Origin of the sequence: Streptomyces botrytidirepellens (assembly GCF_003721215.1) — a bacterium.
GTDB classification, from domain to species: Bacteria; Actinomycetota; Actinomycetes; order Streptomycetales; family Streptomycetaceae; genus Streptomyces; species Streptomyces himastatinicus.
Map to the genome: position 1 here is coordinate 1 of NZ_RIBZ01000012.1, position 41,563 is coordinate 41,563.

Here is a 41,563-nt window from a genome sequence, read left to right on the forward strand (position 1 = left end):
CGCCCGGGATCCACCGGGCGGGGCGCCGCCGCTCCTCGCGGTCCAGCCGGTGCGCGGTCTAGCCGGTGCACTCCATCGACGCCGGGTCCTCCGCCGCGCGGATCAGGGACCGGTGCGCCTGGCGCAGCCGCTCCACATCGGGCTTGACCTCTCGGCGGTCATAGGTGATGAGCCCGTTCAGCTCGCCCTCCACATCCGTGATCTGGGTGTAGACCGCGCCGCTGTTCCCATGGCAGGCGACCTGCTGCCGCACCTTGTCCAGCAGCTTCAGGTACTCGGCCGTGTACTGCTCCTGGTCCACGCCCACATAGGTGTGCTGCACCGGCCAGGCGTGCCCCGGGACGGCGAGACCCAGACCGCCGTACTCCCCGATGACGCCCGCCCGCTCGGCGTCGGGGCGCGGTTCGCCGGGGCCCGGATAGGCGTGGATGTCGGCGAGGTCGCCGTTGCCGGTGTCGTTCCAGCCGCTGGCGCCGTCGATGAGCCGTGACGGGTCCCAGCCCTTGGCGAGCGCGGGCACCTTCGGTCCGCCGTACTGGCCCCACCCCTCGTTGAAGGTGACCCAGATGCCGATCGCCGGGCTGCTGACGTGCTGGTCGACCATGGCCTTCATCTCGCGCTCGTACTGGGCCTGCGCCTGCGCCGAGGGCGCGATGGTGTTCATGGCGGGCATGTCCTGCCACACCATCAGCCCGAGCCGGTCGGCCCAGTAGTACCAGCGGTCGGGTTCGACCTTGATGTGCTTGCGCACGGAGTTGAACCCCATCCGCTTGTGCATCTTCAGGTCGTACGCCAGGGCCTGGTCCGTCGGCGCGGTGTGCAGACCGTCCGGCCAGAAGCCCTGGTCGAGGGTGGCCATCGAAAAGAAGGGCTTCCCGTTGAGCACCATGCGCTTCTTGCCGTCGACCTCATCGACCGCGATGCTGCGCATGCCGAAGTAGCTTGTCACCCGGTCGGCCTTCGCGCCCCGCCCGACCGTCACCTTCAGCCGGTACAGATACGGATCGTCCGGCGACCACAGCCGGGCCGAGGGCACCGGCACGGTCAGCGCCGAGCCGGTGCGCCCGGTCGCCGTGCCGACCGCGCGCTTCCCTTCGTACGCGGTCGCGGTGACCGGCACGCCGTCCCGTACGCCGCGGACCTCCGCGGTGAGCGCCTTGCCCGGCACGTCCGGGGTCAGCTTGAGGCTGTCGGCGTGGTCGGCCGCCACCGGCTCCATCCACACGGTCTGCCAGATGCCGGAGGAGGGGGTGTAGAAGATGCCGCTGGGGTCCAGCCGCTGCTTGCCCATCGGCGGGTTCTCGCCGTCCTTGGCGTCCGTCGGGTCGTACACGCCGACCAGCAGCTCCTGGGTGCGGCCGGGGTGCAGGGCGTCGGTGACGTCGGCGCTGAAGCGGTCGTAACCGCCGCGGTGTTCGGCGACCCGGGTGCCGTTGACGTAGACCTGGGCCTGCCAGTCCACGGCGTCGAAGTTCAGCTTCAGCCGCTGGCCGTCGCCGACCTTCCAGCTCGCGGGGATGGTGAAGGTCCGCCGGTACCACATGCGGTCCTCGTGGCGCTCCAGCCCGGACAGCTTGGACTCCACCGGATACGGCACCAGGACGTCTTCCCGCAGCCGCTGCCCGAACGGGGGCGCCTGGCCCTTCTCGGCGGCGGCGAACTGCCAGGTGCCGTTGAGGTTCTTCCACCGCTCGCGGGTCAGCTGCGGGCGCGGGTATTCGGGGTGGGCGTTGTCCGGGCCGACCTCCTCGGCCCAGGGGGTGCTGAGCTGATATGTCGACGTGTTGCCGCCGAAGGCGAGGAACTGCCCGACGGCGCCCTGGTCGTTCGTGAGGCCGCCCTCGCCGTCGTAGCGCACGATCGCCTCGCCGCCGCGGCCCACCACCGGCTCCTTCAGCGTGAGCAGCAGCCGCGAGCGGTCGGCCGGGTCCAGCCGGGCCGGGCCCAGCGGCCAGGCCGCGCCGCCGATGACGGCGGTGAGGTGCCCGGTCAGCCCGGCCGGGGGAGCGGCGAGGGGGCGGGCGAAGTCCATCAGCAGCGTCCGGCCGTCCGGCTGGACGGCGCTGCTCACCGGGCCCTCGTAGCCGAAGTCCGGGGGCAGCCGGAACGCCGACGCCGGAACCGGCTCCTTGGCCTTGCCGGGCGGGGTCCAGGCGAGGTGGACGTTGGAGCCGCCGTAGTGCTCGAAGTACTCGACCTTGATGTCGTACGCGCGGCCCGCGGTCAGCTCGACCGGGCCGGAGACCTGTTCCTTGTCCCAGTCGTCGACCCAGTGGTCGATGACGGGCCGGCCGTCGATCCACAGCCGGAAGCCGTTGTCACCGGTGATCGAGAAGGTGTGCGTCCCGGAGCGCTCGGGGACGAGCCGGCCGGTCCACCGGACGCTGACGTCGTCGGACCGCCCGGTGGCGGTCTGGAGCCGCGGCTCCAGGTTGTCGAAGTCGAGGGACGGATCGAGGGTGGTCGCCTTGAGCTCGTGGAAGTCGAAGGCGCCCGGGGCGGACTGGAGGTAGTAGTCGCCGCGCAGGCCGTTGACGACGGGGTCGGGATCGCGGTCGTCGGACGCGGCGGCCGCGGCGGGGCCGGGACCGGTCAGCAGACCGAGTACGCCGAGCGCCAGGACGAGCGCGGCGATGACGGGTCTGACGGGTCTGGTGAGAGCCGAACGTAAACGCACAGGTCCTCCTTGCCGGAACAGCTGTTGGAACAAGCTGGGGCGCCGATCATTCGGCCATTGGCGACAGAACCTGTCAATACTGAACGCAAGCCAACACCCTTGACGAGAAAGCCCTTTCTGCTTAGCGTGCGGTTCACACATATGATCGAGATTCAACAATTTGCACGATGGAGGCCGTAATGGGGCGACGGATCGTGGTGTCGGGCGGCGGTACGGGCATCGGGCTGGCGACCGCGGAGTCCTTCGCCGCGGACGGCGACCGCGTCGTTATCGTGGGACGCCGCACCGAGGTGCTGCGTGCGGCGGCCGACAAACTGAACGCCGCCCATGGCGACGGCCTGGTCACCTGGACCGCCGCCGACCTGAGCGACGCCGGGCAGACCCGCCGCGCCGCCGACGAAATCGCCGCCGACGGCCCCGTCGACGTGATCGTCACCAACGCGGGCGGCAATGTCGCGCCCGGCAACGACGGCACCCTGGAAGGCATCGCCGACCAGTACCAGCGCAACTTCGCGGCCAATGTGCTCACCGCCGTCCTGCTGACCGAAGCCCTCATTCCGCATATCACCCGCCCCGGTGGCCGGATCGTGCACCTTTCCTCGGTGGCGGCGCTGCGCGGCCCCGGTTCGTACGGCGGCACCAAGGCCGCCCTGCACACCTACACCTTCGAACTGGCCAAGCGGCTGGGCGCGGAAGGCGTCACTGCCAACGCCGTGGCGCCCGGCTATGTCGAGGACACCGAGTTCTTCGGCGAGCGCGGCACTCCCGAGTTCATCGCGCAGCAGATCGGGCAGACGCTCACCGGGCAGCCGGGCGTGCCCGCCGAGATAGCCGCCGCCATCCGCTATCTGGCCTCCCCGGAGGCCGCGTATGTCACCGGGCAGGTCCTGCACATCAACGGCGGGGCGCAGTACGGCCGCTGACGCGCCCCCGCACCAACCCCGGCGTGTCGCAAGGGCCGGACGGCCCCGGATCAGGGGCCGCGCAGCCCTGCCGCCACGGAGCCCCACGGTCCACTCTGGTTGTCCACACAGGTGGGGGAAAGACGGACGGACGGCCGCACCGAGGGAGTCACCTCGTGACTCCCAAACCATCTCGGGCGCGGCCGTCCGTCCGTCTGTGTGCGCACCACCGCGACACGACGCAAGGGGAGAGACGTCATGTTCCGAACGACCGCCAGGGCCGCCGCCGCGATGGCCGCGGGCTGTGCCATCGCGCTGCTGTATCCCGCGGCGCCCGCCGGGGCCGCGGGCTCCGTGCATCTGCACAAGATCTACTACGACTCTCCCGGTTCGGACACCCGGAGCAACACCAGCCTCAACGCCGAGTATGTGCAGATCAAGAACTCCACCTCGCGCGGGGTGAGCCTCAAGGGGTGGGTGGTGGTCGACGCCAGCCGCCACGCGTACACCTTCCCGTCGTACACCCTCGGCGCGGGCAGGACCGTGACGGTGCGGACCGGCATCGGCTCGGACACCTCCGCCACCAAGTACCAGGACCGCCGCGCCTACGTCTGGAACAACACCAGCGACAAGGCCACGCTCCGCAAGAGCGGCAGCACCACGGTCGACACCTGCTCGTACAACAGCAGCCGGGCCGACTACAAGATGTGCTGAACCCCGGGGGTCCCGGGCCGGGGGCTCAGCCCAGGCCCGGGACCACCATCGTGAGCCACACGGCGGCGGGGACGACGACCACCATGATGCCGCCGTAGATCATCAGCTGGCGGAAGAACCGGTCCCGGTCGACATCGGGCGCGGCTGCCAGCACCAGCGCGCCGTTGGTCGAGAAGGGGCTGATGTCCACGACCGTCGCCGAGACCGTGAGCGCGGCGATCATGCCCACCGCGCCGATGTGCCCCTGGGAGAGAAAGGGGACGGCGAGCGGGATGAGCGCGCCCATGATGCCCACGGACGAGGCGAAGGCGGAGATGATCGCGCCGATGTAGCACAGCAGCAGCGCCGCGAGCAGCGGCACGCCGATGTCGGTGACGGCGTTGCCCGCGTAGGTGATCGTGCCCATCTCGTCCAGCACCCCGACATAGGTGAGGACACCGCAGATCAGCAGCACGGTGGGCCAGGTGACCTCGTTGACGGCCCGCTTGCCGTGGTCCGGCCAGACGACGCTGAGCGCGACCGCGAGGGTGATCGCGGTGAGCCCGGCGTCCTGGTCGAAGGCGAGGACCGCGACCACCAGGGCCACCAGGGCGACCAGGGTCGCGATCCGGGCCGGGGTGAGCCGGGTGTCCGCGTCCGAGGCCTCCGCCGCCGCCTCCTCCGGCGCAGCCGCGGCCGCGGTGTCGGTACGGGGCAGCTTCAGCCCGCCGCAGACGACGAACACGACGGCCGCGATGAGCAGGTTGACGACGAGGCTGGCCAGGAACAGGGTGACCTCGTTGCCCGGCAGCTTCTCCCGCTCCACGATGCCGTTGACGATCGAGCCGTAGATGCTGATGGGGGAGAAGCCGCCGCCCTGGGCGCCGTGCACCACCATGGCCCCCATCAGCAGCGGGCTGATCCGGTAGCGCGCCGCGAAGCTCAGCGCGAGGGGCGCCACGATCGCGACCGCCGCCGGGCTCACCGCACCGATCGCGGTCAGCACGCCGCTGATCGCGAACATCACCCAGGGGATCAGCGCGACCCGCCCACCCACCAGCCGGATCGCGGCGTGCACCAGCCAGTCGGTGGTCCCGTTGGCCCGCGCGAGCGCGAACAGATACGTCACGCCCACCAGCACCACGAACAGATCGCCCGGGAAGCCGGCGAAGATCTGCTCCGCGTCGAAACCGGCGACCAGCTCCCCCACCGCGAAGGCGGCGGCGAAGGAGAGCGCGCCCATGTTGATCGATCTGGTGGTGGCGATCACGAAGACCACCACCAGCACGAGTATCGAGATCAGTTCGTCGGACATCGAGCGCGCTCCCGTCGCAAGTGGCCCAGCCGCGACTCACGTTGCGGGCGCGATGGTTCAACAGTCAATACATAGGTGGCACATTGGCTGAGCCAATCGACCGCCAGGTGCTACGCTGCGGATCGGGCCGGTCACCAACCGCAGCAGCCAGCCGCAGCAGGGGGGAGCCCGCATGGCCGACGACGCACTGCGCCCGATGACCCGTCAGCGCCTGTACGAGCAGGTGCTGGAGCGGCTGCGCGCCTACGTCGAGGAGGGCGGGCTGCGCGCGGGCGACCGGCTGCCCACCGAGCGGGAACTCGCCGAGCGGCTCGGCATCAGCCGCGCCTCCGTCAAGCAGGCCATCGTCGTCCTGGAGGTGCAGGGCCTGGTCGAGGTGCGCCAGGGCGGCGGCATGCGGCTGCTCCGCGACAGCCTCGACACCGAGCCCGTGGAGCGCCTGGTGGAGCGGCGGCGCCGACTGCCCGATGTGCTGGACGCCCGGGAGGCGCTGGAGACCAAGCTCGCCGAACTCGCCGCCGAGCGCCGCACCGACGACGACCTCGCCGCCCTGGAGCAGGCGCTCCACTGGATGGAGGACGAGATCGCGACGGGCCGCCACGGCATCGAGGGCGACCGCCGCTTCCACGCCGCGGTCACCGCGGCCGCCCACAGCCCGCTGCTGGCCGAGTTCATGCGCTCCATCTCCGAGCAGATCGCGGAGAGCCGTGCGGAGTCGCTGCGTCAGCCGGGCCGCCCCAAGCGGTCGTTCGCCCAGCACCGGAAGATCCTGGACGCAATCGCCGAGGGCCGCTCCAAGGCCGCGGCCGCGGCCATGCGCCGCCATGTCCGCACCGTCGCCCAGGTGCGCCTGCTGAACTGGGACCCGGACGGATCCTCCTGAGCGCGGGCCGTCTTCACACGGCGTCCGCGGCGCCTCCCCGACCGGAATCGGTCGCTCAGCCGTGTTTTCCGGCCTATGGCGCACCACGCGACGCGCACGGCACAACACCCGCCCATAGCATCAACGCGGCTCTCGGGAGCCCCCGAGGGCATGAGGCAGGGAGACGTTTCTATGCGCGTCAAGAGAGCCATTGGTGTCGTCGCCCCCGCACTACTGGGCATGATCCTCGCCTTCCCCGGAAGCGCGTCCGCCGCCGACTCGGGCGAGCGCGCCAACCCGTTCAGCGGGTTCGTCCTCCACACCGGCACGCCCCTCCACGAGACCGACGACACGTTCGCGAGCCTGACCGCCGACTGGGACCGCGACGGCCGTCCGGACCTCATCGAGGTCAAGAAGAGCAACACGGGTACGAACTCGACCGAGGTGCACATTCTCTCGGGTGCGAGTAATTTCCAGCGGTTCATTGTGCAGACGGGTACGGCGCTGCATGAGACCGATGGGTCGTTCGATTTCGCCGTGACGGACTGGGACCGCGATGGCCGCCCGGACCTGGTCGCGATCAAGAAGAGCAACACGGGTACGAACTCGACCGAGGTGCACATCCTTTCGGGTGCGAGCAATTTCCAGCGGTTCATTGTGCAGACGGGTACGGCGCTGCATGAGACCGATGGGTCGTTCGACTTCGCCGTGACGGACTGGGACCGCGACGGCCGCCCGGACCTGGTCGCGATCAAGAAGAGCGCCACCGGTACGAACTCGACCGAGGTGCACATCCTCTCGGGTGCGAGCAATTTCCAGCGGTTCATTGTGCAGACGGGTACGGCGCTGCATGAGACCGATGGGTCGTTCGACTTCGCCGTGACGGACTGGGACCGGGACGGCCGCCCGGACCTGGTCGCGATCAAGAAGAGCGCCACCGGTACGAACTCGACCGAGGTGCACATCCTCTCGGGCGCCGGCACCTTCCAGCGGTTCGTGCTCCAGACCGGTACGGCGCTGCACGAGACCGATGCCACCTTCGACTTCGGCGTGGCGGACTGGGACAAGGACGGCCGTCAGGACCTCGTGGCCATCAAGAAGAGCAACACGGGGACGAACTCCACCGAGGTCCACGTGCTGTCGGCCGCGAGCACCTTCCAGCGGTTCGTGCTCCAGACCGGCACCGCGCTGCACGAGACCGACGCCACCTTCGACTTCGGCCTGGAGGACTGGAACCGCGACGGCACCTCCGACCTGGTCGCGGTGAAGAAGAGCAACACCGGCACCAACTCCACCGAAGTGCACGTCCTCGGCGGCTGACGCACCGGCGCGCGAGCTGTGACCCGCGGCTATGACCCGCGCCCCGCGGTCAGATGGTGCGGGTCGTAGCCCGGGATCGTGCCGTCGGGCTTGGCGACCAGGAAGAGTCCCGCCATCCCCATGTCGGAGTGGCTCTGGACGTGGCAGTGGTACATCCACGCGCCCGCCCCGGTGTTCTCCCCGGCGATCACCTGGAAGCCGAACGAGTCGGCCGGTCCGGTGATCTTGTTGTCGATGACCCGGCTCGGGTCGTCCGGCCCCTCCAGGATGCCCGTGCGGTTGTCCGCCCAGCGATGACCGTGCATGTGGAAGGTGTGGTAGTACTCGCCGTGCGTGATCATGATGATCTCGACGCGTTCGCCCACCGTCGCCCTGAACTCGGGCGCGTCATGGCCTGACTTGTTGTTGATCGTCATGTCGTTGAAGACGATGGTGAACTGCTTCTGCGGCAGGACGTCCCCCGCACGGCGCACCACCACCGGCCCGTACAGCCCCTTGCGGAGGCCACCGGTGCCGTGCGGGGTGCCGACCGCGTGGTCGTGGTAGTGCCAGTAGCCCGCGCTGCCCGGCCGCCAGGTGCCGTCCGCGCGGGTGCCCGGGGCGTGGGTGCGCCAGGTGTACGTACGCGTCCCGCCCGGTTCCACGGCGCTCCGGTTGAGCTGGGTGCCGTCGCTGGCGGTGTCGTAGTCCAGGCCGTGCACATGGAGGCTGGCGGTGACGTCCATGGTGTTCTCGAACTCGATGTGCAGGGTGTCGCCCTCGGTCAGCTCGATCAGCGGACCGGGGATGGACGCCTTGCCCTTCTCCAGGCCGTAGCCCATCTGCCCGTCCGGCAGCTTCTCCGCGTACATCGTGATGCGACGGACCGCGCCACCGGCCGCCGCCGTGGCCACCCGGCGCTTCGCGCCCTCGGCAGGCGCGGCAGACGTGGCGGAGGCGGCGGGGGAGGCGAGGGGCAGCGGGCCGCCGATCGCGGCGGCGGCCGCGCCACCGGCGAGAAGCCGGCGGCTGAAGCCGCGTCTGGGCATGGTGCCGGGTGCGTCGCTCATCGCTCTCCCAACTCGGTGCGGCTGTCTCGATGTTGCCGATGCGCACGTGCCCCGGGGATGGCATCACGGTAGCCGGAGGACGCCCGTTCATCCACACTCAGGACAAAGTTCGTCGAGTTGCGGTCATAGCTATTGGCGGAGTGCGAAAAGGCGTCTAGCTTCCTTCAGCGGTGTATCCGGTACCGGAGAGGGATGGGTTACTCATGCGGGATGAACCGTACCAAAAGCCCTCGGAAAGGCATCGGCTGACGAAGCGTCGGCCACGGAGGAGACGCGCGGCGTTGGCGGCACTGCTGTTCGGGGCCGTCACCGCGACCATGCTCGGCGGCACCCCTGCCGCCGCCCGCCCCGAGGAGCGCCCCCGGCCGGCACTGCCGTCCCCGCCGGGCGGTGACGACGTCAAGGTGCTGGTCTTCCACGGCTCGGCCGGGGACGAGGCGCCGACCGTTGATGCCGGTATCGAGGCCATCGAACGCATCGGCAACCAGGGCCCGGCGGCGACCCGCTTCACGGTCGACGCCACCGCCGACGCCTCCGTGTTCACGACGCCGAAGCTCGGCACGTACAACGCGGTCGTCTTCCTGACCGGCGCGGGCGATGTGCTCGACCCGGAGCAGGAAGCCGGGCTCGAAACGTACATGGAGGCGGGCGGCGGCTTCCTCGGCATCCATGGCGCGGCCCGCAACGAGCCGTACTCGGATTGGTTCACCGGTCTGATCGGCGCCCGCCCCACCACCGGCCCCGCCACCGTGCAGCGGGCCGTCGTCGAGGTCGGCGACCGCGGCCATCCGGCCACCAAGGACCTGCCGCTGGAGTGGAAGCGCCCCGACACCTGGCTCAACTGGAAGACCAACCCCTCCGGCCAGGTGCACACCGTCGCCCGGGTCCGGGAGAGCAGCTACCAGCCCGGTACGGGTGCCAACGGCTGGGACCACCCCATCTCCTGGTGCCGTGACTACGACGGCGGCCGGTCCTTCTACACCGGCATGGGCGGCACGGCGGCCGGTTTCCGGGAGACGGACTTCCGCACCCATCTGCGCGGCGCGCTGTTATGGACCACCCGGCTCGCCCGCGCCGACTGCCAGGCCACCATCACCGCCAACTACAAGGCCGAGCGGGTCACCAAGCCCAATCAGCCCGGCCAGGCGGACCAGATCGGTGAGCCGCACGGCCTGGTCACCGCCCCGGACGGCCGGGTGCTGTACATCGGCCGCGGCGGCAGCGACAACAGCGCGCCCGTCGTCACCGACTGGAACGACCCCGACATCGGCAAGGGCCTGGGCCAGATCCACGTCTACGACCCCAAGACCGGCAAGGTGACGCTCGCCGGTGCGCTCACCGTGTTCGGCAACAAGGGGGGCGGCGATGAGCTGATCAAGAACGAGGAGGGGCTGCTCGGCATCGAGCTGGACCCGGACTTCCTCACCAACGGCTGGGTGTATCTGCACTACACCCCGCACTCCAAGATCAACCGCGACACCCGCATGGCCGAGCGCCGGGTCTCCCGCTTCACCCTGAACCTCAAGACCGACAAGCTCGACCTCGGTTCGGAGAAGGTGCTGCTGTCCTGGCCGGTGCAGATCCACAGCTGCTGCCACGCGGGCGGCGGCATGGCCTGGGACTCCGAGCGCAATCTCTACATCGCCACCGGCGACAACAACTCCTCCCAGTTCAGCGACGGTTACTCGGGCAACAACCCGCAGCCGAACTACAAGGGCGTGTCCTTCGCCGACGCCCGCCGCACCGCCGGGAACACCAACAACCTCAACGGCAAGATCCTTCGGATCCACCCCGAGGCCGACGGCACGTACACCCTCCCCGAGGGCAATCTGTTCACCGGCAAGGAGCCCGACGAGGGCGGCGGCAAGACCCGCGGCGAGATCTATGTGATGGGCGTGCGCAACCCGGCCCGGATCTTCGTCGACAAGAAGACCGACATCCTCTACGCGGGCTGGGTCGGCCCCGACGCGGGCGAGCCCAGCACCACCTGGGGCCCCGCCAAGTACGACACGTTCGCCGCCATCACCAAGGCGGGCAACCACGGCTGGCCGTTCTGCATGGGCAACAAGCAGCCGTACCGCGACCGCAACCTGCCGGACCCGAGCAAGCCGCTGGGCTGGTACGACTGCGACGCCCCCAAGAACGAGTCGCCCAACAACAACGGCCTGGTGAACCTGCCGCCGGTCACCGGGAACACCATCTGGTACTCGCCCCAGGGCGGCGCCCCCGACTATCCGCGCAACGCCGACGGTATCCCCAGCTACAAGGCGTCGGAGGCGAAGTTCCTGCTGCCGTGGCTCAAGGGGGGCGGCCAGGCCACCATGAACGGCCCGGTGTACCGGTACGACGACACCAGCAACAGCGCCACCAAGTGGCCCGCGTACTGGGACGGCAAGTGGTTCGTCGGCGACTTCTACGACGCCGACCAGCCGCGCCACGCCGTGGTGACCGACCCCAGGACCGTCGGCAAGGGCGGACTGCCCGTGCACGCCGAATCCCTCAAGAAGATCATCCCGGTGGGCGCCGACGGCATCCGCAACCTCATGGACTGGAAGTTCGCCCCGGACGGCTCGCTCTACGTCCTCGACTACGGGCGCGGCTTCTTCACGTCCGACGCCAAGTCGGCGCTGTGGCACATCACCTACAAGGGCGGCGAGCCCACCCCGCTCGCCAAGGACGTGGCCAGGAAGGCGGAGCAGCGGTGAGACGAAGGCGGCTGAAAGCCCCCAGGACTCCGAGATCCATGACGGCGCTGCTCGCCGCGCTGCTCATGGTGCTCGGGCTGACCTCGGGACTGTCCACGGCCACGGCCGCGTACGGAAAGGACACCGGCAAGCGGGCCGCACAGCAGACCCTGACCTGGACCGCGGGCGACGACATCACCAAGTACGTCTCGGCTCCCACCACGGCGGTCGCCGGGAAGACCACCATCGTCTTCGAGAACAGCACCGCCACCGGCAACACCATGGGCATGCCGCACACCCTCACGTTCGACGTGTCGGATCCCGAGTACAACAACGACGTCCCGCTGAACATCCTCGCCAACCCCGCGGACGACAGCGGAGGCAAGCACTCCGTCGAGGTCACCCTCACCCCGGGCCGCTACCGCTACTACTGCACCATCCCCGGCCACGGCCAGATGCAGGGCATCCTCGTGGTCACCGAGGACGGCGGGGGCGAGGACACCACCGCGCCCGAGACCTCGGCGAAGGTCGGGGGCGAGCAGGACGCGGACGGCGCGTACATCGGCATGGCCACGGTCACGGTGTCCGCCACCGACGAGGGCTCGGGCGTGGACAAGATCGAGTACGCGGTGGGCGACGGGGCGTTCCAGCCGTACACCGCCCCGGTGATGGTGCACGAGGTGGGCACGCACACCATCCGCTACCGGGCCACCGACAAGGCGGGGAACACCTCCGCGGTGAAGTCGGCGGAGTTCCGCGTCGTGCCCCCGCCGACGGACGACACCACCCCGCCCGAGACCTCCGCGACGGTGTCCGGCAAGCAGGGCCCGGGCGGTGACTACTACGACACGGCCACCGTCACCCTCACGGCCTCCGACACCGGATCCGGCGTCAACACCATCGAATACGCCCTGGACAAAGGCGACTTCACGAAGTACACCGCGCCGGTGGCGGTGACCGCGCACGGTCCCCATACGGTGCGCTACCGCGCGACCGACCGGGCCGGGAACACCTCCGAGGTGAAATCGGTGGCGTTCTCCGTGGTCGCGCCGCCGAGCACGGACACCACCCCGCCCGAAACCGCCGCGAAGGCGGAAGGCGCCAAGAACTCGGACGGCAACTACGTCGGCAGCGCCAAGGTGACCATCACCGCCACCGACGCCGATTCGGGTGTGGCGAAGACCGAGTACTCCCTCGACGGCGGCCCGTACCTCGCGTACACCACCCCCGTCGTCGTGGACCGGGTCGGCCGCCACACCGTCGCCCACCGCGCCACCGACAAGGCGGGCAACACCTCGTCGGCCAAGAAGCTCGCGTTCACCGTGGACGAGGGCGGCGGCGTGCCCGCCCCCGCGTGCCCCGAGTGGGACGAGCGGCTCACCGTGATCGTCGGTACGGTCGACACCGGCGTCCCCAACCGCATCACCCGCGGCCGCTGCACCATCAACGAGCTGATCGAGGACGAGAAGGACTGGTCCTCGCACGCCCTCTTCCTGAAGCACGTCACCTCGGTGACCGGCAAGCTGATCTCCGACGGCGTCATCGACCAGCGCGAGAACGAGGCCATCAACAAGGCCGCCGACGAGTCCGGGATCGGCAAGCCCGGCCAGAGCGAGGGATACCGCGACCTCTTCGACGGGACGAAGAAATCGTTCGACGCGTGGCAGCACGTGGGCGGTGGCGCCTTCGGGCTGAACGGCGACGGCACCATGACCAGCAGCTCCACGGTCGACGGCATGGGCATGCTGTGGTTCCCGCGGCGCACCTACGACGACTTCTCGCTGAAGCTCCAGTTCCGTGACGACGCCCCGGGGACGGGCAACGCCAACAGCGGCGTCTTCGTCCGCTTCCCCGATGTCAACGACCACCCCGAGGAGTCCCGCCCGGAGTGGGTCGCCATCAAGTACGGGCACGAGGTGCAGATCAACGACCGCCCCGACGGCGACATGTACAAGACGGGCTCGATCTACGGCTTCGACCGGGTCGGGCTGGGCGGTGCGGGGGTGACGCCCAAAGGCAGCTGGAACGACTACGAGATCCGGGTGGTCGGCCAGCACTACACGATCTACCGCAACGGTGTGCTGATCAATGAGTTCGAGAACGCCGGGGGCCAGGACTTCACCCCGCCGCGCGCGGACGACCCGGGCACCGACGGCCGCCGGTTCGCCTCCGGATACATCGGTCTCCAGACCCACAGCACCAGCGATGTGGTCTCGTACCGCAACATCCGGATCCAGGAGCTGTAGCGAGACGGGAGCCGTAGCGAGAGGCGAGTAAGTGGCCGCCGGAGTACCCCAGTCCCCGGCGGCCACCGTCACCCTTGAGGTTACCCGAGGTAATACTCAGCGGTAACCCCTCTACTCACCACATGCCAAAGCCCCGCCCCCACCAGCGGGGCGGGGCTTCGGCAGCCGCCGTCAGGACGCCAGCGTGTCCAGGATCTGCTGCCCGTACTTGACCAGCTTGTTCTCGCCGACCCCGCTCACCGCGCCCAGCTCGTCCAGCGTCGAGGGGACGACGGTCGCGATCTCGCGCAGCGTCGCGTCGTGGAAGATCACGTACGCGGGCACACCCTGCTCCTTCGCGGTCGCGGCCCGCCAGGCGCGCAGCCGCTCGAAGACCGGCACCGCCTCCTCCGGCAGATCGGCCGCGGCCTTGCGGGACTTCGACGACGACCCGGACGCGCCCGACTTCGCCGACTTCCCGGCGCGTACCTTCTCGGGCTCGCGCCGCAGCCTGACCTCGCGCTGCCGCCCCAGCACCTCGGCGCTCGCGTCGGTGAGCACCAGCGTGCCGTAGTCGCCCTCGACACCCAGCAGCCCATGCGCCAGCAACTGCCGCACGACGCCGCGCCATTCGGCCTCGCGCAGCTCGGTGCCGATGCCGAACACCGACAGCGCGTCATGGTCGAACTGGATGACCTTGGCCGTCTTCTTGCCGAGCAGGATGTCGATCACCTGTCCGGCGCCGAACTTCTGGTTCCGCTCCCGCTTGAGCCGGACCACCGTCGACAGCAGCTTCTGCGCGGGGACGGTGCCGTCCCAGGACTCCGGGGGCGTCAGGCACGTGTCGCAGTTGCCGCACGCGGTGCTCTGCTGGCCGAAGTACGCGAGCAGCTGGACCCGGCGGCATTCGACGGTCTCGCACAGGGCCAGCATCGCCTCCAGGTGCGCGCCCAGCTTGCGCCGGTGGGCGTCGTCCCCCTCGGAGGTGTCGATCATCTTCCGCTGCTGGATGACGTCCTGGAGCCCGTACGCCAGCCAGGCGGTGGACGGCAGCCCGTCCCGCCCGGCGCGGCCCGTCTCCTGGTAGTAGCCCTCGACCGACTTCGGCAGATCCAGATGGGCCACGAATCGCACGTCCGGCTTGTCGATGCCCATGCCGAACGCGATCGTCGCCACCACGACCAGCCCGTCCTCCCGCAGGAAGCGCGCCTGGTGCTCGGCGCGGACCGGGGCGTCGAGGCCGGCGTGGTACGGCACCGCGTCGATCCCGTTGCTCACCAGGAACTCGGCCGTCTTCTCGACCGAGGCGCGGGACAGGCAGTAGACGATTCCGGCGTCGCCCGGGTGCTCGGTGCGCAGCAGTTCCAGCAGCTGCTTCTTCGGCTCGTTCTTCGGGGCGATCCGGTACTGGATGTTGGGGCGGTCGAAGCTCGCCACGAAGTGGTGGGCGTCCTGGAGCTTCAGCCGGGACGCGATCTCCGCGTGGGTGGCCTCGGTGGCGGTCGCGGTCAGCGCGATCCGGGGCACGGTGGGCCAGCGCTCGTGCAGCTCGGACAGGGCCAGGTAGTCGGGCCGGAAGTCGTGCCCCCACTGGGCCACGCAGTGCGCCTCGTCGATGGCGAAGAGCGAGACCGTGCCGCGGTCCAGCAGCCGCAGCGTGGACTCCACGCGCAGCCGCTCGGGCGCGAGGTAGAGCAGGTCCAGCTCGCCCGCGAGGAACTCGGCCTCCACCATCCGCCGCTCGTCCAGATCCTGGGTGGAGTTGAGGAACCCGGCCCGCACTCCGAGGTTCCGCAGCGCGTCGACCTGGTCCTGCATCAGCGCGATCAGCGGCGAGATGACGACCCCGACGCCCTTCCGTACGAGCGCGGGGATCTGGTAGCACAGCGATTTGCCGCCGCCGGTCGGCATGAGGACCAGTGCGTCACCACCGGTTATGACATGCTCGATGATCTCCTGCTGGCCTCCCCGGAACGCGTCATAGCCGAAGACGCGGTGCAGCACGCGCAGGGCTTCGCTGCCATCGGGGCCGTTGACGACATCGGGTCCGTTTTCGGGAAGAGCCATCCGCCGATTCTAGAGGTCCCGCGAGGTGCCCTGGTCAACGACGGATGAACCGCGCGGTGACGGTCAGCGCGGCGGCGCCCGTCATCATCCCCAGCCGGTTCCAGGTCATGCCGAAGCCGGTGCGGTCGATCTCGACGTCGGCGGTGAGCGTGGCGGTGTCGGCGGTGGCCTCGGTGAGCCGCGCCGTGAAGGACAGGGGCCGGGTGCGGCCGAGGACGGTCAGCTCGCCGTCGACCGCGACGGTGGCGCCCTCGCCGGGCACCGCGCCCGAGACCGCGACCGTGATCTCGGGGTGGTGGTCCGTATCGAGGAAGTCCGCGTTGCGCAGATGGGCGTCGCGCTTGGGGTTCCGGGTGTCCAGCGAGGCGGCGTCGATGGTCAGGGAGCCCCGGGCGGAGCCGTCCGCCAGCACCTCGCCCTCCCCGTTGACGGCCGTGAAGCGGCCGCTGACGGTGGCCAGTCCCCAGAACGTCTTGTGCCGGACGCGGACCGTGGATCCGGCCGGGTCCAGGATCCAGCGGCCCGCTTCTATGGCGGACGGCGAGACGGGGGTGCGGGCGGTGTCGGCGGCGTCCGCCATGGCGATCACGTCCTCGTCGGTGTGGGACACGTTCCCCGGCAGCTTAGGGAGACCCGGTGTGATGTGGCGAGAGGGGAGCGGGTTGGATGGGGGCGGACGTGGGCACAGTGGCCGTTGAAACATGACGGTTCGTCATGTGCACGTCCAGATGGATCCTTTCCCCACGAGGAGGCCGATGTGACATCCAGCAGACTCGTCCGCGCTCTACCGGTCGCGATCGCGGCGGTGCTCGCCCTGGCGGGTGGTCAGGCGGTGGCGGCACCGGCACCCGATGCCGCCGCGCGCGTGGTCACGTATGACGCCAGCGGGGCCGCCGAGTTCAAGGACGCGGTGACCAAGGGCGCGGCGGTCTGGAACCAGAGCGTGAAGAACGTACAGCTCAAGCCGGTCACCTCCGGTCAGCGGGCCAACCTCCGCGTCGTCGCGGACAACGGCTGGCCCCGTGCCCAGGTCACCGCGCTCGGCAGCGGCACGATCTACTTCGGACGGCAGGCCGTGGACGAGGGCCACAACACCGTACGGATCGCTTCGCACGAGATGGGCCACATCCTGGGCCTGCCCGATGTGAAGCCGGGGCCCTGCTCCAGCCTGATGTCCGGGGCCAGCGCCGGTACGTCCTGCACCAACGCCAACCCCAACGCCGCGGAGAAGGCCGAGGTCGAGGACGCCTTCGCGCTGCTCGAGTCGTCCACCGCGACGGCGGCTACGTACAAGGACTGACCGGGGCTCACCGGAAAAGAGGCGGGCGGGCCGGGGGAGACTCCCGGCCCGCCCGCTTGCGTTCTCACACCGTGATGACCTCGGTGTCGGGGAGGGCGCGGAACGGTGCGAGCTGGTCGTCGGTGGCGCCGCTGTCGGTGACCAGCGTCCACGGCCGGTCCAGTGGGGCCCACGCGGTGAACGGGGACTCGCCGAGCTTGCTGCTGTCGGCGAGCACGAACACCTCCCGGCCGCGGTCGGCCATCATTTCCTTCAGCGAGGTCTGCTGAAGGCTGGCCTCACAGATGCCGCGCCGCGCGTCGATGCCGTCGGCGCCCAGGAAGACCTTGTCCGCGGTGAGCCGGGACAGGGTGAGTTCGGCGAGCGGGCCGACGAAGCCCTGGCTGACATGGCGCAGCGTCCCGGCGAGCGTGATCAGCTCGATGCCGTCTACCTCGGCCAGTGCGCGCAGCGCGGTCAATCCGCTGGTGATGACGGTGAGTTCGGTGCGGGCGCGCAGATGGTGGGCGAGTCGGCCGGTGGTGGTGCCCGCGTCCAGGATGACGGTGTCGCCCCGCGCGATCCGCGCGGCCGCCCACCGTCCGATGCGGTCCTTCTCGGCGACCGCGAGCCCGCTGCGCTGCCCGAGCGTCGGCTCGGGGGTGTGCCCCGCGCTCATCGCGCCGCCGTAGGTACGGGCGATGGTGCCCTGCTCGGTGAGCAGGGCGAGGTCCCGGCGGATGGTGGAGGGGGTCACCTCCAGTGAGCGCGCCAACTCCTCGACGACGACCGCGCCATCGGTCCGGATCGTGCGGGCGATCAGGTCCCGGCGGTCCACGGCGCGCAGTCGCCGCTGACCTTCCCCGTTGGATGTCATCTGCGCCTGCCATCCTCTCCGCGACTCTTCCGAGACTCTTTCGCGACTCTGCGTGACTGGGAGAGAACACTATCTTCCGTGCGCCCGCTCCGTACGCCGCCTGTCGACCCGAGGAGAGAAAGCGAGAGAAGCTGGGGAGCATGAACACTTCCCCCGCCGACTTCGCCTCCCGGCTCCGCGCCCGCCGGCGGATCCTCGGCTACTGGGTCGTCCTCGACAACCCCGTCGGCACCGAGCGGCTGGCCGGGCTGGGGTACGACTACATCTGCGTCGACGCCCAGCACGGTCTGCTCGACTACAAGGGCACCCTCGCCGCGATGACCGCCGTCGACGCCCGCGGCAGCGCCGCCGGAATGGTGCGCGTCCCCGCCAATGACGACTTCTGGATCGGCCAGGCCCTGGACGCGGGCGCCCGTGGCGTCATCGTCCCGCTGGTCAACACCGCCGAGCAGGCGGCCGCCGCGGTGAGCGCCTGCCGCTATCCCCCGCTCGGCGTCCGCAGCTACGGCCCGATGCGCTCCGGCCTGCGCGTCGGCCCCACCCCGGCCGAGGCGAACGAGCAGGTCGCCTGCATCGTGATGATCGAAACGGCGGAGGCGCTGGACAACACGGTGGAGATCTGTGCGACGGAGGGGCTGGACGGCGTCTACATCGGCCCGTCCGACCTCACGATCGCCCTCGGCGGACGGACCTCCACGGACCCGTCGGTTGCGGAGCGGTTCGACGCGGCCCTGACGAAGGTCGCGCAGGCCGCGGAGGCGGCCGGGATCGCGGCCGGGATCCACTGCCCGGACGGCGCCACGGCCGCCGAACGGCTGGCCCGGGGTTTCACGTTCGCCACGGTCAGCAGCGACCTGGTCCACCTGGAGCAGGCCGCCGCGACCCACCTCCGCGACGCCAATGGCTAGCCGGACCCGGGGCTATGCCTCCACGCGAAGGGGTGGGGTCGGCAGGCCCTGGGCCTGGGGAAGCAGCACCGTCCGCAGGGCGACGGCGGGGGAGAGCAAGCGGGACGGTGGGGCGGCCAGGTAGGTGACGTCGCGGAATGCCGCGCCCACCACCGGGTCGATCGCCGCCCGGGCCGCCAGCCGTTCGAAGTACCAGCTCCGCAGCCGCTCGGCCGCTCCCATCGGGGTGGTGTCCGGGGTCGTGGCGTACGGGCGGTCCGCGCCGACGGCGGTGAGCCAGGCGGTGTCGCTCGCCCGGGCCACGGCGTGCTGCGCGCGGGCCGTGAAACCGGGCCGCAGGGGGCCGCCGTCGGACAGGCACCGGCGGAGGGCCAGCCCGCTGAGGGCGGCGACCGACATGCCCTGCCCGTAGATCGGGTTGAACGTGCAGGCGGCGTCCGAGACCGCGAGGAACCCTTCGGGCACCCCGCCCCGGGCGTCGTAGTGGCGGCGGCGGTTGGAGGTGTCGCGGAAGCCGTACGGCGGGGACACCGGCTCACAGGTGCGCAGGTGGTCGTCCAACGTCGGTTCGCCTAAGGAGCGTACGAAGTCCGGCACCGCCGAGCCCTCCGTCGGCGGATGGTGGCCGCGGACCCCGGCGAGCGTCAGCAGCCAGTTGCCGCCCTCGACGGGCGACCAGGCCGCGCCGCGCGGGCAGTCGGGGCGCGGCTGGATGACCATGACCATGTCCCACGGCGCGGCGGGCCGGAACATCTGGGTGCAGTAGCCGATCCCCGCGTCGACGACCTCCTCGCGCGGCGCCCGGTGGCCGAGGTCGTCCAGCCACTTCGGGGCGCGTGAGCCCCGCCCCGAAGCGTCGATCACCAGGTCGGCGGGCAGCTCGCGCTCCGCGCGCTCGGCGGCGCGCGACCGCAGCCGCACACCGGTCACCCGGTCCGCCCCGCCGAGCAGCCCGGTGACCTCGGTCGCCTGGAGCACCTCCACCCGGGTCCCGGAGCGCTCGGCCCCGGCCAGCACCCGGGCTCGTACGGTGGCGTCCAGCAGGGCCCGGGTGCAGCTCAGCGTGGCGTGGCGGCCCTCGTGGAAACGGCGCTGCCAGCCGTTCGGGGCCTTGGTGATGACATCGCGCGGCGCCTCCAGACGGTGCGCGCCCGCCGCCTCCAGTTCGGCGTTGATCCCGGGGAGCAGCTTCTCCAGGGCGCGGCGGCCGCCGCTGAGGAGGACGTGCAGATGGCGGCCCTGGGGGACGCCCTTGCGGAAGACGGGCTGCTCCGGGTACCGGTCGCGCTCCACGACGGTGACCGTGTCCACGTGGCCCAGGAGCGCGGCCGCCGCCAGCGTCCCCGCGAGCCCGCCGCCCACCACTACCGCGCCGCCCATCCCGCCGCCTCCCATTCCACCGTGATCGGTACGGCCCAAGCCTGCTGCGGGGGGACCTGGGCCGTCAACCACACACGGTTACGGCTCGACCACGATCTTGCGGCCCTGGCCGGACCGGAACTGCTCCAGCGCCTCGGGGTATTCGGCGAGCGGCATCCGGTGGCTGATGAAGATCTTCGGGTCGAGGACACCGGAGGCGAAGAGCCCGGCGGCGCGCTCGTAGCTGTGCAGGACCGCCATGGAGCCGGTGATGGTGATCTCCTGGTTGTAGATCTTGTACGGCTCGATGGTGGCCCGGGTCGCGTAGTCGGAGACCCCGAACTGCAGGAACGTGCCCGCCTTGGCGACCCGGCCAAGACCGTCCTGGATGGCGGCCTGGTTGCCGGTGGCGTCGATGACCACGTCCCAGCCGCGCGGCTGGTCGAGCTCGTCGGCCGAGCCCGCGGCCCGGGAGCAGCCGAGGGTGGTGGCGGTGGACAGCCGCTCGGGGTTGACGTCGAGGACGTCGACGCTGGTGGCGCCGGTCCGCTTGGCCAGCTCCAGCATCATCAGCCCCATGGTGCCGGAGCCGTAGATGAGTACTTCGGCGCCCAGGTTGCCGCTGAGGACGTCGTAGCCGCGCACCGCGCAGGACAGCGGCTCGATCAGGGCCGCGTCGCCCACGTCCACGTGCTCGGGGAGCTTGACGCAGTTGGCCACCGGCGCGACGGCGAACTCGGCGGCACCGCCGGGGACGCTGACCCCGATGGCGTTCCAGTTGTCGCACAGGTTGCCCCGGCCGATGCGGCAGTAGCGGCATTCGTGGCAGTGCAGGGAGGGGTCGACCGCGACCCGGTCGCCGACCGCCACCTCGGTGACGTCCTTGCCGACGCCCACGACCTCTCCGGCGAACTCATGGCCGGGCACGATCGGCAGGGTGGGCGCGAACTCGCCCTGGAGGATGTGCAGATCGGTTCCGCACAGCCCGCAGGCCGCCACGTCGACGACGACCTCGCGGGGCCCCGGGGCCGGGTCCGCGACCGTGGCGACGGTGACCTTGCCGGGTGCTTCGATGACGGCGGCCCTCATTTGACTGCTCCTAGCGACAGGCCCTGGACGAGTTTGTCCTGGGCGGCGAACCCCGCGGCGAGCACCGGCAGGGAGATGACGATCGACGCGGCGCACACCTGGGCCAGGAACAGCCCCTGGCTGGTGACGAAGCCGGTCAGGAAGGCCGGTGCGGTCTGGGCGACCACGCCGGTGAGCACCTGCGCGAACAGCATTTCGTTCCAGCTGAAGATGAAGCAGATCAGCGAGGTGGCGGCGATGCCGGGACCGGCGATCGGGGCGACGACCCGCCACAGGATGGTCGTCAGCCGCGCCCCGTCCATCTGGGCGGCCTCGATGATGGACACGGGGATGTCGGCGAGGAAGGACTGCATCATCCACACGGCGATCGGCAGGTTCATCGACGTGTAGAGGATGACGAGCAGCCAGACGTTGTCCAGGAAGCCGATGTCCTTCGCGAACAGGTACACCGGCAGCAGCCCGGCCACCACCGGCAGCATCTTGGTGGACAGGAAGAAGAACATCACGTCGGTCCACTTGCGCACCCGCCGGATCGACAGCGCGTACGCGGCCGGGAGCGCCAGCACCAGCACGAAGAGGGTGGAGAACAGGGACGTGCCCATCGAGTTGAGCAGCGCGGGCCAGGGGCTGGCCCCGCCGTCCACACCGAAGAACGCCTTGTAGCCGTCGAGGGTCAACGGGGCGGCCAGGGAGGGCGGGTTGGTGGCGGCGTCGCTCTCGGAGTGGAAGGAGGTGAGCAGCATCCACAGCACCGGCAGGACGAACAGGATGCCGATGAACCAGGCCAGCAGGCCGAGCGCGGCACCGCGGCGCTTGGCCCGGCGGGCGGACGGCGGAACAGCGGTGATGGTGGCGGGGGCGGTCAGGGTGGTCATGCGCGGGACGCCTCCTCACGGAAGAGGGACGACACCACGCGCAGCGCGAAGGTGGCGATGATGATCGTGCCGATCACGACCAGCACACCCGCTGCCGATGCCAGCCCGTACTCGTGGGCGTTGTAGAAGGTTTCGTAGATGGTGTAGGGGAGGTTGGCGGTGTCGAGGCCGCCACGGGTGAGGGTGAACACCGCGTCGAAGTTCTGCACGATGTAGATCGACCCGAGCAGGGTGCCCAGCTCCAGATAGCGCCGCAGATGGGGCAGCGTCAGAAAGCGGAAGATCTGCCAGTTGCCCGCGCCGTCCAGCCGGGCCGCCTCGATCATGTCCAGCGGCCGGCTCTGGAGCCCGGCCAGCAGGATGAGCATCATGAACGGTGTCCACTGCCAGATCAGCGACGCCTCCACGGCCATCAGCGGCATGTCGCTGAGCCATTCCGGCTGGGGTCCGCCCAGCCAGGTGAGGACGCCGTTGAACAGCCCGTACTCGGGGTTGTACAGCGCATGCTTCCACAGCAGCGCCGAGGCCACCGGCACCAGCAGGAACGGCGCGATGAGCATCGTACGGACGAGCCCCCGGCCGCGGAACTTGCGGTCCAGCAGCAGCGCCAGCGCCAGCCCCAGCACCACGCTGATGATGACCACGGTGGCGGTCAGCAGCACGGTGGTGAGGATCGACTCGCGCAGCGCCGGGTCGCTCGCGACCGTCGTGTAGTTCTCCAGCCCCGCGAATTCACGGTTGTCGGGGCGGAACGAGTTCCAGTCGAAGAGGGAGATCACCAGCGTCGCCACGAACGGCAGCTGGGTGACCACGATCAGGAAGATCAGGGCGGGCATCAGCGGTGCCCGGGTGGCCCATTCCCGTGCCCGGTTCCTCGGCGGCCGGGAGGCGTTCCGGGAGGCGGCGGCCACGGCCGGCGGGCGCTCGCCGCGGACGGGGACCGCGGTTGTCGGATTACTCATCTCGGTACTCCTCGCCCACCTTCTCGGCCAGCTTCTGCGATGTCTTCAATGCCTGCTCGACGGACTGCTTCCCGGCGATGGCGGCGCTGATCTCCTGGGCGACCTTGGTGCCGAGATCGGCGAATTCGGGGATGTCGACGAACTGGATGCCGATGGTCGGCCGTTCCTGTACGCCGGGATCGCGCGGCTTGGCGCTGGTGATGGCCTTTCGGGTGACCTCGGAGAACGCGCCCGCGGACGTGCGGTAGTCCTCGTTGGCGTAGGTGGAGGCCCGCTTGCCCGCGGGCACGTTGGACCAGCCGAAGGTCTTGCCGACCAGTTTCTCGTACTCCTTGCTGGAGGCCCAGGAGATGAACTTCCACGCCTTGTCGGAGTTGCGCGAGGCCTTCTGGATGCCCCAGGCCCAGGTGTAGAGCCAGCCCGAGCTGTCGGTCTTCTCCACCGGCGCCTGGACGTAGCCGATCTTGCCCTTGACGGGCGACTTGGCGGCCTCCAGCGAACCGGCTGCCGACGTGGCGTCGTACCACATGGCGCTCTTGCCCTGGGTGAGGTTGTTGAGGCACTCGGCGAAGCCGGACTGGGAGGCACCGGCCTCGCCGTGCTTGCGCACCAAGTCGACATAGAACTTGGTCGCCTTGACGAACTCGGGCGAGGTCAGCTGCGCCTTCCAGTCCTTGGTGAACCAGGTGCCGCCGAAGGTGTTGACGACCGTGGTGAGCGGCGCCATCAGCTCGCCCCAGCCGGGCAGCCCGCGCAGACAGATGCCCTTCATCCCCTTGCGGGCGCCGTCGGCCTTGGCCGCGAGGTCCGCCACCTGATTCCAGGTGGGCCGCTTGGGCATCTTCAGATTCTTCTCGGCGAAGACGTCCTTGCGGTACATCAGAAACGACGACTCGCCGTAGAAGGGCTCCGCGTACAGCTGTCCGTCACCGGCGGTCAGTGACTGGCGCATCGGCGGAAGAATGTCCTTCTGGTCGAATGCCTTGTCCTTGGCGACATGCTCGTCCAGCGGCATCAGCCAGCTGTTCTCGGCGTAGAACGGCACCTCGAAATTACTGATGGTGGCGACGTCGTACTGCCCGGCCTGATTGGAGAAGTCCTGACTGATCTTGTCGCGGACATCGTTCTCCGGCAGCACCGTGAACTTGACCTTGATGCCCGTCTCCTTGGTGAAATGCTTCGCGGTCAGCTTCTGCAATTCCATCATCTGCGGGTTGTTCACCATCAGCACGTTGATGGTGTTGCCACCGGAGCTGCCGCCGCCCATACCGGCGCACCCCGCGAGGAGCGCGCCCGCGGTCAGGGCCACGACCGGTATCCGGGCAGCACGAAGTGTCAGGACTGGCATAACGGGTCCAATCGGAGGGACGTGGGGAAGGGAGGGGGACGTGTGTGGGGGAGGGAGGGAAGGGGCGGGTGGGGGTCAGACCCGGAGGATCTGCGGGCCCAGCAGCGAATATCGGTGGGCTTCGGTCACGGGGAGCCCGGNAGGATCTGCGGGCCCAGCAGCGAATATCGGTGGGCTTCGGTCACGGGGAGCCCGGTGTCGGTCACGATCGTTTCGAAGTCGGACACGTCCGCGAACCGGCAGAAGCTGACGGCCCCGAACTTGGTGTGCACCCCGGAGAACACCTTGCGCCGGGACACCCGCACCACCTGCGCCTTGACCTCGCTGACCGCCGGGTCGGGGGTGGTGAGCCCGTACTGCCGGGAGATGCCGTTGGCGCCGATGAACGCCAGGTCGATGACGAAGCCGGAGAGCATGTGGGTCGCCCAGTGGTCGACGGTGGCCATCGTGCCGCCGCGAACCCGGCCGCCCAGCAGCAGCACCGTGGTGTTCTCACGCCCGGCGAGCCCGCTCGCGGTCGCGAGGGACGCGGTGATCACGGTGAGCGGCCGGTCCCGGGGCAGCGCCTCGGCGATCAGCTGCGGGGTGAAGCCCTCGTCGATGTAGACCGTCTCGGCGTCGCCCAGCAGCTCGGCGGCCGCGGTCGCGATCCGCGACTTCTCCGGGACGTGCATGGTGGTGCGGAAGGCGAGGGTGGTCTCGAAACCGGCGCTCTCCACGGGGTACGCGCCGCCGTGGGTGCGCCGGACCAGACCGTGTTCCTCCAGTACCCGCAGATCGCGGCGCACCGTCTCCTTGGACACCCCGAGGTCCGCGGCGAGCTTGCCGACGTCGACGACCCCGGCACGCCGCGCCATGTCGAGGATCTCCCGACGGCGTTCCTCCGCGTCCACACCGCATCACCTGCTTCTTCTTCGGGCTTGGCGAGAAGTTTTACAAGCACGCAACCGGAGTGGCCAGGCTTGGCACGGGACGGATCATGACCGGATGTGCCCGTTTCACGAACGTTATCTCAGCAGGTCAGCATCGGTCAGTGGAAGCGCTGCGAGGATCGCGGACGCCCGGGATGGTGCGGGGCATGCCCGCATCGTGCCCGCTTCCGAAAAGCTGGCCGAAAAGCAGCCCGTTCGGGCGTGATCAAGGTCTGGGGAAAGCCCGTTCGGACATGTGCTACCGCCGGTAGCCCGCAGTGTCGAGGATGCGGCCCGCCACGTTGACCGAGTCAACCAGCGGATGCAGCGCGAGGGCGCGCAGGGCCGCGCTCCGGGCAGCGCCGCCACCGGTCCCGGACGCCCCGACAGCCCCGGACGCCTCAGTCGCCTCGATCGTCGCGCGTTCGACCGCCTTCAGCGACAGCATCAGTCCGAGCTGGTCCGGGGCCACCGCACCGGTGGCCATGGGGCGCGCCCCGCCCGCGTCCACGAGGCAGGGCACCTCCACCACCGCGTCCTCGTCCAGTCCGGGGACGGCCGTGCGGTTGCCGACGTTGAGGATCAGCGTGGTGCGTTCGTCGCGGGCGATGGCCCGCATGATGGCCAGCGCGATCCGGTCGTAGCCGCCGCCGTCCAGATCGCACGAGTCGCGCTCCCAGCCGCCGCTGGCCTCCCGGCTCGCGGCCAGGTACGTGGTCTCGCGCTCCAGCCGGGTCCGCTCCCAGGCCGCGAGCGCCCCGCCGTCGGCGGTGCGGGCCGTCTCGTAGAAGCGGGCCTGCTGCTCCCGCAGGAACTCCCCCCGGGTGGCCGTGGCCTGCCGGATGGCGGCCACCGCCTCGCGGTTGAAGTAGTAGTAGTGCAGGTATTCGTTGGGCAGCGCGCCCAGGGTCCGGAGCCACTCCGCCCCGAACAGCTTGCCCTCCTCGAAGGACTCCAGCGCCCCGGCGTCGGCCAGCAGCTCCGGCATCCGGTCCCGGCCGTCCACCACCACGCGCCGCAGCCAGCCGAGGTGGTTGAGGCCCACGTAGTCGTAGACCGCCCGGTCCGGGTCAGCGCCCAGCGCCCGCGCCGCCCGCCGGCACAGCCCGACCGGCGAGTCACAGATGCCGATCACCCGGTCGCCCAGCACCCGCCGCATGGCCTCGGTGACCATGCCCGCGGGGTTGGTGAAGTTGATGACCCAGGCGTCCGGGGCCACGGCGGCGATCCGCTCGGCGATCCGCGTCGCCACCGGCAGGGTGCGCAGCCCGTACAGCACCCCGCCCGCGCCGACCGTCTCCTGCCCGAGGACGCCCTCGCCGAGCGGGATCCGCTCATCGCTCGCGCGGCCCTCCAGACCGCCGACCCGGATCGCCGAGAACACGAAGTCGGTGCCGCGCAGCGCGTCGTCCAGGTCGGTGGTGGCCCGCACCGAGGGCGCGGCGGGCAGACCCGCGGGGCGGTCCTTCGCCTGCTCGGCCAGGACCGCGCCGATCGCGTCCAGCCGGTGCCGGTCGGTGTCGTACAGCACCAGCTCGGTGCAGCGCCCGGCGTCGTCCCCGGTGTCCTCCAGCAGGGCCCGGTACACCAGCGGCATACGGAAACCGCCGCCACCCAGCACGGTCAGCCTCATACGGTCACTACCTCCACATCGGCCTCACGGAACACATCGAGCGTCGCGGGATCGGACGTCTTGTTGGTGATCAGGGTGTCGATCTCCCGGGGCCCGCAGATCCGGGCCAGCCCGGTGTCCCCCGGGAACTTGCCCGCGGTGACCAGCAGCACCACCTGCCGGGCCGAGGCGAGCATGGCCCGCTTGACGGGCACCTCCACATGCGTGCTGTCCAGCACGCTGCCGTCGGACAGCACCCCGCTCGCGCCGAGGAAGAGCCGCCCCACCCGCAGCTGGCGGATGTTGGACTCGGTGAGGAAGCCGACCACGGAACGGTAGTTGGCGCGCACCTGCCCGCCGAGCAGGATCAGCGTCACCTCGGGGTCGTCGCGCAGCTCGTCGTAGATCGCCAGATTGCTGGTCACGATCGTGACCGGACGGCCCCGCAGCAGCCGGGCGAGGTGGAGCGTGGTGGTGCCGATGTCCAGCAGCAGCACATCGCCGTCCGCGACCAGCTCCGCCGCGCGCCGGGCCACGTCCGCCTTCTCCTCCGGCTCATCCACTGCCACCTCGCCGAACGGCCGCTCCTCGTCCGGGGTGGGGGCCGCCACCGCGCCGCCGTAGACCCGCGTCAGCCGACCGGCCCGGCCCAGCTCGGCGAGGTCCCGGCGGGCCGTGGCCTCGCTGATCTCCAGGCGCTTGGCGATCTCCCCGATCGGCAGCACGCCCTCCTCGCCGAGGATGCTCAGCAGCTTCGCGTGGCGGGTCTCTCGCAGCATGGGGGCAACGTACTCCACCTGAGCGACTCTGCGCGACTATGACCGACCTCTTGCACAACGCCCCTCCGAGGTGCATGGTGTCGCTCATCCGACGTCATGACGAACGAGGAGAGGCGCGCCGGTGAGCCCCACGTCCGCAGCCCCCGGTCCGATACAGCCGATCGACCCGCTCGCCGCGCTGCGCACCCCCGCCGAACCCGAACACGACGTCTACCTCACCGGCACCGTCTTCCTGGACATCATCTTCACCGGCCTCGACCACGCCCCGGTGCGCGGCACGGAGTCCTGGGCCCGCGGCATGGGCTCCAGCCCCGGCGGCATCGCCAACATGGCCACCGCCCTCGCCCGGCTCGGCCTGCACACCACCCTCGCCGCGGCCTTCGGCGCCGACGTCTACGGCGACTACTGCTGGGAGAGCCTGGCGCACCACGAGGGCGTCGACCTCACCCACTCCCGGCGCGTCCCCGGCTGGCACTCACCGGTCACCGTGTCCATGGCGTACGAGGGCGAACGCACCATGGTCACGCACGAGCACCCCGCCCCGCCGCCCGCCACCCGGCCCGCGCCGCCCCGCTCCCGGGCCTGTGTGACCGCCTACGAGCCGGGCCGCCAGGAGGACTGGGTGCGCCAGGCCCACGCCCAGGGAGCCAAGATCTTCGCCGATGTGGGCTGGGACGAGTCCGGCCGCTGGGACCTGGCCACCCTCCCCGACCTGCCGTACACCCATGCCTTCCTGCCCAACGCCACCGAGGCACAGCGCTACACCCGCACCGACACGCCCGAACGGGCGGTGCGCGCCCTGGCCGAGCTGGTGCCGATCGCGGTGGTCACCCGGGGCGCCGAGGGTGCCATCGGCATCGACTCCCACACCGGGGAGAGCGCCGAGGTGCCGGGCCTCGCCGTGGAGGCGCTCGACCCCACCGGGGCGGGCGACGTGTTCGTCGCCGGTTTCATGACCGGAACGCTCGCGGGCTGGCCGCTCGCCGACCGGCTCGCCTTCGCCAACCTCACCGCCGCCCTCTCCGTCCAGCACTTCGGCGGCGCGCTCGCCGCGCCCGGCTGGGCCGAGGTGGCCGCGTGGTGGGACCGTACGGCCCGCTCCGGGGACCGCGAGCTGGTGGCGCGCCACCGCTTCCTGGACGGCCTGATCCCGGCCGGGGCGCGCGACTGGCCGCGGCTGCGGGCCCTGCCCACCATCGGCTTCCGGGCCGCCGACGCCCGCGGGGCCTGACGCCCGTCGTAAGGGCTGACGGCCCCAGAAGAGGCCTGACGCCCGCAGAAACGGAGAACCGCATGGGATGTCCCCGCCGCGCCTTACCGGCCGTCCTCGCCCTCGGCGCCACCCTGCTCGCCGCGGGCTGTGTGCCCGGCACCGACGGCTCGGGGGCCGCCGGATCCGGGACCGGCGTGTCCACCGCCGTACCCGACCCGAAAGCGGCCGGAAAGACCACGCTGACCGTGTGGGACCAGGAGATCCGCGGTGGCACGAACGGCGAAATCACCCAGCTGAACCGGGAGTTCGAGCGGAAGTACCCCAATGTGCGGATCAAGCGGGTGGCGCGGAGCTTCACCGACCTCAAGACCACGCTCAAGCTCGCCGTGTCCGGCAACAACCCGCCCGACGTCATCCAGGCCAACCAGGGCTACCCGGACATGGTCTCCTTCGTCCGGGCCGGGCTGCTCGCCCCGCTCGACAACTACGCCGGGATCTACGACTGGAACACCCGCTACCCGAACACGCTCCTCAACCTCAACCGGGTCTCCACCGACGGCACCGACTTCGGCCGCGGACGGCTCTACGGCATCTCCCAGACCGGCGAGTTCGTCGGCCTCTACTACAACAAGGACCTGCTGCGGAAGGCGGGCCTGGAACCACCCGAGACCTGGGGCGAGTTCACCGCCGGGCTCGCCCGCCTCGAGGAGCGCGGCGAACTGCCCGTCCAGTTCGGCAACCTCGACAAGTACCCGGCGATCCACACCTTCGGGGTGCTCCAGGACCAGTACGCGGCCGCCGCGACCCGGGACACCGTCCTCGGCCGCGGTTCCGGCTTCGACACCGCGGCCACCAAGGACGCCGCCGCGACCCTCACCGACTGGATGAAGCGCGGCTATCTGTCGAAGGGCGCCAACGGCCTCGGATACGACGACGCGGCCAAGAAGTTCGCCTCCGGCGACGGCGCGTACCTGATGACCGGCACCTGGCTGCTGGCCGACCTCAAGAAGACGATGGGCGACAAGCTCGGCCTCATGCCCCCGCCGCCCGCGAAGCCCGGCGGCGCCCCCGTCACCACCGGCGGCCAGGGCCTCGCGTGGTCCATCACCTCCCGCTCCCGCCACCCCGAAGTGGCCGCCGCCTACCTCGACTTCATCACCAGCGCCCACGCCTCGGACGTCATGACCCGGCACGGAGTGCTGCCCGCCGTCCCCGGCCCGGCCGCGGCCCGGGTCGCCCCGGACACCGTGGACGGTCAGATGGTCGACGGCTGGAAGCGGCTCAGCGCCGCCGACGGCCTCGTTCCGTACCTCGACTACGCCACCCCCACCTTCTACGACACCCTCTCGGCCGCCCTCCAGGGCGTCGTCAGCGGCAAGACCTCCCCGGACAAGCTGGCCGCCACCCTGCAACGGGACTACGGCGCCTTCCTGGACAAACAGCGGCAGCGCCACGCCGCGGCGGAGTCGCGATGAGGCCCGCCGCCCTGATCAGGGCGTACCGCCGCCGGGCGCCCGGTGAGCCGCGTGCCGTCGGCTATCTCTACGTCCTGCCCGCGCTGCTCGTGTACGCGGTGTTCCTGCTCTACCCCTTCGGGCAGTCGGTGTGGCTGTCGTTCGTCCACTGGGACGGGCTGACCGTCGCCACCCCGGCCGGGTTCGACAACTACCGCGACCTGTTCGGCGACCCCGCGCTGCGCGCCCCGTTCGCCCACGCCCTGCTGCTGCTCGTGTTCTACGCGGCCCTGCCGGTGGCCATCGGGCTGCTGCTGGCGGCCGCGATGTCCCGGGTCCGGATCCACGGCATGACCTTCTTCCGCACCGTCCTCTTCCTGCCGCAGGTCCTGGCGCTCATCGTGGTCGCCGTGGCCTGGCGGTCCATCCTCGCCCCCGACGGACTGCTCAACGACACCCTGCGCGCGGTCGGCCTCGGCTCCCTCGCCCGCCCCTGGCTCGGCGACTACACCTGGGCGCTGCCCGCCGTCGGGGTCATCGGCACGTGGGTGGGCACCGGGCTGTGCATGGTCCTCTTCCTCGCCGGGGTCCAGCGCATCCCGCGCGAGCTGTACGAGGCGGCGCGGATCGACGGCGCCGGGCCGGTCCGGGAGTTCCTCGCCGTGACCCTCCCGGCCTTGAGGCCGCACATCGCGGTGGCGCTGACCCTGACCATCGTCGCGGGCCTGCGCAACTTCGACCTGATCTACGTCACGACCAGCGGCGGCCCCGGGAACGCCACCTCCGTACCCGCCTACGAGGTGTACCACCGGGCCTTCGAGACCAACCAGGTCGGCTCGGCCGCCGCCGTCGGCGTGGCCCTCACGGTCCTGATCTTCGCCCTGACCGTCACGGTCTCCCGGCTCGTGGAAGGGCGGCGGGCATGACCACACGCCTGGAACGCGGCGTCACCTACGCCCTCCTCACCCTGTTCGCCGTCCTCTCGCTCATCCCCGTCGTCGGCATCCTCTCCACCGCGTTCGGCTCGCAGGGCTCCCTGGACACCGGGTTCTCGCTGCCGCGCGGCGGGCTGCACTGGGGCAACTTCGCCGACGCCTGGAGCCGCGGCCACTTCGGCACCTACCTCGGCAACTCGGTCCTGGTCACCACGGTCGTGGTCGCGGCCACCACCGTGCTGGCCGTGCTCGCCGCGTACGCCTTCGGGGTGATGCGCTTCCCCGGCTCCACCGCGCTGTTCTACCTCTTCGTGATCGGGCTGACCCTGCCGCAGGAGGCCCTGGTGGTCCCGCTCTACTTCGACCTGCGGTACGCCGGACTCACCGACACCTACTGGGCGTTGATCCTTCCGCAGACCGCCCAGTCGCTGGCGTTCGGCGTGTTCTGGATGCGGACGTACTTCCGGGGCAGTGCCCGGGCGGTGATCGAGGCGGCCCGGATCGACGGGGCGAACAGCTGGACCACGCTGTGGCGGGTGCTGGTCCCGATGGGCCGTCCGGCGATCTCCACGATGGTCGTCATCACCTTCATGTGGACGTGGAACGAGTTCCTGATGGCGCTGGTGATGGTCAGCGACGAGGCCCACCGCACCGTCCCCCTCGGCCTCGCCTTCTTCCAGGGGCAGCACAGCTCGGACGCGGCGCTGCTCGCGGCGGCGTCGGTGCTGATCGCGCTGCCGGTGGTGATCGTCTACGTGGCACTCCAGCGCCGCTTCATCGAGGGCATGCTGGGCGGCGCGGTCAAGGAGTAGCAGCGTCGGAGATCAAGGAACAGCCGCGCCGGAGGGCGGGCCGCTCAGAGCGCGGGCGTACGGCTGACCGTGCGGCCCAGCCGGGCGACGGCACGGGCGAAGACGACGGCGTCGTGGACCGCCGCCCCGCCCGTGTCGTTGTTGAAGTACGCGTAGACGTCGGCCTCGCCCGGCCAGGTGTCATGCACCCGGCGCGCCCACGTGGCGAGCGCCTGGCGGCCGTAGCGCGGCGCGGGCTCGGCCCGGCCGCCGTGGAACCGTACGTACCCCCACCCGGCGGTCCGCCACAGCGGGGCGGCCGGGCGCGAGCCCACGTCCGCCCAGCACAGCGCGGCGCCGTGGTCCTCCAGCAGCGCCCGGACCTCCCCGGTCCACCAGGAATCATGGCGCGGCTCGACCGCCACCCGGGTACCGGCCGGGAAGCAGGCCAGACAAGTGTCCAGCAGCCCGGGGTCGGCCCGCAGCGTCGGCGGGAGCTGGAGCAGGACCGGACCCAGCCGGTCGCCGAGCCCTTCCGCGTGGGACATCAGCCGCGCCACCGGCTCCTTCGGGTCGCGCAGCCGCTTGATGTGGGTGAGATAGCGGCTGGCCTTGAGCGCCATCACGAACCCGCTGGGCGTGCGGTCCCGCCAGACGGCGAACTGATCGTGATCGGGAAGCCGGTAGAACGCGTTATTGCTCTCGACCGTGGTGAAGCCCCTGGCGTACTCCTCCAGCCACAGCCGCTGCGGGCAGTCGGCGGGGTAGAGGACGCCGCGCCAGTCCTTGTACTGCCACCCCGAGGTGCCGACCAGGACGCCCATGAGCGCTCATGCCTCGCCCGGATGCCACCGCGGCCACTGCCCGGGCCGGTCGGCCCAGTGGACCTGATCCGGGTCGTCGAGGTCGATGCCGGGGAAGACCTGCCGGACGCGCGGCACGAACTCCTCCTTTTCGAGGGGTTCGCACCCCACCCCCCGAAGCCGCACCCGCCGGTAACGGCTGTCGGAGTCGAATGATTCGACGTAGACGGGGTAACCGGAATCGTCCCGGTTTGTGGCGTGCTCCATACCTCCAGGGTGCCGGAGCCGCCGCCGGTTTGCGGCCGGTTTGCGGACCGGAGAAATGTCGGCTTGATTCGAAGGAGAGGAACCGTGCCGGGGGTGAGCGATGATCTTCACTGACCGGGTGGACGCCGGACGGCGTCTCGCCGAGCGGCTGATGCCGCTGGCCGAGGAGAAGCCCGTGGTGCTGGGGCTGCCGCGGGGCGGGGTGCCGGTGGCCTTCGAGGTGGCCCGGGCGCTGAACGCGCCACTGGACGTGATCATCGTCCGCAAGCTCGGTGTCCCCTTCCACCGGGAACTGGGCTTCGGCGCCATCGGCGAAGGCGGGGTCCGGGTCGTCCACGAGGCGATCGTCCGGATGAGCCGGGCGGACGAGGAGGAGATCGCCGAGGTGGAGCGGACCGAGCAGGCCGAGCTGACCCGCCAGGCGCGGCGCTTCCGCGGCGACCGGCCGCGGATCCCGGTGGAGGGCCGTACGGCGATCATCGTGGACGACGGCATCGCGACCGGCGCCACGGCCCGGGCCGCCTGCCGGGTCGCCCGGGCCCAGGGAGCGGCCCGCTCCGTGCTGGCCGTCCCGGTGGCGCCGCCCGACGCGGTCGCCTCGCTGCGCGAGGACGCGGACGAGGTGGTGTGCCTGTCCGCGCCCCCGGACTTCTCCGCGGTCGGCGAGTGGTACGAGGACTTCTCCCAGACCGGCGACGCCGAGGTGATGGACCTGCTGACCAGGTCGACCGGACAGCGGGGGGAGGCGCATCCTGGAAGGTAACGCAGGAGGTGATCGTGATGGAGACGATCGTGGGATGCGACATCCAGATGGAATTCCGTGAGATCGGGCCGCTGACCGAAGCGGTCGTCCGGCTGCGGATGCACGACGGCACCGAGATGCTCGCCCAGGGCCGCGCGAACCGCAACCCCGAGGACCCGGCACAGCCGCGGGTCGGCGAGGAGATCGCGGCGGCGAGGGCACTGAGCAACCTGGCCCACCGGCTGATCGGCAAGGCAGGCGGCGACATCGAGGAAGTCACCCACAGCAAGGCACACCTGGTGATGTGACCGGCGGCCCCGGTGGCTCCCGGGTCACCGGGGACGGGGGATTTCCGCATGAGGAATTGCCGGGGTATGCGATCAATGTTCCCGGAGACATAAGGGCGTCCATGCGGGGAAGGGGGAGCCAAAAGAGAGCGGACACGACCCCGGGAGGTCGCTATGGCGCAACGGAACGACACCACGACGCCCAGGCCCCGGAGGTCCCGGCGATGGCGCTTATGCGCGCTGCTCGTCGGCGCGCTGGCCCTGGTGACGGCCTGCGGTGCCGACACCGGGGACCAGTCCGCGCCGCCCGGCACGTCCGGTGCGTCGGACGGCGGTGACGCGGCCGCCTCGTCGGTCACCCGGTCGGCGGCGCACACCGGGCGCACGGTGCCGCCCGCATCGCACCCCGCGTCCTCGCGCTCCGCGACGTACCCCGTCACACACTCCGCGTCGGCGTCCATCTCCTCCGCCGCCACGGCGGCGCACACCACCGCGTCGCGGCCCGGCGCCCGGCGCGTCTGCTCCACCGAGCAGCTGCGCCTCTCCCTCGGGCGCAAGGACGTGGGAGCGGGCAATGTGTATATGCCGCTGGTGCTCACCAACAAGTCCACCGGCACCTGCACGCTCACCGGTTTCCCCGGGGTCTCGCTGCTGGACTCCGCGGGCTCCGTGATCGGCGACCCCGCCACCCGGCGCGGCGCGGCGCGCTCCACGGTCTCCCTGCCGCCGGGCGCCAGCGCCTCCGCGATGCTGCACACCCTCAACGAGGGCACCACGGACAAGCCGTGCCGACGCACACCGACCCGCATCCGGGCCTATCCGCCGGACTCCTACACCTCCATGACCGTCCCGGCGCGCTCCTTCCGCGTCTGCGGCGGCGTGTTCGAGGTCGAGTCGGTCCACTCCGGAACGGGCACCTGACAGTGGCATACCGGCCATCCTCCGGGGCAGGCCGGTGTGTCCGAAAATCTTGACAAGCCAGGTGTCTGCTGGCTGTGTTCACCCTTTCGCAATCAATAGGGGTAGGTCACCATGGGGATGCCTCACGTGAGTCGGTGTGGAACGTCCGGAGGAGGACGGTGACATGGAGCGAGTCGCGACCGAGGTCGAGACGGAGCTGCTGGACCTTTCGGGAGCGACGCTGGAAGACCTCGACCGGGATGAAGGGACGACCGCGGTGGCGCTGCGACTGATCTGCGCCGTCCGAAACCCGGCGACGTCTGCCAGCTCCTCCGATGCGACGCAGCAGAGTTGCGTGAGTTGACGGACTCCCGCCATCATTTATCGGCGCTGTGCTTCACCGAGCTGGCCGCTGGTTCGGGAAGTGCGTCATCGGTCGCCGAGCTGAGATCCGGTCAGCGCAGCCGCGCGATGCTGCTGTTGCGGGCGCTGGTCGAGGTGGCCGCCACGCATCCTGCCCTTCCCGGTCCGCTGCCGCCCGCCGGGGAGGCGTGGCGGCTGCTGATACGCGCCGAGCGTCGCTCCCCGGCCGCCGTGGAGCGGCTGTTGCTGCATCCGCAGACGGGGGTGTGGCTCAGCCGGTGCCTGCGTCAGCTGCGCGGCCAGGAACCCACGGACGCGCCGCTGTGGAGCGAGACCGGCTATCTGTACGCGGTGGCGGCCTCGGCCGCCCTCCTCGCGGGCATCGACTTCCGTATCGCGGTCGTGGTGCGTGACGGCGGGGTGATGCTTCCCGCGCTGGGATTCGCCCTCGTACCGGACCACGCCACGGTCGCCGAGGTCGTGCGCACGGCGGAGGGGGCGGCGGTGGTGGCCGGGCCGCATACGGTGCCGCTGCCCGCGTCCGGCTTCGCCGGGGACGCCCCTGGATGGCACGGGCTCAGACGGCTCCATGGGGATCACCAGGGCTATGTCTGCGCGCCCCATCTCGACGACATCGATCCCTATCGCGACTTCTTCCGCAGCAGACCGCCGGACCGGCTCACCGATGACCAGTGGAAACGCTGGCAGGAACGTTTCGGGGGTGCATGGCGGCTGGTCGCGGAGCAGCGCAACGTGGACCCCTCGGGGGTCGCCGCCTGCGTCGCCTCCGTGGTTCCCGTACCGTACGCGGCCCATCCCGAACCGTTCAGCGCCTCGTCCCCGGAGGCATACGGCTGTGTCCTGATGAACGGTCCCGTGGACGAGCCGGACCTGGCCGCCGCGCTGGTGCACGAGGCCCAGCACATCAAGCTCGGCGCCCTGATGGATCTGGTGCCCCTGATCGAAGGGGGACTGGAGGAGGTCCACCACGCGCCGTGGCGGCTGGATCCGAGGCCGCTGCGGGGACTGCTCCAGGGGGTGTACGCGTTCCTGGGCATGACCGGGTTCTGGCACGACCGCCTGCACCGGGCCGAGGCCGGGCCCGCCCGGGACACCGCCGCGTTCGAGTTCGCCCTGCGGCGGGAGCAGACCGCCCACGGGCTGACGACGCTGCGCACCCACGCCGAGCTGACGCCCCTGGGGAGGAGCTTCCTCGACCAGGTGGCGGAGCGGCTGGCGGGCTGGCTCGCGCAGCCGGTCCCGTCCGTACCCCGGCGGCTGGCAGCGGAACTGGTCGTCGACCACCGGCTCGTGTACCGCATGCGCCATCTGCGTCCCGAACCCGCGGGGCTCGCCCGGTGGGTGCGGGCCTGGCGGACGCGCGGTACGCCTCCCCGGGAGCTGCCCCCCGCCTCGGTCGAGCCCGCCGCGACGGAGACGGTGCCTCGGGCGGCGCTCGCCAGGCTCCGGTTTACCGCACCGCAGCGGCTGCGGGCCGGGCAGGACGGCGACGACGCCCCGGACGGAGCTGCCCCGGACGGAGCTGACCTCGCCTGGGTCATGGGCGACCGGCCGGCCGCGCTGCGCGGCTACCGCGGCCGCCTGGCCCAGGCTCCGGACGACATCGCGGCCTGGGCGGGGCTCGCCCTCACCCTGCCGGACGGCGCGGCCAGGACGGCGATGCTCCGTGCTCCGGAGGTCATCCTCGCCGTCCACCGCGCGCTGCGGAACTCCGGCGGCGCGGTGCCCGATCCGGTCGCGCTGGCGACCTGGATCGGGACAGCCCTCTGAGGACCGGGGCCCGAGCTGTCAGAAGGCGAGCGCCTCCACATCGCAGTCCGCGCGGATGCCCCGGGCCGCCGCGACCGTGGCCGGGTGATTCGGGCTCAGGACGGCGCGCATCCGGGCGAGGGAGTCGTGGTGCAGCTCCTCGGCGGACCGGCCCTCACCGAGCGCGCGCAGATCCCCGGACAGATTGACGGCGCAGGCGAGCGTGGTGGGGTGGTCCTCGCCCAGCCGTGACCGGCAGGCCGCGAGCGTCTCGGTGTCCAGCTCCCGGGCCTCCTGGTAGTCGGCCAGCGTGTAGTGGTCGCTGGCCAGATTGATCGCGCAGGCCAGGGCGATCGGATGGTCCGCCCCCAGCTGCTCGACCAGCACCGGCAGCGTCTCCTTGTTGAGCGCGAGTGCCGCCTCGGTCTCTCCCAGCAGCCGCAGGGTGACGGCCAGATCGACGGCCGCGCTCAGCGCCACCGGGTGCCGTGGCCCGAGGATGGACCGCATGTCGTCCAGGCATGTGCGGCCCAGCTCGCGGGCGCCGTCGAGGTCGGCGGTCTGGCGCAGGTCCATGGACAGGTTCAGCGAGGTCGCCGAGATATGCAGATTGGGCTCGCTGTAGCGCAGCCGGTACCGCTCCAGGACCTCCCGGGTGACCTCCAGCGCCCCCTCGTGGTCGCCCGCCTTGCGGCGGGCCACGGCGAGGTTGCGCAAGGCGTAGACGCCGATCGGCGCGTTCTGCGGAAGCAGTCGGCGGACCCGGGCGCAGGTCTGCTCCAGCATGGTGCGGGCGGCGACGTAGTCGCCGCTCTCCCGGACGTCGATCGAGAGATTGGACTCCAGCAGGATCGTCAGCAGCGAGTCCTCGCCCAGGACGACCTCGGCGAGGTTGTGGGCGTTCTCGTCCACCTCGCGGGCGCGTGCGTAATCCCCGGCGGAGCGCAGCGCCAGGGCGTAGTCGTTCGCGGCGGCGATGGTGTACGGGTCCTCGTCGCCGAACAGCCGGATGGTCCTCCGCCAGCGGTCCGCCTCCAGCTCCACGGAGCGCGCGTAATCACCCTGGTAGCGGGCATCTTTGGCGACCGCCCCGATGGTGACCAGCGTGTTCTCGTGGTCGTCGCCGTTGCCGGCACGCGTCAGCTCGAGCGTCCGGCTGTTGAGCTCCCGGGCCTGCTCGAACTGGCCGAGCAGGGTGAGGACATGGCCGAGCGTGCGGGAGATGGCGAGCGTCTCCGGGTTGTCCTCGCCGAGCGAGTCCTGCCACTTCTCCCGCACCCGGCTGCCGAGTTCGAGCGCGCCCTCGTGGTCGCCCCAGACATGGAGGAACCGGACCAGGTTCCGCACCATCTGGCGCACCCACTTGTCGTCGCAGTCCATCGCGCGGGAAGCCCGGACGTGCGACAGCAGGTCCGCGTAGCGGCCCCAGTTGGCGGGCGAGACGTCATTGGGGTCGCCGTAGGCGAGCAGCACATGGGCGCTGTGCCGCATATCGGCCTGCTGCTGCGGGGACATCTGGCCGATCAGCACCGCCTGCACCAGCCGGTGCAGTTCGATGGTGTTGCTCCGGTGATTGATTTTGATCAGGGCGTAACGGTTGATTTCCCGGATCGCATGGCCGAGCTTGATCGGATCCTGGAGCACCTCCGACAGTTCGGGGGAGAGGGAGACACCCCGGATGCCCGAGAACAGCCGCCGGGAGATCGGCTCGGGAGCGAAGAAGGAGCACATCTGGAGCAGTTGCAGAGCGCCCGGATGGTGCTCCGCGAGGCGGCGCAGCGACATGTTCCAGGCGGCGGCGACCGGTTCGGGATAGTCGACCGGGACCCCGGCGGCCAGCAGCTCGTTGCGGCGGGTGCTCACGTCCGCCCGCTCGTCCTCGAAGACCTGGAGGTACTCGTCGACCGGCATCCCCGTCTCGCTGAGCCACGCCGCCGCCTGCTCGATCGCCAGCGGCAGGTCGCCCAGGGTCTCGGCGATCCGGTCGGCCTGCTCGTTCGGCAGCTCCGGCCCCCGCCGAAGCAGCAGTTGGATGCTCTCCTCGCGCTCGAAGACATCCACCTCGACGGTACGGGCGGCACGCGACCACTGGGCGTTCCGCGAGGTCACCAGGATCCGGCCGGGCCCGCCCGCGGGGAAGAACGGCCGGACCGTCTCCAGCTCCTCCGCGTTGTCGAAGACCAGCAGCCAGTTGCGGCAGGGGCGCCCGGTGCGCAGCGCGTCGAGCACACTGGGCACGGCCGTGTTCGCCTCCATGCCCGCCTTCAGCCCGAGCCGGTCGGCGAGCTGCACCAGCGCCTGGCGGATCTGCTCCGGGTGCTCCGCCGGAATCCACCACACCGCGTCGTAGTCCGCGGCGTGCTGATGGACGTACTCCAGGGCGATCTGGGACTTTCCGACCCCGCCGAGACCGTGCAGTGTTTCGGGGAGCACGGCGGCCGTACCCTCGCTGCGCAGTCGCTCGTGAAGCGTGTCGAGCAGCGCCCGCCGTCCGGTGAAGTTGTTGTTCCGGGGCGGCACATTGCCCCAGATGGACGGGGGATCCCCGGCGCGGCGCTCCTCCACGGCGGGCAGGGACCGGGCAGCGGTCACGGACACGAAGGTTCCTCTCGAATGCTCCCCCGCCGTACCCGGCGTGCCGTGCGCCGGCGGGGATGGTGAATCGTCGGCTTGGGACGAGGGACGGGTTCGGGGAGTCATGGAGTCAGTCACGGCAACCTCGGGGACCACATTTCCCCAGTTGGGTACGTCTTCAAAGGGATCCGGGCGGCTTTCGCCCGTGCGGGGGAGCGCTTGGCGCGCGAGGACAAGGGCGCGAAAGGAGCGCGCGCCTTCGAGATAAGGCCCGGAAAGCGCCTGGTAAACCTGTTCCTGAAGGCGTATGTACGGCATCAGGCGCTCGGTGTCGGGCAGATCCCGCACCGGCCCCGAGGGATGGTTGAGCAGATCGCGCAGCAGATGCAGCGGCTTCCAGCGGCGGCCCAGCCGGTCCAGGACGCTGCGCAGGGTGTACAGCGACTCGTCCCGTAATCCGGCGGACAGCAGCAGTTCCCGTACCCCGTCGTGGAATTCGTAGCCGATTCCGGTTTCGTCCAGCGGATCGGCGGTGCCGACCTTGCGTAACAGCCCGCCCAGCAGGATTTCGGCCAGATCGCCGGGGCTGCCCTCCGGCTGGTGGATCCCCTGGACGAACTCCATCACGGGAATGTTCAGCGGCGCCGCCGCCAGCCGAGCCGCCAGCCGGAAGGCGCTCGGCGAGGCGGTGGAGCGGAAGCGGAAGACCCGGTCCCAGGCGCTGGGTTCCGGTTCCGGATCCCATGGCTCGGGCGCCGCCCCGGGCAGCAGCGCCAGCGTGTCGTGGCCGCGGTCCGACGGACGGCCCACCAGCCGCGCCCAGTTGCCCAGCCAGCGCGCGTCCAGCTCCAGCACCGGCACCGGTGGTTCGCCGCCCGGCCAGGAGCCGCCGTCGCCCCGCCGCCAGGCGCCGTTGGGCGCGCCGGGCTCGGGGACCCGCACCCGGACCCGCTCCGGCGCGATCCCCGTGTGCTGCCAGCGGCCCTGACGCAGTACGTGGAGCACGGCGACCGACGCGCGCCGGGCCCAGCGCCCCAGCGCGCGCTGCGCGCTCTCGTCGCCCCAGGCCGCGCCGATGCCGTCGGTGAGCACCAGCACCGCCCGCTTCCCGCGCGGTGCCATGCCGTCCACCGGGGAGTCGTGGCGGTCCGCGGGCAACGGGTGATCGGTGTTCATCCGGTGCACCCGGACGTCCCGGAAGGCACCGGTCCGCTCCAGCACGGTGACCAGCCGCGCCGCCGTACGCCGCCACACCACCATGGAGCTGCCGCAGTCCAGCACCAGGACCGCGTCCATCCAGCGCTCCTGGACGGGCGCGCACTCCGGCACCCACAACCCCTCGCGCGCCGCGCGCTCGGCCGTGGCCTCCTCGTCGACCTCCATCTCGACCGGCGAGGGCGCGGTGCGCTTGAGGGGGCGCAGCGCCCGGGAGACGGCGCGCTCGGCGACCAGCGGTCCGGCGGCGGTCGGCCGGGGCGCGGGCACCATGACGTCGGTGACCAGCGCCGGTTCCGTCCCGGCCGGGTCCTCCGGTGCCTCGGGTACGGCGACGAGTTCCACGGGCTGCGGTGCCGAGACGGCCGGTTCGGGCGCGGGCTCGGGCCGGTGCCCGCCGTCGTCCTCCGGCGGCGGTTCGGGGGGCCGGTCGCCGGTGGGCGGCGGGGCGTCGCC

At 70.9% G+C, this 41,563-nt stretch carries 33 protein-coding genes and 1 pseudogene; 17 read left to right on the forward strand and 17 right to left on the reverse strand.

Annotation, left to right across the window (positions count from 1 at the left end; all coding sequences use genetic code 11):
- Positions 1–58 precede the first annotated feature (58 nt).
- On the reverse strand, positions 59–2,818 hold the full coding sequence (locus tag EEJ42_RS00280) for a PA14 domain-containing protein (protein ID WP_123098019.1): 2,760 nt from the start codon (positions 2,816–2,818) through the stop codon (positions 59–61).
- A gap of 38 nt (positions 2,819–2,856) precedes the next feature.
- Between EEJ42_RS00280 and EEJ42_RS00285 the strand changes: the two genes are divergently transcribed.
- Both EEJ42_RS00285 and EEJ42_RS00290 read left to right on the forward strand, forming a co-directional pair.
- On the forward strand, positions 2,857–3,600 hold the full coding sequence (locus tag EEJ42_RS00285; RefSeq protein WP_123098020.1) for an SDR family NAD(P)-dependent oxidoreductase: 744 nt from the start codon (positions 2,857–2,859) through the stop codon (positions 3,598–3,600).
- Positions 3,601–3,837: 237 nt separating this feature from the next.
- A complete protein-coding gene (locus tag EEJ42_RS00290; RefSeq protein WP_123098021.1) occupies positions 3,838–4,293 on the forward strand; it encodes a lamin tail domain-containing protein in 456 nt (151 codons plus the stop codon).
- A gap of 25 nt (positions 4,294–4,318) precedes the next feature.
- On the opposite strand, the gene EEJ42_RS00295 is transcribed toward EEJ42_RS00290, so the two are convergent.
- Entirely contained in the window at positions 4,319–5,587 is a 1,269-nt protein-coding gene (locus tag EEJ42_RS00295; protein ID WP_123098022.1) for an SLC13 family permease, read from the reverse strand.
- Positions 5,588–5,759: 172 nt separating this feature from the next.
- On the opposite strand from EEJ42_RS00295, the gene EEJ42_RS00300 reads away from it, so the two are divergent.
- Positions 5,760–6,470 carry a FadR/GntR family transcriptional regulator gene (locus EEJ42_RS00300; protein ID WP_123098023.1) on the forward strand — a complete coding sequence of 237 codons (711 nt, stop codon included), beginning with the start codon at positions 5,760–5,762 and terminating at the stop codon, positions 6,468–6,470.
- A 171-nt stretch (positions 6,471–6,641) separates the two neighbouring features.
- The gene (locus tag EEJ42_RS00305) at positions 6,642–7,769 is read left to right on the forward strand and encodes an FG-GAP repeat domain-containing protein (protein ID WP_246095929.1); all 1,128 of its coding nucleotides are present in this window, start codon (positions 6,642–6,644) and stop codon (positions 7,767–7,769) included.
- Positions 7,770–7,798: 29 nt separating this feature from the next.
- Here the strand turns inward: EEJ42_RS00305 and EEJ42_RS00310 are convergent, their stop codons facing one another.
- Positions 7,799–8,797 (reverse strand): multicopper oxidase domain-containing protein, encoded by a 999-nt coding sequence (locus EEJ42_RS00310; protein ID WP_123098048.1) that lies wholly within the window; start codon positions 8,795–8,797, stop codon positions 7,799–7,801.
- A gap of 338 nt (positions 8,798–9,135) precedes the next feature.
- Here EEJ42_RS00310 and EEJ42_RS00315 point away from each other — a divergent pair, with 338 nt between their 5' ends.
- Positions 9,136–11,523 (forward strand): ThuA domain-containing protein, encoded by a 2,388-nt coding sequence (locus EEJ42_RS00315; protein ID WP_246095930.1) that lies wholly within the window; start codon positions 9,136–9,138, stop codon positions 11,521–11,523.
- Positions 11,524–11,561: 38 nt separating this feature from the next.
- The gene (locus EEJ42_RS00320) at positions 11,562–13,748 is read left to right on the forward strand and encodes an OmpL47-type beta-barrel domain-containing protein (RefSeq protein ID WP_123098024.1); all 2,187 of its coding nucleotides are present in this window, start codon (positions 11,562–11,564) and stop codon (positions 13,746–13,748) included.
- A gap of 171 nt (positions 13,749–13,919) precedes the next feature.
- Here the strand turns inward: EEJ42_RS00320 and recQ are convergent, their stop codons facing one another.
- Both recQ and EEJ42_RS00330 read right to left on the reverse strand, forming a co-directional pair.
- Complete coding sequence (gene recQ, locus EEJ42_RS00325) at positions 13,920–15,794, reverse strand: DNA helicase RecQ (RefSeq protein WP_123098025.1); 1,875 nt, start codon at positions 15,792–15,794, stop codon at positions 13,920–13,922.
- A 34-nt stretch (positions 15,795–15,828) separates the two neighbouring features.
- Positions 15,829–16,374: a YceI family protein gene (locus EEJ42_RS00330; protein WP_123098050.1), complete on the reverse strand. Its 546-nt coding sequence runs from the start codon at positions 16,372–16,374 to the stop codon at positions 15,829–15,831.
- A gap of 177 nt (positions 16,375–16,551) precedes the next feature.
- Here EEJ42_RS00330 and EEJ42_RS00335 point away from each other — a divergent pair, with 177 nt between their 5' ends.
- Positions 16,552–17,094 carry a snapalysin family zinc-dependent metalloprotease gene (locus EEJ42_RS00335; protein WP_123098026.1) on the forward strand — a complete coding sequence of 181 codons (543 nt, stop codon included), beginning with the start codon at positions 16,552–16,554 and terminating at the stop codon, positions 17,092–17,094.
- 64 nt (positions 17,095–17,158) lie between these two features.
- On the opposite strand, the gene EEJ42_RS00340 is transcribed toward EEJ42_RS00335, so the two are convergent.
- Positions 17,159–17,950 carry a DeoR/GlpR family DNA-binding transcription regulator gene (locus EEJ42_RS00340; RefSeq protein ID WP_123098027.1) on the reverse strand — a complete coding sequence of 264 codons (792 nt, stop codon included), beginning with the start codon at positions 17,948–17,950 and terminating at the stop codon, positions 17,159–17,161.
- A 140-nt stretch (positions 17,951–18,090) separates the two neighbouring features.
- Here EEJ42_RS00340 and EEJ42_RS00345 point away from each other — a divergent pair, with 140 nt between their 5' ends.
- Entirely contained in the window at positions 18,091–18,858 is a 768-nt protein-coding gene (locus EEJ42_RS00345) for an HpcH/HpaI aldolase family protein (RefSeq protein WP_123098028.1), read from the forward strand.
- A gap of 12 nt (positions 18,859–18,870) precedes the next feature.
- On the opposite strand, the gene EEJ42_RS00350 is transcribed toward EEJ42_RS00345, so the two are convergent.
- From EEJ42_RS00350 to EEJ42_RS00385, 8 genes are all read right to left on the reverse strand, one after another.
- Positions 18,871–20,238: an NAD(P)/FAD-dependent oxidoreductase gene (locus EEJ42_RS00350; protein ID WP_123098029.1), complete on the reverse strand. Its 1,368-nt coding sequence runs from the start codon at positions 20,236–20,238 to the stop codon at positions 18,871–18,873.
- Positions 20,239–20,316: 78 nt separating this feature from the next.
- Positions 20,317–21,306 carry a zinc-dependent alcohol dehydrogenase family protein gene (locus EEJ42_RS00355; RefSeq protein ID WP_123098030.1) on the reverse strand — a complete coding sequence of 330 codons (990 nt, stop codon included), beginning with the start codon at positions 21,304–21,306 and terminating at the stop codon, positions 20,317–20,319.
- A complete protein-coding gene (locus EEJ42_RS00360) occupies positions 21,303–22,181 on the reverse strand; it encodes a carbohydrate ABC transporter permease (RefSeq protein WP_123098031.1) in 879 nt (292 codons plus the stop codon). The genes EEJ42_RS00355 and EEJ42_RS00360 overlap by 4 nt, the downstream gene beginning before the upstream one ends.
- On the reverse strand, positions 22,178–23,143 hold the full coding sequence (locus tag EEJ42_RS00365) for a carbohydrate ABC transporter permease (RefSeq protein ID WP_184502863.1): 966 nt from the start codon (positions 23,141–23,143) through the stop codon (positions 22,178–22,180). The genes EEJ42_RS00360 and EEJ42_RS00365 overlap by 4 nt, the downstream gene beginning before the upstream one ends.
- Positions 23,136–24,491, reverse strand: coding sequence for an ABC transporter substrate-binding protein (locus EEJ42_RS00370; RefSeq protein WP_123098032.1), 1,356 nt, complete (start codon positions 24,489–24,491; stop codon positions 23,136–23,138). The genes EEJ42_RS00365 and EEJ42_RS00370 overlap by 8 nt, the downstream gene beginning before the upstream one ends.
- Before the next feature lie 125 nt (positions 24,492–24,616).
- Positions 24,617–25,384: a DeoR/GlpR family DNA-binding transcription regulator gene (locus EEJ42_RS00375; protein ID WP_123098033.1), complete on the reverse strand. Its 768-nt coding sequence runs from the start codon at positions 25,382–25,384 to the stop codon at positions 24,617–24,619.
- A 277-nt stretch (positions 25,385–25,661) separates the two neighbouring features.
- Complete coding sequence (locus tag EEJ42_RS00380) at positions 25,662–27,035, reverse strand: 6-phospho-beta-glucosidase (RefSeq protein ID WP_123098034.1); 1,374 nt, start codon at positions 27,033–27,035, stop codon at positions 25,662–25,664.
- Positions 27,032–27,793: a DeoR/GlpR family DNA-binding transcription regulator gene (locus EEJ42_RS00385; RefSeq protein WP_123098035.1), complete on the reverse strand. Its 762-nt coding sequence runs from the start codon at positions 27,791–27,793 to the stop codon at positions 27,032–27,034. Before EEJ42_RS00385 ends, EEJ42_RS00380 begins: the two co-directional genes overlap by 4 nt.
- A gap of 121 nt (positions 27,794–27,914) precedes the next feature.
- Between EEJ42_RS00385 and EEJ42_RS00390 the strand changes: the two genes are divergently transcribed.
- The 4 genes from EEJ42_RS00390 (at position 27,915) to EEJ42_RS00405 (ending at position 32,207) form a co-directional block, all read left to right on the forward strand.
- Entirely contained in the window at positions 27,915–29,024 is a 1,110-nt protein-coding gene (locus EEJ42_RS00390) for a carbohydrate kinase family protein (protein WP_123098036.1), read from the forward strand.
- A gap of 62 nt (positions 29,025–29,086) precedes the next feature.
- A complete protein-coding gene (locus tag EEJ42_RS00395) occupies positions 29,087–30,481 on the forward strand; it encodes an extracellular solute-binding protein (RefSeq protein ID WP_123098037.1) in 1,395 nt (464 codons plus the stop codon).
- Positions 30,478–31,386: a carbohydrate ABC transporter permease gene (locus EEJ42_RS00400; protein ID WP_123098038.1), complete on the forward strand. Its 909-nt coding sequence runs from the start codon at positions 30,478–30,480 to the stop codon at positions 31,384–31,386. Before EEJ42_RS00395 ends, EEJ42_RS00400 begins: the two co-directional genes overlap by 4 nt.
- The gene (locus EEJ42_RS00405; protein ID WP_123098039.1) at positions 31,383–32,207 is read left to right on the forward strand and encodes a carbohydrate ABC transporter permease; all 825 of its coding nucleotides are present in this window, start codon (positions 31,383–31,385) and stop codon (positions 32,205–32,207) included. Before EEJ42_RS00400 ends, EEJ42_RS00405 begins: the two co-directional genes overlap by 4 nt.
- A gap of 44 nt (positions 32,208–32,251) precedes the next feature.
- Here EEJ42_RS00405 and EEJ42_RS00410 read toward each other — a convergent pair whose 3' ends face one another.
- Both EEJ42_RS00410 and EEJ42_RS00415 read right to left on the reverse strand, forming a co-directional pair.
- Positions 32,252–33,010: a DUF72 domain-containing protein gene (locus tag EEJ42_RS00410; protein ID WP_123098040.1), complete on the reverse strand. Its 759-nt coding sequence runs from the start codon at positions 33,008–33,010 to the stop codon at positions 32,252–32,254.
- A 6-nt stretch (positions 33,011–33,016) separates the two neighbouring features.
- On the reverse strand, positions 33,017–33,256 hold the full coding sequence (locus EEJ42_RS00415; RefSeq protein WP_123098041.1) for a hypothetical protein: 240 nt from the start codon (positions 33,254–33,256) through the stop codon (positions 33,017–33,019).
- A gap of 100 nt (positions 33,257–33,356) precedes the next feature.
- Between EEJ42_RS00415 and EEJ42_RS00420 the strand changes: the two are divergent.
- From EEJ42_RS00420 to EEJ42_RS00440, 5 genes and pseudogenes are all read left to right on the forward strand, one after another.
- A pseudogene (locus EEJ42_RS00420) lies at positions 33,357–33,998 on the forward strand (phosphoribosyltransferase); the annotation flags it as partial.
- Positions 33,999–34,036: 38 nt separating this feature from the next.
- On the forward strand, positions 34,037–34,306 hold the full coding sequence (locus EEJ42_RS00425) for a DUF1876 domain-containing protein (RefSeq protein WP_123098052.1): 270 nt from the start codon (positions 34,037–34,039) through the stop codon (positions 34,304–34,306).
- A gap of 153 nt (positions 34,307–34,459) precedes the next feature.
- Positions 34,460–35,206 (forward strand): DUF4232 domain-containing protein, encoded by a 747-nt coding sequence (locus tag EEJ42_RS00430; protein ID WP_123098043.1) that lies wholly within the window; start codon positions 34,460–34,462, stop codon positions 35,204–35,206.
- Between the two features lie 163 nt (positions 35,207–35,369).
- A complete protein-coding gene (locus EEJ42_RS00435) occupies positions 35,370–35,549 on the forward strand; it encodes a hypothetical protein (RefSeq protein WP_123098044.1) in 180 nt (59 codons plus the stop codon).
- Positions 35,537–37,339 (forward strand): HEXXH motif domain-containing protein, encoded by a 1,803-nt coding sequence (locus EEJ42_RS00440; protein WP_123098045.1) that lies wholly within the window; start codon positions 35,537–35,539, stop codon positions 37,337–37,339. The genes EEJ42_RS00435 and EEJ42_RS00440 overlap by 13 nt, the downstream gene beginning before the upstream one ends.
- 18 nt (positions 37,340–37,357) lie before the next feature.
- On the opposite strand, the gene fxsT is transcribed toward EEJ42_RS00440, so the two are convergent.
- On the reverse strand, positions 37,358–41,563 hold a 4,206-nt coding region (fxsT, locus tag EEJ42_RS00445), incomplete at its 5' end, for an FxSxx-COOH system tetratricopeptide repeat protein (RefSeq protein ID WP_123098046.1).

Bases quoted from the DNA above. Each gene is read 5' to 3' on its own strand.
- EEJ42_RS00280 (WP_123098019.1), bottom strand. From the start codon at position 2,818: ATGTGTGAACCGCACGCTAAGCAGAAAGGGCTTTCTCGTCAAGGGTGT.
- EEJ42_RS00285 (WP_123098020.1), top strand. From the start codon at position 2,857: ATGGGGCGACGGATCGTGGTGTCGGGCGGCGGTACGGGCATCGGGCTG.
- EEJ42_RS00290 (WP_123098021.1), top strand. From the start codon at position 3,838: ATGTTCCGAACGACCGCCAGGGCCGCCGCCGCGATGGCCGCGGGCTGT.
- EEJ42_RS00295 (WP_123098022.1), bottom strand. From the start codon at position 5,587: ATGTCCGACGAACTGATCTCGATACTCGTGCTGGTGGTGGTCTTCGTG.
- EEJ42_RS00300 (WP_123098023.1), top strand. From the start codon at position 5,760: ATGGCCGACGACGCACTGCGCCCGATGACCCGTCAGCGCCTGTACGAG.
- EEJ42_RS00305 (WP_246095929.1), top strand. From the start codon at position 6,642: ATGCGCGTCAAGAGAGCCATTGGTGTCGTCGCCCCCGCACTACTGGGC.
- EEJ42_RS00310 (WP_123098048.1), bottom strand. From the start codon at position 8,797: ATGCCCAGACGCGGCTTCAGCCGCCGGCTTCTCGCCGGTGGCGCGGCC.
- EEJ42_RS00315 (WP_246095930.1), top strand. From the start codon at position 9,136: ATGCTCGGCGGCACCCCTGCCGCCGCCCGCCCCGAGGAGCGCCCCCGG.
- EEJ42_RS00320 (WP_123098024.1), top strand. From the start codon at position 11,562: ATGACGGCGCTGCTCGCCGCGCTGCTCATGGTGCTCGGGCTGACCTCG.
- recQ (WP_123098025.1), bottom strand. From the start codon at position 15,794: ATGGCTCTTCCCGAAAACGGACCCGATGTCGTCAACGGCCCCGATGGC.
- EEJ42_RS00330 (WP_123098050.1), bottom strand. From the start codon at position 16,374: ATGGCGGACGCCGCCGACACCGCCCGCACCCCCGTCTCGCCGTCCGCC.
- EEJ42_RS00340 (WP_123098027.1), bottom strand. From the start codon at position 17,950: ATGACATCCAACGGGGAAGGTCAGCGGCGACTGCGCGCCGTGGACCGC.
- EEJ42_RS00345 (WP_123098028.1), top strand. From the start codon at position 18,091: ATGAACACTTCCCCCGCCGACTTCGCCTCCCGGCTCCGCGCCCGCCGG.
- EEJ42_RS00350 (WP_123098029.1), bottom strand. From the start codon at position 20,238: ATGGGCGGCGCGGTAGTGGTGGGCGGCGGGCTCGCGGGGACGCTGGCG.
- EEJ42_RS00355 (WP_123098030.1), bottom strand. From the start codon at position 21,306: ATGAGGGCCGCCGTCATCGAAGCACCCGGCAAGGTCACCGTCGCCACG.
- EEJ42_RS00360 (WP_123098031.1), bottom strand. From the start codon at position 22,181: ATGACCACCCTGACCGCCCCCGCCACCATCACCGCTGTTCCGCCGTCC.
- EEJ42_RS00365 (WP_184502863.1), bottom strand. From the start codon at position 23,143: ATGAGTAATCCGACAACCGCGGTCCCCGTCCGCGGCGAGCGCCCGCCG.
- EEJ42_RS00370 (WP_123098032.1), bottom strand. From the start codon at position 24,491: ATGCCAGTCCTGACACTTCGTGCTGCCCGGATACCGGTCGTGGCCCTG.
- EEJ42_RS00380 (WP_123098034.1), bottom strand. From the start codon at position 27,035: ATGAGGCTGACCGTGCTGGGTGGCGGCGGTTTCCGTATGCCGCTGGTG.
- EEJ42_RS00385 (WP_123098035.1), bottom strand. From the start codon at position 27,793: ATGCTGCGAGAGACCCGCCACGCGAAGCTGCTGAGCATCCTCGGCGAG.
- EEJ42_RS00395 (WP_123098037.1), top strand. From the start codon at position 29,087: ATGGGATGTCCCCGCCGCGCCTTACCGGCCGTCCTCGCCCTCGGCGCC.
- EEJ42_RS00400 (WP_123098038.1), top strand. From the start codon at position 30,478: ATGAGGCCCGCCGCCCTGATCAGGGCGTACCGCCGCCGGGCGCCCGGT.
- EEJ42_RS00405 (WP_123098039.1), top strand. From the start codon at position 31,383: ATGACCACACGCCTGGAACGCGGCGTCACCTACGCCCTCCTCACCCTG.
- EEJ42_RS00410 (WP_123098040.1), bottom strand. From the start codon at position 33,010: ATGGGCGTCCTGGTCGGCACCTCGGGGTGGCAGTACAAGGACTGGCGC.
- EEJ42_RS00415 (WP_123098041.1), bottom strand. From the start codon at position 33,256: ATGGAGCACGCCACAAACCGGGACGATTCCGGTTACCCCGTCTACGTC.
- EEJ42_RS00425 (WP_123098052.1), top strand. From the start codon at position 34,037: ATGGAGACGATCGTGGGATGCGACATCCAGATGGAATTCCGTGAGATC.
- EEJ42_RS00430 (WP_123098043.1), top strand. From the start codon at position 34,460: ATGGCGCAACGGAACGACACCACGACGCCCAGGCCCCGGAGGTCCCGG.
- EEJ42_RS00435 (WP_123098044.1), top strand. From the start codon at position 35,370: ATGGAGCGAGTCGCGACCGAGGTCGAGACGGAGCTGCTGGACCTTTCG.